Genomic DNA, 55,262 nt, shown 5'->3' with positions numbered 1-55,262 from the left:
TTGCCCGAACGCCGAACGGCTCAGACATATTCATTGACCATCCGATTGGCGATCCGGGTAACGCCTTCTCCGTCAGTGACCCTTGCGGCGGCGTTGCTCAAGTCAAAGAGAAACTGACCGACCGTCCCTGACACCAGGAGTTCCTCCAATTGCGTTACAAGTTGCGAGGGATTCCGGAGGGCCGCGACGGCGCCTGAGGCCTGCAGCGCCGCGGCAACGGCATGTTGGTTGTCCGCCAGCGCAAACACAAAGCTGGGCAGGCCCATGCAGCAGCGTTCCCAGGAAGTACTTCCGGCCGCGCCGATAGCAAGGTCGCTTTCGGCCATCAAGCGGGCCATGTCGCTCACGCCAACCAGAACCTGCGTTGGGCGGCGCATTGAACCCGCGCGGATACGCACCTGGTCCTTCCACGGCGCACTCGGCCCCATGACAACTGTGATCCGCAAAGTCGGGGGCAAGGTGCCCTCATCGAGCGCGTCCAACACAAGGCCCGTGAGATTTTCCTTGTCCACGCCGCCCATGGTTATGAGTAAGTGCTCGAGCTTAGGTTGACCCCGACGAGCAAGGCTCTCTGCGCGCAGCTCGGCAAACTCAGGCCGCAGTAGCGCGTATTTCGGCCCGAGCAATGGGATGGCGCTAGCCCCCAAGAGGCCGTCGTAGTGCCCCTTCGTGCGGCCAAGGCTTTGGTCGAGCAACAGATCGCAATCGTGGGGGCGGTCAGCCAAGTCATCGATCACCATCAGGTATTGACAGGCAGAACGAAGCGCTTCCTCCCAGCGGCGGTCCAGCCCGTAATGATCCGCGACCAGACAGTCCACAGCCCCAATGGCTTGGTGCGTCTCTTGGGCATCTGTTGCCCAGTTCGTCCCCAGCCAGTAGGCGTGGGGTGGCCCCCCATGCGTCAGCGTTACGTCCACAGGAGGCCTCGGCAGCGCAACGGTCCTGTGGCCACGCTCTGCTATCAAATCCATAAGATGGCCAGTGTGTAGGCGGCAGATGAATAGGCATTCTGCCCCGCGCTCCCGCAGCGCGTCAGCCAGCGTGAGACAACGCATGACATGGCCGGTGCCAATCTCGATCGAGGCATCAGTTCGAAAAGCGATCTGCACGGGTTTTAATTACCGCAGAGCATCTGGGGTCATTCCGATCCTGATTCCGGGCTCAGGATCCGAAACATGCATTCCGCCCGCTCCCAGTCCTCGGGTGTGTCGATGTCTTGCACACGATGACGTGGCAACAACACTGGGACGCTACCTTGCCCGAACACAGGCTTGTTGTTGAGCCAAGCCTCGGAGCGGCCCCAATAGAACTGACCCGCATCGTGCCAGGCCTCCTCAAGGTCTTGTGAGCGGCTTCCAAGATGCTCCGGCTCGAACATCGCCACGCGCTGGCCTGCCGTGATCCGCAACGCCCTTTGAATGGGAAAGGCGTAACTCGTCACCGAGAACGCGAAGTCGGCTTCCGTCGACCGAAGCATGTCCAAACCTTGTCGCAGATCGCTCGCCCTCACAAATGGCGCGGTGGCGTAGAGGCAACAGACCTCTTTGGCAGCAGCCCCCTCCGTCGCGAACCATCGGATGGCATGCGCCACGACGGGAACGGTTCCAGTGTGATCGTCAGAAAGTTCGCCCGGGCGCAGGAAAGGCGCTTCGGCGCCGTATTCTTTAGCCACTTTAGCGATCTCAGCATCGTCCGTGCTGACGATGATACGGTCGAAACAGGCGCTGCGTAAGGCCGCGCGAATCGACCACGCGATTATCGGCAGCCCCCCAAAGGTGCGGATGTTCTTCCGCGGGATACGCTTCGAACCGCCCCGCGCCGGAATCACGGCGAGTCTCATAGCCCCATGGCCTCGCGTAGCACCTTAACCACGACCCCCTGGTCCGCGCCGGTCAACGCTGGGTGCATGGGGATACTGATAGCCTCGCGGTAATAGCGCTCAGCCTCTGGGTAGTCGCCGTTCCGGAAGCCCATCACCTGGTAATAGGGTTGGGTATGCACCGGGATGTAATGCAGATTGACCATGATATCCTTGGCGCGCAGTGCCTCGAAAACCTCTAGATGCGACGCACCTATGTTCTCCAGCTGCAGGCGGATCACGTACAAATGATACGCGGAATAGCTGTCAGGGTGCTGCCATGGCAGCGTCAGCGGCAGATCGGCCAGGAGCGTGTTGTAACGGTCGGCGATCTCATGTCGCCGCTTCACATACTGGGTCAGGCGAGCAACTTGACTCACGCCTAACGCAGCTTGCATGTCCGTCATGCGGTAGTTGTAGCCAAGAGCCACCTGTTGATAATACCAGGGGCCGTCCATTGGCTGCGTCATGAGCGAAGGCTCTCGTGTGATGCCGTGGCTTCGCAACAGCCCCAAACGCGTTGCCAGCTCATCGTCGTTAGTTAACGCCATGCCTCCTTCAGCGGTTGTGATGATCTTTACCGGATGAAAACTGAACACCGTAATGTCGCTGTATCGCCCATTTCCGACCGGCTCCCCCTTGTAGCGAGCGCCGATAGCGTGCGAGGCATCTTCGATGATCTTGAAGCCGTATTTTTTACCCAGGTCGTGAATGGCTTCCATATCGCATGGCTGCCCAGTGTGGTGCACTGGCACCACGATCTTGGGCAGCCGCCCGGCTTTTTCGGCTTCGATAAGCTTTTCCTGCAGAGCCCTTGGACAAAGATTATAAGTACGCGGGTCAACATCCACGAAGCTCACTTGGGCTCCGCAATAGAGCGCACAATTAGCCGAGGCCACAAACGTGTTCGGCGTGGTCCAAAGGAAGTCGCCGGGCCCCAAGTCCAGCGCCAAACACGCAATGTGAAGTGCCGAGGTGGCGCTGTTGACGGCCACCGCATGACTGGCACCCGTATGCGCCAACACACTCTGCTCAAACTTCGGGATGTTGGGACCTTGAGTGAGATTGACGGACTTCAGAACACCCACAACTGCATCGATGTCAGCCTGCGTTATATCTTGTTGACCATAGCGGATCATAGGTGAGGACCGTATTTGAGCATAGCTAAACCGTTGATTTTAGCGTGATCTGTTTCTTGTCGAGCTGCCTGTAGGCGATCGCTTTCCAAGCGAGGATCAGTGTGAACGAGATCGTCATTCCAATGGGAACGGCCAGTTCGGCGTGGGTTTTGCCGAGCCACCAAGTGGATCCGATAAATACCGGCAATGCGGCGATGTGACTGTAGATGATGGGCCTGTCGCACCCTCGGGCATAGAGAGCATAGTGAGGCACCATACCCACAGCGTTGACGATCGCTGCAACTGCAACCCATGGATACAAATCAAGCGCGTCCAGATAGACTGTCTTGCCTACCCAACCGAGCAGGTAAGGCAACGCCACCCAACTGACACAGCCAAAGGCAATAGAAACAGCTAACGTCTGGATAAACATCTGCCGAACCGTCGTGCGGGCAAGCTCGTACTCGCGCTTGTGGCTATGGCTGATCAATGCTGGGTAGCTGAACGAAAACACCCCCGCATCTAGAAAGACCATCAGCGTTCCTGCGACGCCAAGGAACAACACATAAGCACCCACCGCTTCTATTCCGCCAAGATCCTCCATCCAATATCGATCGGCGGTCTGGATGCCACGCAAGGCGAGAGTTGAAACCAGGAACGCCGCGCTGACCGAGATCCCTTTTCGAACCCAGCGCCAATCAACTGGCTTTGACCAGCCGCCTATCGGAAGTTGCTTGACTCTCCAAACACCCAATGCTGCCGTAGCTAAGCCCGCGCACGCCCAAAGGGCCATGATCACGTCCAGATTCCGGCTTCCTGGAAATCCGATCATCAGGACCACCGCCGCGATTGCCCAACTGCCCTGCCGCACGAATAGGGTTACGCTCGCGGCGACCTGGTCCGACAACACGATGAGAAGACGCGAGACCTCTTGGTTGAAATGCTCCAGTGCAAGAATTGGAACGAACCACCATAGCAGTGAGGCTGACCAGCCCTCGCTCTTCAAGATCAAGACAACCGGAGGCAGGACAAACACGTAAAGAAGGCCGCACAACGCCAATTGGCCTTTCAGCATAGCCCCTCGCTGATCGTCAGAGACTTGCAGGATCTCGCGCGAAGCGAAGATATAGAAGTCAAGGCCAACCAAATAGAGACCGTAGATGACCGTGGCAGTGAAAAGGCCGTAATATCCGACCGATTTCGGATCGACATACCTGGCCAGGAAAAATACGAACAGAAATCGTGTTAATAGAGTGCCGAACCGAAGACCAATATTCAGCAGGCGGACCGCCCCGGCAACAAAACGCTCATTTCCCTGCGGAATGGATGCGGCCGCCATCCTCAATGCCCAGCCTCGGCGTGAGCTTGTAATCTCGCTCATTTAACGCGCGCCGAAGCCAGTGAGGACAGTTCTAACCGTACGGAACACAATTAGCAGGTCCAACCACGGCGAAAAGTTCTTGATATAGTAAAAATCGTAGTGAAGTTTCTCTAATACCTCCCCTACTGCCGCAACATGCCCTTGGTTAACCTGCGCCCACCCCGTGATGCCCGGCCGTACAATGTGCCGATACCTATAGAACGGCAATTCGGCCTCGTACCAGCGGGAGAGAACGAGGGCCTCGGGTCGAGGTCCTATCCAGCTCATTTCTCCGCGCAGGATATTGATGATCTGAGGCAGTTCGTCGATCCTAGACTTCCTCAAAAACCTACCCAATCCAGTGATGCGCGCGTCACCAGCCTTTGTAATTGCCTGTTCCTTTTCGTCAGCAACGTGAGAACTAGTTCTCATCGTTCTAAATTTGTAGACCTGATACACCTTTCCTCGATAACCCATCCGTTGCTGCCTAAACAGCGCAGGCCCTGTTGAGTCAAATCTAATTAGCGCAGCGACAAAGAGCAGCGCTGGCGCCAGGAGAACCAATATTGCTAGCGCCGCAATCCAATCGAGTGCTTGCTTGACTTTCAAATAGGCTTGATTGGGATTGATCGAGCCGAGGGTGTTCTCGGAAAGATGCTCGATCTCGACGCGGCCTGTGAGCGACTCGCTGATCTGTTTTGTGTGATAGACCGGCGTACCAGAAAGCGCGCGATCGGCGATATATCGTTCCCATTCGTTTGAAAGATCGGCCCGAAGGTCTGCTACCACACCACTCGCATGTTCTATGATTTCGTTTGACGACCGAATCCAATGCCAACACACGCCCGGTATGTTTTCGAGGCGATCGACATTGCCGCCAGGGATAACAGCCAACTGGTATGGATCCAGTCGCCGGGTCGCAACGCTTAACGCAAAGTACCAAGACGTCGACTGCACAAAGCTGGCGGCCACCTGAAACCGGCTATAGTCGATGCGCAGAAAGAAAATGGTCAGGAACACGAGGCCGTAAGCTAACGCAAAGGTAGGCAAAATGTATCCTGCTGCAGCTACCCCCGGGAAGGTCCCAATCCTGCGGTAGAGCAAATATCCGGTTACGTGCGCAATGATCACCGCGACAATCGTGATTTGCATGTTGGAGGAGTAGATCACTCCGGGATCAACTGAGCTGCGGATAAGTGCCGGAATCAGAACTGCAAATGCCAGACCGCCTGCAAGCTGAAATCGCATTTGCAAAAGGAGATGCCTTTGATTTGGCAAGTTGATGACGCGAACATTCATGTTCATGGTTGCTATCCGGCTATTTTGGCGTGTCTGCTGTCACGCGGCAATAACGACACCGTTGAGGTTGCCAGGTTGTTGGGGACAGAGCCGCTGACGAGCACTCGCCGATCTTTAGGTCGGCAAGTCTTTGGACAATCGTGTCGTCTGGACAGAATAAAACAGATTGTGGCGGTCGTCGGCGCCAACGGTGCCGCCTTTGGCCGACAGTGCCATGAGCGACACAAATGTTTTACTTAGGCGCGGAAATCGCCCCAGTGGCGCGCAAAGTCCCAGGGCAAATGCACTAGGTCACGGCTACCGCACTCCCGGGTGAAAACCGGAATTTTTCATAACGTAACGAAGTAGGCGCGCAATCAAGCAGTAACGCGCTTAGATCACGCTATTGCGACAAGACTGCTGGATTCGAGTTGAATAGGAATTTCGCCGTTCATGATCGCGACTAACACCCTAGCCCGTCCTGTAGAATCAAGTCGGTCAAGGCGACCTATCAGCTCGGCGAAAGGGCCTGATAGAATTCGAACCGAGGATCCCAGCTTGAGACTGCCACTGAAATCAAGCAGACCGTCCTTACCAGTCAATGCGATGAACCGCTCGACCAAACCGGAAGGAACTGGCGAGGGTCTATCCCCCCGCATGATCAACGAGCGAACACCGATAGTTCCGTTCACTGCGCGCCAGCGTTGCTGTGTAACGTCCAGAGCAACAAACATATACCCTGGGAAATACGCTGCTGCCCGTGTGTAAGTCCGACGGGCATGATGAACGGTTTTTACCGCGCGCGGCACGAACGACGTAAATCCCTGCCTTTGAAGATGTTGTTCTGCTATAGTTTCTCTGCCAGCAAACACGCCGGCTGCATACCAACGCACACCAACGGGTGCGGCTTTGGAGTCCTGCGACGCTCCGTCTCTTGTGACGTGGAATCCCGTATTAGTCATAGCAGCACTTTCGGGCTACCTTGCGCACCGCGCAAGCGATTCACATTGCGTTCCGATAACTTTAATTGAAATATTTTTCCATAGTGTTTCGCTTGCCGAAAGGTGTACGATACTTATTGGTGCCGCTGTGTGAATCACGTCTCACTAATATAACTCATCACGGCCTGCGTGGACTTCCACACAGCACATACGTTACTCGCGGCAGAGGCCGTGCGTTTGCAGTTTGCTTTTTGATTTCATGAGTATGTAAGGTTGTGAGGCCTGCGGGTCCGTTGTGTTCAGGTTGCGGACCCATATGATGCTTGTCTGAGAAAAGCAAGCGGGGAGTTTGACTGTCGCGATCGGTACAATCGATTAAATATCGTGCTTATTAGGCCAGACGGGAGGCGGATTGGGGCTGAATTTCATTCGGTTCAGACGCTGTTGGCTTTTCCACAAACCCTTGGCTCTGCATGTTTTATCGCCCGCAGTTGTTTGAGCTTTTTTCCGTCCGTGGCCAAATGACGCGGTCTGGTTTTGGTGTTCTTCGGTTGGACCAGACCGACGGAGCGACGCGCCAGGCTATACAGCATTGCTACGTGGCTGGAGGGCAGCACTTGTGGGCCTGTCTTTGCGCAATTTGTAACGAGTGCGTCCTCGTCACGCAGCTGTCAAAATGGTGACTTAGTGAGTTCGCTTTCTGCGAGTGTGGCATTTGGGTTCAGCTACTGTCTGTCAGTATTACTGTTGCGTTTTACGGTGATGTCGAACATCGCAGCTATTGGCTGCGGCAATATGCTTCTTTTTCGGTATATGTTAGCTGTGGCTTGCTTTCGATGTTGTTGTAACGTAGTTCGGCGTGCTGTATTGACGAGGGGAGAACTGTCGACATGTGTGGTATCGTTGGAATTGTTGGGCAATCGCAGGTCGCGCCGCTCATTGTCGATGCCCTGAAGCGGCTGGAATACCGCGGCTACGACTCTGCCGGCGTCGCCACCCTCGAGGAGGGCGAACTCGGCCGTCGCCGCGCCGAAGGCAAGTTGATCAACCTGGAACGCCGACTGCAGGAAGAGCCGCTCGAGGGCACAATCGGCATCGGCCACACCCGCTGGGCGACCCATGGCGTGCCGAACGAGACCAACGCGCATCCCCATTTTTCCGAGGGCGTCGCCATCGTCCACAACGGCATCATCGAGAATTTCGCCGAGCTGCGCGACGAACTCACCCGCGACGGCTATGGCTTTTCCTCGCAGACCGACACCGAGGTCGTCGCGCATCTGGTGGCGCGCGAGCTCGCCAGGGGGCTGAAGCCGGTCGAAGCCGCGCATCAAGCGCTGAAGCGGCTACACGGCGCCTTCGCGCTGGCGATCATGTTCAAGGGCGACGAGGACCTGATCGTCGGCGCCCGCAACGGTCCGCCTCTGGCCGTCGGCCATGGCGAGGGTGAGATGTTCCTGGGCTCGGACGCGATCGCGCTCGCGCCCTTCACCAACTCGATCACCTATCTCGAGGACGGCGACTGGGCGGAAGTACGCCGCAACAGCGTCACCATCTACGACATCGACGGCAACAAGGTCGACCGCGAGCGGCAGCAGTCGCTTTCGACCAGTTTCATGGTCGACAAGGGCAACCGCCGGCATTTCATGGAAAAGGAAATCCATGAGCAGCCGGAGGTGATCTCGCACACGCTGGCGCATTACGTCGATTTCGTCTCCGGTATGTCGAAGCCGCTCGACCTGCCATTCGACTTCGCCAAGATCGGCCGGCTGGCGCTTTCGGCCTGCGGTACCGCCTATCTCGCCGGGCTGATCTCGAAATACTGGTTCGAGCGCTATGCGCGATTGCCCGTCGATATCGATGTCGCGTCGGAATTCCGCTACCGTGAGATGCCGCTGTCGGCCAATGACGCGGCCTTCTTCATCTCGCAGTCTGGCGAGACCGCCGACACGCTGGCTTCGCTGCGCTATTGCCGCCAAGCCGGCATGAAGATCGGCGCTGTCGTCAATGTGCGCGAATCGACCATGGCGCGCGAATCCGATGTCGTGCTGCCGACGCTTGCCGGGCCAGAGATCGGCGTCGCCTCGACCAAGGCTTTCACCTGCCAGCTGTCCGTCTTGGCGGCGCTGGCGGTGCGCGCGGGCGTGGCGCGCGGCACCATCACGCGCGATCAGGAAAAACAGCTGGTGCGCGAACTCTCCGAAGCACCCCGCTTCGCCACCCAGGTACTGGAGCTCGACGAGCAGATCGAGCGCATCTCGCGCGAGCTGTCGCGCTACAAGGACGTGCTCTATCTCGGCCGCGACACCAATTTCCCTCTCGCCATGGAAGGCGCGCTGAAGCTCAAGGAGATTTCCTACATCCACGCCGAGGGCTATGCCGGCGGCGAACTGAAGCATGGGCCGATCGCGCTGATCGACGAGAACATGCCGGTGATCGTGATCGCGCCGCATGACCGCATCTTCGAAAAGACGGTGTCGAACATGCAGGAAGTGGCGGCGCGCGGCGGCAAGATCATCCTCATCACCGACGCCAGGGGCGCCGCCCAGGCGGGCATCAAGACGATGGAGACGATCCTCCTGCCCGAGGTGCCGGAGATCATCTCGCCGATCATCTACGCGCTGCCGATCCAGATGCTCGCCTATTTTACCGCTGCGGCCATGGGCACCGATGTTGACCAGCCGCGCAATCTGGCAAAATCGGTGACGGTGGAGTAGGGAGTTGAGGGCAAGCACATGTATTTTCCGCGATTTTTGGTATTCTCCACATGCGCGCTGATGCTTCTTCTGGCTTTGGCCTTCATTGCGACCTGGTCGGTCTTGTATTCGGTAATTTTGGCCACCCTTGCGGCTCTCGCGTTGCAGGTCGGATACTTTGCGGCTGTTGTATACCTTGTCATTCGCGGCGATCCGGTTAAGCGAGAACAATCATCTGTAAATGACGAACGCGCGTTAACGTTTCGGCGCAGGCGGAATCGGAGCTCCGTTAAATGCGCAAGGATGTGACGCCCGCGGTCGTATATGATGACGTCAATGTTCGTCAGGTCGCGGATACCAATCGAAGCCAGGCCGGCATCCAGATCGGCGCGGTCGTCAATATGCGTGATCGACCATGGCGCGGATCCGATGTCGTGCTGTCGACTCTCGACCAAGCCCTTTACGTGTCAGCTGCCGGTGCCGGCTTCGCTCGCGTGCGAGACGGTTCCCACTTTTGCAGAAAAAGAACGCAACTTGGCGTTCTAAGATCTCTGCGCAATGAGCGAGGTTTAAATTGACTTCCTCCAAGAGGAAAAGAAAGCACCTAAGCTTCGCCATACTGAAGGCGGATGGAAAATGGCTTTGCGTATCAGAATGCCGGGCGGCACGCTCAAGGTGAAGACCTATCGCGAATTGCGAGACAGCGAACGGGATCGACGCGTGCCAGTATGGAAGTTGGGGGCGTTCTACGTGATCTGGTCGTCAGGCAAGCACGTGACCCGCAACAACAATCATTCAAATCCTTAATACGCACTGGCTGAGCTCGGCCGAAAGTTCCGAACATGCCTTGCGAATGGACCTGCCTGAGCATCAGCCACGTGGCATTGCCGGCATTGCCCCATGCCAATTAGCGCTGCTCGGGACGTTCAGTCGTCCCTCTCCACGCCGTGCGGAAGGTCATAGGCTTCAGGTATCAGGAGAGATATGCCGTCCCGCCCGATCGGGAGCGACCCACTTTCACCGCTCGTGCTTGTATCACTTGTTCCCGCCCCTTTGAACGCGCCGAAATAAATAAACCCCGCCACGGCTGCAAAATATCCCACTTGGAGAACGATGGCGATGAGCACCGTCCAACCTGTCGTTCGCCAGATTGAACCGGTTGCATGGTAAACCCAGCCTGCGACGACCAGCATAGTGGTCGTCGCGCCGACAAGAAATCTTGGAAAATACATGCCCCCAACCCGCGATTCCGGTAGGTTCTGCGCCCAGCAGTCTATCCGCACTTAGATATCCATGTTTCGCGCGCACTTGCAAGAAAGATTGAGGGCTTATCCGACTTTCGCCAAAGAAGTTTGGCTTGGCCTGAACTTTGTCAATGCTGCATACCCCACAGCTCCAAGCGTTCTTTCGAAGAGCCTGGTTCCGGTATTCAACAGGAGTCTCGTCTTTCCGTGACCGGGCGGCGGGGATTGGCCGGCGCGTCCTGACCTACCTGTTTATAAAGGCCGTTCAATATGGGACTTGCAACTGCGGTTACATGAAAGTTACATGACAGGAACCGACGAGACTGAAGACCATGCCATCCATTTGAAAAACTTGGTGCACCCGGCACGATTCGAACGCACGACCCCTTCCTTCGGAGTGCCTCCAGGCTAATATTACCACAATATTGAAATATGTAATCATTTGTTATTTCGTCATTTTATGGACTTCGTTATCAATCATTACTTCACTTTCCATGCAACATTTGCTATAAATCGGTTACATGGAAGTTACATGAAATGCCCCAGATATTTTTGACAGACGATGTTGTTTTCGAAGCGAATTGCCCTCCTGACAAGGATCAGGAACTTTATTGGGATTATGCGGTCGCCGCCAACGGGCAAATCCGCAATGGCTCTGTTGTCGGGCTTGGCCTCCGGGTCACCGCGCTTGGGCAAAAGTCCTTCGTCCATGCCTATCGATTCAACGGCAGGCGCTGCCGAAAGGTCTTGGGGTCAGCAACCACGGTCAGCGTCGGCTCTGCGCGCCTGGCAGTGATACAGCGCGAACGGCAGCTCAAGGACGGGACAGACCCCGACCTTGACCGGGTTGATACTCGCCGCAAGCATTTCCTCACCGTCCGCGAGGCTATTGATCAATATTGGGAAAGCCATGTCAGCGGCCTTTCCGAGGGCTATCGGTATAACTTTGCGATTTTCGTGGCTCACTGGCTCCGGCCGGCGCCGAAGGTGGCCAGCCGCCGCGGATATAACAGCAAGCGGCTGTACAAGGATTTCGGCACGATGTTCGCCGATCGGCCGCTTAACGCCATCAAGCCAGTACATATCGAGGAGTTCCAGAGGCAGTTCAACTCCCCGTACGTGTTCAACAGCGCTCTTCGCCACGTTCTGGCTCTCTACAATTGGGCAATCCGCATGCAGTTGGTGGACATGCGCAACCCGTGCACGCCAATACGTGCGCGCAAGCAGATCCGACGTCGCCGCAATTATTCCACCGAACAGATACGGCAGATTGCGGCGCATATCTTCTATCCGGTGTACGAGGCGGTGCCGGAAATCAACCATCTGGAAGGGCCTGCCAAGCGTAACATGGCTCTGGTCAGGGGCCAGATGGCGACCGCTAACGACCAGATGCAGGAGCTCTGCAACTACATGGGGATCCTGTTCCTGACGATGGCCCGTCCCAGCGACCTCAACAAGGCCGAGTTCAGCCACTTCGACCTCGATCAGCTCGTCTGGCACAAGCACAACACCAAAGGCATCCAGTTGTCGCGCTCGCTCTATGAATATGCCTATCGCTCGGTGCCCATCCATTCCCGGGTTGCTGCCATGGTTCGGGTGCAACGTGCCCGCTGGCCCGAAAGTACGCTGCTGTTCCCGTCCCATACCGATCATACTCGGCCCCGCGACAACTTCCGCAAGGGGCTGGACCGGTTCAAGGCCCTCCCCGGCGTGCCGGCGTATTTCCAGCTGTATGACCTCAAGCGGATTGCGATTTCGCTGATGCTGACGGGTCAGGGCGTATCGCACGAGGCGATCTCCCACTATGTGGACCACAAGGGCAATCTCGAAACCACAATGATCTACGACCTCGGCCTCGTGGATCCGCTGCGCCCGGTCACCGAACGGCTTGGCGTCCTGCTCGGCATCTAACGCTTGACGTCATTTTTTGGTTATGAGGCAATGGCCTTGCGGCGACCTTCAACCGCGACAATCCAACAATGAAAGCCTTTGCCCATGGAAGCCATGCAGGCGCTTGTGCTGACCAGCGCCCAGTTGCGCGAGATGCTGACGCAAGCCGCCCGGGAAGGCGCGAATTTAGCCGTCGCGTCCATGCGTGCGGAACTCCATCAGACACCCGACGACGCCACTCTACAAAAACTCCGCGCCTACCTGACGGACCCGGCCTCCATTGCTAACCCACAAGACCATTGGGCGCATAGTGGCCTCATCTGCCAGATTGAACCGACGCGGCGCGGCAAGCCGAAATCCACATCGTGGTTTATGAAGTTCTGCCGAGAAACTGGCCTGAATGAGTGCTGTACCCGTCAAAGTCCCGCCTATGGCCGACGGCGGGAATGGACATTTGCGGACATCAAGCTGGCATGGGATGCTTACTACCGCAAACGATAAGGGGGGACGGAAGTGGCAATCGAAGAACGCAAGTATCCGGGCGAGTTGGCATCCCCGCAACAGATTCACGAGTTGGCAGAAGAATACCGCAAGGCGGCACACCAGCTGCTTCCCCTCGGCCGTCCCGGCAAACCGCTCACCCGCGCGCCGTTCAGATTGTCGGCAATCCATGCCATCGAACTTTACCTGACCGCATTGTTGCTCCACCGCGGGCACAATCCCAATCAGATCCGCAAAATGCACCATGACTTGTCGGCACGGACGGAGCACACCATGGCAGCAGGGCTGCGCCTTCGTGCGAAAACCGCCAAGCATCTCCAGTCCCTCAGTCAGAATCGGGAATACCTCGTCACCCGCTACGGGCCAGAAATGTCCGCTACGGCCTCGCAGATCAACCGCCTTACCGCCACCCTGGAAGAGGTGGCGGTAAAGGTCACGGTGTTGATCGGGGTGCCCCACAGATTGCAGCCGGTAAACCCAGCTGCCGCCCCTGAGGTTCAAGGTCGAAATTCGGCGGCCTCCTCGTCTGCGGCGCCCGCCAGTTGAGCCACATGAGGCATCAGAAATACGTCGACGAGGTACGCAGCGTAGTCCAGTGAGATCGGCAGCATGGATGCGGTGATTTCATTGTCGATATAGCTCTCGGCATCCCAATAGCTTCGAGTAAGTTCCTCATTGGCCGGCTCTATCCGCTCGATAATCCTTTTGAAAGCTGCGTTGGCGGCCTCAATAACCTGCGACTGGCAGGGAGGCAATAACTGCATGGGTGTCCATGACAATTTTGTTTACTTATGAAATGGCGGTCTCTTGCCTCAGCGCTGTCGGTCGCCATGCCGACGCTGGTTCTTGTATCGGTGGCTAGTCAAGGCGCCAGGCGCCACCTTATGCTCACACATGCGCTTACACACGATACTCGCTAATCGGGCAGATTGCCGGTGCGGCGCTCAATCACCCGATTTCAAATGTCTGGGCTGGCTATTGGCAGCGCTCGGCAGCCAAGTAGGAGAACTTAGATGACGTGCAGCACGCAAGAATTGACGATGCATGTAGTGGCAGAGCGCGGCATGAACACGGCTTACAAACGCCTTGTAAAGACGATTGGCAAACGTGTCGGCTCATGCCTTCGCCATCATCGCGCTAGGGGCCTGCTGGTTTCCAGCGAAGGGCTCGGCAAGCATATCTTCTGGCAGGTTTAGAGCTAGCCTTTTCGGTGGGCGCTCTTTCGCTGCGGTCTATCCTCTTGGGGGATCAACAGCGGATCGTCCAATGCCATTGTCTTTTGTGCATCCTGCGCTCTGCCACCCGATATCGGATACTTGAACGAGGGTTGCTCGCGGATTTGTTCTGGCGTCACAAGCGGCGGCACGCGACGAGCCGACAGGCGACGAGCGGCGGCGGCGGCTGAGATGATATCATGCACCGGCGGCAAATCTGGTTTATGGCCGGCAAACAATTGTTCAATCGTGCGAATTTGGACGCGGGGTCTAAGCTTGTTGAAGGCTTCGACAGACCCTGCTTCCCTTGCAGCTTTCATCATTGCCGAAGTGGGCTCATTCAGCGTGACAAAGACGCCCATCTCTGCATCCTGACTATGCATGGTACCGATAAGATCGCGGATGTGGTCCGCATGAATGTTCTTCCCGCCCTTCACTGAGACAATCGCCGGAAGAATCGTTTTGCTGTCATGCTGATAGTAGATGAGGCCATCAACGCCCTTATCAGCGCCCTTTTTCCCGCCTTCTCGCGGTTGGCCATCAACCATTGTTAAGGCCCATAGCTGGAAATCGTGGGGATCTTCATCGAAGAGGCGATGGGCGGCATCAATATCCCTCGGAATGCCCTCGACTTCATAGTGGATTTTGTTCCAGACCTTCATCTTGCGGAGCCGGCGCTCCACAACGTCGATTGCCAGCACGGTTACATCAATCCCTATCCATTTTCGACCAAGCCTTTGGGCGGCCTCAATTGCCGTCCCGCAGCCGCAGAATGGGTCGAGCACTACGTCACCAGGATTGGTGCTCAGCCTGATTATGCGCTCCAGAAGCGGCAGGGGCTTTTGAGTTGGATATCCGAGTCTTTCCGCTGCTTGGGAGTTTATGGGAGGAATGTCAGTCCAAACGTCGTCCAGTGGCATTCCGCGCTGCTTGTCCAGATAGCGCTTGAAGCTAGGCACCCGACCGGCCGCATTTTGGATGATAAGACCGGCATCGTAGGCCGCTTGCATTCTCTCGCGCGTCCATCGCCAAACGCGCGTCACTCCAAGAAACTCATAGGTCAGGTTGGGCCGATTTGAGTTCGGGTTGATAAGATTGTCCAAGCGGTAGTGGCGCCCTTGTTCATCGACATACCGGTACTTTGTTTTGATCGTCTCGGGCAGATTATCAGGGTTATAGGGCGCGAAACCCTCATCCGCGTTCCATGCGCTGTCGCCGCCCGAATAGAGCAAGATCGAATCATGATTTGTTGGCAACCGGCGGGTCATCAAGGACTTGCCGGTGGACCTCCGCCATATGATTTCGTTTTGGAATCCGCCCTCGCTGAAAATCTGATCAAGGATGATTTTGAGATAGTGGCTAGCGCTAGAGTCGCAGTGCAGGAAAAGACTGCCGGTTGGCTTTAAGACGCGCTTCATTGCCAACAGCCTGGCGGTCATCATGGTGAGATACGCCATGAGATCGCTTTTCTGCATGAAATTATTCAGAGCCGTGAGAATGCCATATGCCGGAGATTGGCTATCTCGAACCAAGGCGAATGCATAATCAGCCGCCGGCCCCCACTGCCAAGAGTCTTCAAAGGCTTGGTATTGAGCGCCGCCGTTTTTTCCGCTTGGGGACTTGTAGAGAATGTTATAGGTCGCTTGCGAGTTGAACGGCGGATCAAGATAAATTAGATCGACGCTTTCCCGTTCAAGCTTTGGAAGCCAGTCAAGATTGTCGCCAAAAAACAGCTTATTCATCGCCGTTGCCCTTGCCACGTCGTTTAAATATGGGTGAAGATGGTTAAAGAAGGTTGCTGTTCGCCAATTAACGAGTTGTTTACTTTGAACATTTGGCGGAATGCTGAATACGCGATGGCAGCCATTGTCAAAATGGATACCCGCTTTACACCGCTGGGCGAACGTAGGAACATTGTCCTAGGTGGGGCGATTCTCTTAGGAGATCGCAATGGTTAGGTCGAAACCTTCAAAGCAACTATCGCAGGCTGAAATCGAGCGCTTTCTGGTGGCAGCGGAAGCGCTGCACCTAAGCATCATCAAGCCGTTCATCTCACCACATTGCGACCATTACCGGCAGACGCGCGTCTTGCATGAGGTACTGTTGAAAGCCGTGCGGGACGTGACCGGGCAGGAAGTTCCGTTCATCCGATGGAACACCACAGGGCCGGTGAGCCCGCCCTATCTGGACTCCAAGTCTTAGGAGTAGCATTCTCCCTTGGGGAGAGGGTTATGGGCCTTCAAGGGCAGAAGCCTATAAGGCGGCGTAGGCGTTCGCTGTTAGAGCAGCGGGCGCTAATTCCTGTCTTGCTTTGCGGCGTTGCCGGGGCAAGCTACCTCATACCGCAAACCGAACAGCATCCTCTACCTACAGTCCATCGTCAGGGCAGCGCCTCTACCGCGCCAGATGGATGCAACATCAAGGGCAACGTTAGCATGGAGACCGGTGAGCGGATTTATCACATGCCAGGCCAGCGATATTACAATCAGACGGTCGTCAACCCGGCCAAAGGCGAGCGCTGGTTTTGTTCTGAATGGCAAGCGTGGATGGCCGGCTGGCGAAAGTCTAAGGTCTGAAATGGAGGGGTGCTGAGGTGACTACTTTTCTGGTTTCGAAAGACGCGAAGGTTGAAAAAAAGACAAGCGGGACGCGTAAGTCGCTGGTTTTGACGAGCGTTACCCAACCATCGCTGGTCATCGTCATAGAGTCATGGGCCCACCATGGAGGCCATGCAGAATTTGACCGGCTAGTCGCCAAAGGGTTCCACATTACCCTGCATGAAAATGGCGAGAGCCAGCCATTTTCGGGCTAGGTGTAACAGCTACCTAATGCCGGAAAAGCCTTGGACTGGGAGTTGCGGACGTCGCCTCACGTAAGCGTCATAGAAGACGGCTAATACGGTCCGCAGGGGGACACTTTCTTGGTAGACTATGACAAGCCGCATCTCGACGTCTATCGCCTGCAGCGCATGATAGACGGGAACGCCATAACAATTGCGACTTTCTATTCGGGAAAGGAGGCGCTGACCATCATCCCCAGCTTGAATGATGGCTACCGCTTGATGCTTGGCGACCGGCAGGTATGGCCCAAGGAGCCCTCGTCCACCCGTCAACTATGCTGAAGCAACCTAGCAGCCACCGGAACGAACGATCCTCCGGCCGGCGTCTCCCCGGGACCTCTCTGTCCCGGCTTCCAAGCGGGCATTCTTTTTCTAGGTTTCGACGGTTTCCAGCTTGGACTGGATAGCGCCGATGGCGTTCACGATGGCCTCGGCGGCTTGTCGGTCCAGCGCTATATCCAACAAGCCTTCCGTTGTCACGATCGAGAGGATGCCTATAGCGCCCTTTTCATCGGTGACCGTGCCGACGTGAATTTCGGTCGGCACGAACGGTCGTGCCTTTGCCGTACGCTTCATCGCTCACCCCGTTGGACTGGGGCATTCACAATTGCGCAATCCGGCCAGACGTTCAAGCGGGCGCAGGTTGTACTGACCCATCCAGCGGGTCTGCGCGCCGTTTCCACACGGTTGCCCGGAAGGTGGCGAAACAACGCGTTGCAAGTCATTCTACCGGATTCCGGGTGCCCTTCCATCGGAGCATCGTCACCGCAATCGTGAGATCGTACTGTTGCTGACGTTGTAGCGATGCGCGACCTCCCCCATGGTCTCCCCGGCCGCGAGCTGGGCCATAGCCTCCCGACGCTGCTGCTCTGAGAGCTTCGGCTTGCGCCCGAACTTCACGCCCTTGGCCATGGCCCGCGCTCGCCCAACCGAGGTATTTTCCAGGATCCTGCGCCGTTGCCATTTGGCGGCCCATCCGACGAGGAACAGGATAAGGTCCGACATCTCAGAAGCAGTGTCGATATAGGGCTCGTCCAAGAGGCGCAACCCCGCACCTGCTGCCGATACCGTCCTAAGTATATTCAGCATATCAAACGGATCACGCGCCATGCGGTCGCTGACGACGGCATGCACCACATCCCCAGGCTTCAGTGAACGTAAGAGCCGACGCAGTTGGGGGCGGTCGACATTCTTGCCGCTGCGCTTCTCAAAGAAAATCCTCTCGCAACCAGCCGCCTTCAGCCGCTCAATTTGTGCGGCCAAGTCCTGCGCTTCGGTAGATACCCGCGCATAGCCGTATTTCATCCAAGAGAGCCTCCACTGTTTCTGTCAAAATTCACGAGATTTGCAACATCCCTGCCCTGATATTTTTGCCCATATTCTCGAAGCTGGTCACGACTGTTTGCCTAAATTTTGCGCATAAAAGCCAACGCCGCGTTAGTTAGCGCAGCCTTATGTTCGGGCTCAAAAATCGTGATTTCTGAATAGGGGTGAGGATTCTGGCGCCTGGCTCAAAGCTGCGCCGGAAAACGCAACGCCACCTGCAACCCCTGAGGATCACGATGACAATGAGGACGCCCCTGAAGCTGGGAGCATGCCTGCTTGCGCTCGCCACCATATCGGTGGGATCGGCAACGGCACAAGAGACAACCCTCGACTACGCCAAGCTGACGTCTTACCTGTCCGGGAAATATGGAGATAAGTGTAAGGACAAGTCGACGAACGGCAAAAAGGCGTTCAGCTGCCGCCTAGCCGGGAATGAGTATCGCCTTGTCCCGTTCGTTGAAGTGAATGCTTATGACGATAATGCCTCCGTCGCCTACAGCCTGTCGGTCCGCGTAGGAGACCCGTCCTACATCGAGAACTTTGACAAAGCCTATCAGGACACGCTGGGTGCGATCAGCGACTCTGGCAATGACATGAAGTCGGTGGCGCCGAACATCTATGCAGCCATGCGCCTGTGCTTCGAAAAGAGCGAGCTTGGCAAGAACGACCGCGCCAACTGCCGCTATCTCCCGGAAACCGGGACAAATACCCGGATGGCCTTTTTCGGGGACGCCAGCGACTATTTCCAGCTTACGCTGCAAACGTCTAAAAAGAAGTAGGTTCCTAGCTCTCGCTCACAGAGGGGACATGACCCGCGACGAAGCCAAAGCAGCGATCATCCGGCAGGTAAACAGCCTGCCGGCACCGCCGTCGGCCGAGACGTTCAACGCAACAATGGCCGCCCTCGAAGAGGTCACCAGCGAGGAAGAGTACATGCGGAGCGCCATGACCATTCTGGCGGCGCTCCAATTTGTTGAATACGCCCAGACCGGGATCAGGCCGAAGACCGGCACCATCCAGTAGCGCAGTCCTGGGCGGGCGGGAGCGCGAGGGTGGGGTTCGGGAACCCTCGCTCCACCAACAAAAGCCCGGTGCCGTCACCGGCACCGGGCTTCAACTGAACCGGCGACGACCTATTCGGCCGCCTCAGCCACGGTCTCAGGCTCGGCCTTGGCCCTCCCGCGCAGCGCTGCCGGGAGCCAGCCCTTGCCGTCCAGTTCCTTCTCTGCCTGCAAGACGCCTTCGGGTTTCGGGGCACGCTCAACCGATTGCGCCGCATCTTCCGTGCACCCGGCCTCACGCATCACACCCGCGATATCGGCTTTCGACAGTCGCGACAGGAACGCTGCGTCCGGCACCCACCACAGGCGCATGTCCAGCCCGACCGCCGCTGCCATCACGTCTGCTTGGGCGATGCGCTGCTTGACTGTATCGTGGCGCGCGACCACGGCGTTGAGGTTGGCGGCTGTGACCACCGCCAACAGGTCAAGCAGCAAGTCCTGCGGCTGCGCCATCAGCCAAGGCCACAGGTCAGCGGGGTCGCCCGGCACGCGGTGCGCCCACCCTTCCATGATTTCATTCCAACCCGTCAATGCCCGGCAGGCATCCGGCTCCTTGATGGACGGAACCAGATTGCGGCGCTGGCCGGTGACCTCCACGGCAGGTTCGATACGGCCATGGTGGTAATCGTAGAACGCACGGCTCACTAGCGCATGCAGGATGGCGACCAGGGCCACTTCGGGACGGCCCGCCAGTTCCACGCGCAAGGCTGCGGTACGGATGGCTGTGAGTTCCTCGGTGAGGGTTGTCGACATGCCGCTGGCTTCGACCTCGGTGTCTTTTCCTTGCACCGCATCGTCACCCTTGTCGTCTTCATCGCCTTCGTCGCCGCACTGCAAGGCGGCAAGCGCCTTGCGGTCGTCGGCCTTCACCAGACCTGCTGTGATGTCCAGCGTGCCGTTGTAGGAAATGCCCACTACACAGCCCGCCAGCGCCATCTGCGCGGGGTCGAAGCTTTCCGCAGCACGCTGGATGGCCTCGATGCGGCTTTCCAGCGCATGCAGCCTCACTTCCTCGGCCTCGATTTGCGGGGCGCCCTCGGCGTATCCGTCAATCGTTTCCGCCAGTTCGTCGTACTGGACACCCAGCGCCGCCACTTCCGCCTGCTCGGCCTCGGTCAGGTCACGCCGCACCACGTGGATGCGCCCGAACCCGCTGGTGTGAAGGACACTCGTGTCGAGAGCGATTTCAACCCAGTTCCACCCCAGCGGACGCAACTCATCCGCCACCGCCTCAAGCCGCTCACTGGCAAGCTTCACCAGCAGGGGCCGGTCGGTCAGGAAGGTCAATTCGTCTTCCGCAAACAGGTCGCGCAACACCCCGCCCCCGGCACCCTCGTAAGCTTCGATGCCGACAAAACGCGCCAGCCGGTCATTACCCCGCACATGAGCGCTGGTCAGGAATGAGCGCAGGCTGCCGGGATTGCGGCTCCAGCCATCCTGCTCGAACCAAGCTGCTTCCTGCGTCGCGTGGTCGTCGCTCAACGCAAGGGCCTTGGTCTGCTCAAGGGTCACTTCACCTGCCCGCATGGCATCGAGGATGCGGGGCGACAGGCTGGCCAGCTTGAGACGCTGGCGCACCGTCACAATGGACTTGCCGAAACGGGAGGCGATGTCTTCCGCCGCCATGCCCTGTTCGACAAGGTCGCGATACGCAACGACCTCGTCCACCGGGTGCATCGCCTCCCGCTGGTCGTTCTCGGCCAGAGAAATCTCGGTGTCGCTGCCGTCCTCGCGCAAGACGGCCCTGACCGGATAGTCCTTGGTCACTGCCACGCCCTGCACGGTACGGCCTTCGTCCAACAGCAACCGCAGCGCCCCCAGACGCCGCCCTCCGGCCACGACCTCAAACTTGGCTCCCTTCGGGGCCTTGCGGGTCACAAGGTTGTGGATGAGGCCGTGCGCCTCGATGCTGGATGCCAGTTCGGCCCTGCCTGACTCGGAATTGACGCGGCGGACGTTGGCCTTGCTCGGCACCAGCTTGCCGAGCGGAATAGTGATTTCAGCGGTATTCATGAACTTGCTCCTTTATTTGGTTTCAGGCGTCCCTGCCCCTGCGGGTCAGGCCACCTGACCCCTGCCACGCGGCGAGCAGCGGGGAGAGAGGGGGCAAGTCCCGGGGGCGGAGGGGTCTCCCCGGTCTGCACGGAGCGTAGCGGAGGAAGATGGGGGAAACCGCCCGCGGCGGCTTGCTGGGAGAGAGGGCCGCGCGCCTCTCTCCCGCCGGCCTTGAAATGGTCACGGGCTTCAAATACGTTACCTGCCAAGTCAATTTTATGGTGTAATGACGGGATGGATGCCAAGTTAATCCCGCAGAATCGGTTGATCGCATCGCACCTGTCGAATGAAAATCAGGTTGCTTGCCGGAAGGTATTCTTCCTAATTAAGCGATCGCTAACAGGCTTGACCCCTGTACAGGCCAGCCTAGAAGCGTCGGACGTTCATCCGGCCCCGTGGTTAAGCCGCGACTCTGAGGATTTGGGCGAATTTCGCAAGATTATAGCGCAGCGGCGCCATAACTCTCATGTGAAATTCGAGGACCGCACTGCCTTTGCATTATATGACGACTTGTTCTTCTATCGAAACCTATACAAATGCCTGATTGCTAGCGCCTTTATTCTTCAGCACTCACCACGCGCTGGCCAATTGGAACATGTCGACGATCTTGGCTGCGGTTCAGGAACGTTTGGCATAGCGTGGTCACTGCTCGTGAGAGAGCTGAGTGGCACCCACGTTTCCATTAGATTTGTCGACAGATACTCGTTTCAGCTGCTCATTGCGCTAAATACTGTGCACCGTTTGGGCCTTTACGATCAATCTTCATTCGTGGTTGGAGACCTGTTCGAGCACCTAATGCAGGCGCCTCAAAGGGTGACACTTGCTAGCTATTCCCTGTTCAACGAATCCGACTACAAGCTGCCCTTCACGCGGCGAGCCACCCGTGACGGTGAATTACACCTGTTAGCCATAGACTATGAGCGCAATATCCGCGCCGCCGCCGAACAATTCTCCAATCTTGGATTCAAAGTCCAGGATGCTAGGGTCGGAGGCGACGTGCAGCCTAATATGATCAGGGATGTTCGTTCGGTCTCTGTGAAAGCGAACCTGCTCTACGCGTTTCGCGACTAGCCCCACCAATCGTCTGATTCGATTGCAGCGACGCGCTTCTGGGTAGAATTGTTCCGTTGAGGCTTCGCGGCGATCGGAATGATCAGATTCTGTATATTGTTAAGCAGCGCAACACCCACCCCCCTGCTCCTGTATTCGAATATCTTGTAATGATGCAGCGCTGGCCGGGAATAACGCGATTCCTCATCAACATTGCTTAGAAAGATAAAGCTGTACATACCATTGCGTTGCTGAACCAAGCTTGCCTTCAATTTCAGTGGGCAATTGTATGTTATGCGTTTGAATAAATCGAGATATTGCTTAGATTGTTCATAATTTTTCCAACGTAGGAAAGTATCCTCCGGCGTCTTGTAACTGACAAGATGAGCGTTGCCTTTCAAGACAAGGTCACGCAATCGCTTTGCGATCACGGCGTTCTGAACCGAGAAAAGCCAGTCGTAGTCCCCTGAGATAATATAGACATGGGATGCGGACGCGTAATACTGATCCATCACCGGCACGGTATGCGAATTTAAAAGGTCGTCATTGGTCGTGAATTTTCGTTCGTTATATGGCAGCTCGAGCTGCACGGTGCGACGCTCTTTAAATATGTAAAGAGACCCTGCGAATATCGCCATGATCGATAATGAAAATATCAACACGTTGGCGACCTCAGTTGCCAGTGCACGATCGTAAGCCGTGGTTGCAGTGGGTCGAATGATTGACACGAAAATGGTGGAGACTGCGCCAAGGAACGTGGGGCTCGTCTTGAATTCCTCATTTACTCTGTAGACGGACAACACCCAAATTGAGGAAATCGAAGTAACGAGAGCAAATACAGCGAAGCCGGTAACGCACCAGAAGACAATATCGACCGCTCTGTCTCGAAGTCCCCGCGCAATGCTAACGGCTAACGACCATAGTCTGGCCAACATTCTCTCCCCCAACCCAGTTTTCGACCTACCCCGCACATACTGCAAACTTTCCATGAAGGTCAACGCAGATGTTGGTCGGGACACAAGGTGTCCCTCGTCTGATCGGATAACCAGGCGAGCCGCTCCGTTCGCCTTGACCACGCCGCCATGTACAATTCGATTCGGCTCGTACGGCACGCCGATCGTCTTGCAAATCTTGCGCGCCTTGTCGGTTTCGCCGTACCAGAGCCCGTACGCTAGCCGGACACCGTCGACCAACGCGCTGGTGCCGCGGATGGCATCCCGCGCATCTCCGAGTGTTACGATCCCTTTCACGCGCTTCGCCATATGATGTGCGAAGAAGACGTTGGCGCCGGTATGCGCTGCCAACGAGGCAATAGAGCCACAAACAAACTGCCCCGCGGCCGGATCCTCGTTTAGCGGCACTGCTGCGAAGAGCTGGAGCGGATCGATCGTCACCAATCGCAAGTCTGACACCTTGTCCAGATTATCGCAGAACTGCCGCCACGATGGCGTTTCCACCAATTCGCCCTTGACCACCCTCCAAAACGGCTGGATTGCCTTAACGGCAGACGGCAAGGGAATGGCGATGAGCTTGTCGCCCTTCTCAGCAAGACGAGATCCCTTCGGGTCGAGCGCCGCAAGACGCCTGTGCATTGCCCGCGCATCATCTTCGCCGGCCAGCAAGACCGCCGTTCCTTCTTGCACCACTTGACCGCCAAAGATCGGCGGCGGCGGAAGATTGCCCTTCGTTCCGAACGCAACCCGGCGACTCAGTTCGAGCATGGTGAAGCTCTTGCCGACTTCGCCCTGCGCGGCGATCATGCCGGGGATACCGGATTCAATAACACCGTTGACCAAATATTCGACCGGCGCCGGCTCGCCGACGAACCGCGACGACTTCCACGCGAAGATATCGAGCTCGCCAGGTTTGTTGTCATTTGCCGCCGCTGGCTTTGCTTGCTCGCTCGTCTTTTTCTCTGGCCTCGGGACGTCAGAAGGCTTTATGAACTTGCGTCCAAGCCCAAAGTTGCCGCGCTTTCCGCTATCAAATTCGACAACCGCACCCGAAAGATGTGAATAGACAACGGTTCCTGCGCCGAATTTGTCGTGCTCGACACGATCGCCCATAGCGTATTGGATGTCGGCATCAGTCCGTGGTTCGGTCATGTGGGGAATTTTCTCCAAGGGCTGCCAGAGCGGCGCGGCAAATTTCTTCGGCGAGTTCGGGGGCGAAGGTGGCGGTGTTACAGTTGAAGGCACTGGCCGCGTAGACGCGGGCACCCCTCGGACCTTGGATAAGCTTGAGATTTAGTAGGCGACACGTTGGAGTAAGTTGCAGGTCGAACCGCGCCAGCGCGTTACCGGAGCCATGTGGCTCCGGCTGTATCTTGATAATCTTCAAAGCCGCCCCTCTATGCCGCCTCGCGAACGCTCGCGTCTTCATGTCCGACCGACTGTTGGAAGTCGTCAAAACTGTCAAACCTGTATCCGTCGCAATCGACCACGGTACCGTCAGGCTCAATCAGCGCAGCGTAACCTTCATCATTCGAAGGTCCGGCAGAGATGGCAAAGTTGCCAGAGGGACAAATCTGCCAAGCAATAACGCTGCGGATATCCCACCGACGAACGCCATCGACTATGTCTGTCGCGATCGTCTTGAACCCCGTTGCGGCGGGCACAATGGGAAAGAAGGCCTTCTCTGGATCGATGGCGTAGCCATAGTGATTGGATTGGTCCCATCGCTCATCCCAAATTGATGGCGACCATCATGGAGTTCGAGGAATTTGACGACGTGCCTTGAGTTTTAAGTGTCGCCGTTTTCGAGCTGGATTAGTGGCATAGATTCTCCTCACCGCGGATCGCGGGCGTGAGTTGCAAAGGGGTGATAGCCGCGGGCGGGGAGGTTTTAGTAGGTGAGGTACACCGCAACCTCGATACTCTTTTCGTCGACATCGAAGGTGTACTCGACACGATCGACTGTCAGCTTCGAAGTCCCGCCCTTATACCTGAGGCTGACAAAGTCACCCGTGCCAGGAACGGCGGCCCAATCGACATTGAGGCCGTCCGGATAGTCCTCGCTAAAGATTTTGAACTTCATGCTGCTGATCCCATGGCTCGGATATTGTTGTTGGCATGGTCGTAAACCGCAGTTCGTCGGCCAGCCGAAAGCCATCGCTCAAGATCAGCGAGGCGATACCGAACTGATCCGCCGACTTTCATATAGACCGGGCCGTTGCCCGACATTCTGGATTTATTCAGCCAACTAGCCGACTTGCCGATATGGGCAGCGGCGTCATTCGTGGTCATCATGAGACACCTAGCTGTGGGTGTGGGTTTTGGGTTGCCAGCGCCGCGAGAGTGCGCATACCAATATATAGTAGATTTTTTCAGTTTTTATCCCGCACCCATATAAAAGGCGCTCGAACCGTTTCGGTAAAGGGCCGCCCTCAAAAATAATGTTGGCGCGATTTACCCGGTACGACATTCGTACAACTGAATTGCTGGCTTCACGTCCCATCATACATCGTCTACCGGCTCAGGCGTAAGGGACGTGATCGTTTCGATGCCCGCCAGCGGGACCAAGTCAGTCCGATGCTAGAGAAAGTTCGTGGCCCTGAGACCGGTTCAACAGGGCGGCCGTAGGAGCATCGATGCGGCGGACAAATTGGACATTCTTTTGTCGCGCCGGCTGACTCATTCGAAAACGCATCGTTGCGATTGCTCCGCTCCGCCCTCAAACAGGGCAAGGCCCGGTCTGCGTCTCTATCCCAGCGGGCCACCATCGCCTTGTCGCAGTCGGCTTTTGGCCGGACGTCTGATGTGGCGCGAGCCTGGCCTATTGCAGCAAATTCTCCCCGAAACCACTCGTCGCCAGCCACTGCGCCCGCGCCAGGTGCGACGCCCAAGCCCGACGTGCTCGTTCCGACTCACGCTGGGGGTCGATATTCAGGATAAGGCGCGCTACGTGGTTCCAATCGACGCCCTTGGCCTCCGCGACCAGCAGGGCGGCGTAGGTCGAGATGTGCGCCTGATCATATGCGGTAACGGCTGCCAGGTCCGGAGGTTCATCATCGATCTCGCGTTGGGAGGTGGGAAATTGCGCCCAAGCCACGGCTCCCAATGAAGACGCGTCGATATAGCGCCCAATCGATCTCAGATGCGACGCGATTTTGTTTCGTAGGTGATCGCGGTTGCCGTAACGAGCGTCGATTTCCTTGAGTTTTGTGTACAAGCCTCGACGTTGGCCGCGCGGAACATCGACATCACCCATAACGTAGTGACCTGGTCCCACGGCGCAGATGTCGCAACCGGCTGCGGCCACCTCCTGCACAAAAGCAGGAATGTCCTGTTCTCGCATGCGCTTCATTCTCACGTGACTTAACGGATGCTCCGATTTTTGCAACCCTACGATGCATCAGAGCGGGGCCTCCCTACCGTGTGCCTGCTTGGGCGGGCGGAGCCTTCATCGTTGCCGCCCAAAGAAGGACGACCGAGGCGAGGCACCGAATTGCCCGTCGGCGAGACCAAGATAGTTTCGGTGCGGGAGTAGTCTACGGGGGCACCTAAAGGAGCTCAATGTAGCGTTACCGGCGGGTCCGACAGTTTGCACCGACAGGAATGTAATTAACGCATGCTATAAGAGGAAATGAACGAAAGACTCAATCATGCGAACCAGCAAACCCATCACCGTCTCCCTCGGCAAGCAGCAGCAAAGCGTTGACGCGCGGTTGGCCTCAGGCGCCTACGAATCCGCCAGTGAAGTCATGCGGGCGGCGTTGCGCGCCCTCGACCGCGAAGAAGAAGCGATCAATGCGGTTCTCCGCGCACGGATCAGGGCATCGATCGAGGATCCATGGCCGAGCCTGACTGCGGACGAGGCAGAAGCGGAAATGACGCGCTTCATGGAAAGCGAAAGCAAAGCCGCGCGCCATGCGCCGCGTTAAGGTCACCTACCGACCACAGGCCATTTCCGACTTACAGGGCATTTACCGGATTATCGCCGAGGCCAGCCAGAGCGATGTGGTGGCGTCGGGATTTGTGCAACGGATTATGGCGCGGTGCCGAAAGATCGGTGACGTTCCCAATGGCGGCCGCCCGCGCGACGATCTGGAGATCGTCTTTTTTGATTCTGACCAATGGCCCGCATCCACCGTCGGAATAAAAGTTCTTCAAATGGACTTGCGAAACGAAGTGATCGAGAGGCATCAGCCGCCGCCGGTGTTCCGGGCGATCTGCACCGCCGCATCGCGTGAACCCCAGCTGCCCTGAAAATACGCATCAAGCGTGTGGTCGTTGGCAAACAGAGGCTCACCGCCCAGCGCGTCCCAATCTCCCTTCACACGGTCGCCAACACTCAAAGAGCCTTCATCGCCGATCAGTTCCACGACAGCGTAACCGTCAACATGGTGCACGACGATCATACCGCCGTTTCTCGAAACAAAAACAACCTGCCCAGCGCTGCGCATACTTCTCCCCCTAAAACGGTATCTCGTCGGTCAATTCACGTGCTGCGGGCTCACGCAACGGTTCTGGCGGAGGGGGCGTCGAGCGCTCCAGATGCTTGGAGATCAGAAAATTATGGAAGGCGGCGGCAATCTGAATAGCCAGATCTCCGTACACGGGCGGAATGTTGACCACCGCTGCACCCTGTCCATGTCCGCCCAGCTTATTGCGCAGAAAAGGCAACGCCCTCAGAACCTGGTCTGTAAAGCCATTCCTGACGGCTTCGGGTAGATCATCGAAAAAACCCTGTTGAGCAAGTTCCTTGATAAGCTTGTCGCCGTTAGCATGGTCCAGGCCCGTAAGAACCTTCATCACGCTCTCGAAACTATGACCCGAATAGAAAATGGCTTCGCGAACATCGCCGGCGCCGAGATACTGGCGGGCCTTGGCGAACTCATCGCCAGCACCCTCGAAGCGATTGGCCGTCAGGGCGTCGTGGGCAGTCGTGGCAAGCCTGGCTCCAATGAAATCACCGTCCAGCTTGAAAAACTCACCGTCAGAGAGCCGCCAGGGGCAATCATGCAGCTCAAATATCTGGTTGACCTTCTGGCGTAGTGCTTCCTTCTCGGCAGCATCCATATACCGGGCAGCCAATTCTACCGTATCGAAAACCCAAGAAGCGGCCCCTTCTTGAACCAGCAGACGCAGCTCACCGGGCCGTTCAGACGGTGTGCGCAACACGGGCAGCCGGTCCCAACCATGCTCGACGAGCAAATCCGACGAAACCTCGTCCAGAATAGATGACTGGGAAATCCAACGGTCGTTGGGGTCACGCTGGAGATGCAGCGGCGAATCGTTGGCCTGAAGCCACGACCATAGTTTGCGGCGAGTAGCTTCAGGGATTTCAACAACAAGCCGTCCTTGATCGATAGCGCGCATGTAACGCTGACTGAAGAGCATCGAATGCCTCATCCTTCCCCGCAAATCCGGCATCGCACCGATTGCTTCAATTACCCAGATTGGATAGAACAAAAAAAGAACTCAGGCAAGAAATCGACAGCACTTCACACAGGCTACGAGGGATTTTGCATGGCAGATTGGGGACGCCTGGTGGCAGGCGGCTTTGCCTATATGGATGCTTCTTTCGCTGTCCATGCCAAGGATAGGGAAAGGGCGCTTCTCTATATGCAAGAAGCCTTGGCCGCTGGCTTAAGCTGGCATGAGGTTGAACGGCAGCTAATAGCCTATATGCACAAGCAGCGTATGACCCCGGAGACGATCGACAAAAACCTTCTGCTCGCCGCTGGATTGATGAAAGAGTGGTTCGAATAGCTGTATTCGACCTGGCCGTTTAGCTCGTCCTGCAGAGATTTATAGTATGGGAAACCAAGGGGCACTGCCCCGCTCTCCCACAAGCGAAATCGACTCGACCGCGGCTCCGCGCTGCGCTTGTGCGCCCGCACCAAATCCGTTTCGCGACTCAACGCCGTCCCGGCGGACGGCGTTGAGCGACACCGGAAGCGTCTACACTCGGATACGACCGAGGCGTCGAGCCTCGCTGGCATAGACCGACAGGGGCTTGTCCGCCTCGAAATACAGGTCCCGCTCAATCGGCAGGCCCAGTTGCCCGCGCAGCGCGGACAGCTCGGAGAGGCTTACGTTGCCGATTTCCGGACAACCAAGCCCGAGATCACAGAGGCCAAATGCGACATCCGGATCGTCCGGGTCGATTTCGGTCAGGAGCCAGGTCGCGCCGGCGTCCGGGGTGAACAGCTTGACGACGGGAACGAAGTCGATTTCGTGTGCGGTCCCGCGGAGGGGCTGCTGCTGGCGACCATTCGCCAGCAGCTTTTCCCGCAGACTCTGGGTCAGGATCTGCATGGCCGCCTCCTACTCGTCGGACTTCGGTGCGCGGAGGACAACGCGGCCGTCGATGGGCAAGGCCTCGAGGAGGAGCGTGCCGCCCTCGCCGTCGTCATGGGCGAAGAGGGAGCCGATGCGGGTCCAGAAGCCCTTCTGGCCTTCCTTGCCGTCGCGCACGGTGTAGGCGTGGTAGAGCGGCGATTTCGGCTCGGGTTTCGTTTCGGAGTTACGTCTGTTGGTCATGGTCTTTTCCTTTGGTTGCTGGTTTCTGTCCCGGAGGACGGTTCCAAAGGAGACGGCGCGCAGAGCCGGCTTGTCCCCAACACGGGAGCGCAGCGAATGGAGCGGGCAGGAACGGGACAAGACGGCTGGGCCGGATAAAAGAAACGTCATCAGCTCCGGGCAAGACAGCAACAGGAAAGGCCGTTGGCCGACAGACAAGGGAAGAACGTCAACCCAAACGCTAGAGCGTCACATCAGACGACAACCAGCCCAGGAAATGAAGGTTTCGCCATGGAGTAGTTGCGACGTGTAGCCTGGAACTGCGCGTCGATCAGGCCGCCTCCTGCCGGTCCTGGCCGTCGTGAGACGCATACCTGCGGCCCCATCCGGTTCGAAGGAGGTGCGACCGGGAATGAGAAGCTCATGCAGTCTGTTACACCATGCTGCAGGCTTGGCTGCAGACTTAAAATCGCGATTGGGCACGACGCAAGGCCGTCAGAATACGTTCGCCATCCCATGGGGAGACTAGATTGCAGCTCAATTGGCGCTAATAGTCCTTTTCACTCCGCGCCCGCAACGAGGAAGCGAGTAATGCAACTCACAATGCAACTGTAATACATGGCTCTGTTTCGGTTATTGCTACCCGACAACAGTAATGTTACCGGGCTTTTGCGGCGTGACCTCCGGCAGCGCAAGCTGGCTGTTGCACAGCGCGAGCCGATCTTACCTTGATGGGTGTTCTATGAACGGGGGAAAAGAATCCAGGGAGCAGCGGCGTCGGCGCGTTCTCAAAGGAGCGTCCATTCTCTCAGGCATTTCAAATTCTGAAGTCAAGTGCACCGTTCGCAACATGCATTCGCAAGGCGCGGAGCTGCAAGTGTCAATTGATGCGCGCGTCCCAAACGAATTCCTTCTTTACATCCCGACTGATGGGGTAGGTTATAAAACGGTGGTCCGGTGGCGCCGAGGGGACAAGCTCGGAGTTATGTTCTTGGGTACAGAGCCTAAGCCACATTGGCACTACGGTTAAGTGTTCGACCCTGCTTGAGCGCTTCCCAGCCAAGTAATGGAAACAGGATTCTTTGCACTCTCAACCGTGCGACGTGGACCACGACGTGAGCCATCCTCAGTAGAAAGTCGCGAACGCTGCGAAATTGCGCGTCTACAGCTCTTAGCCAGAATATTCGCATATTGCACATTCCGGATTTGGCGGGTATGGGAATCCCGGGGGAATTGAGGAGAACAAAGATGTCCCTGGAATCAGGCAATAATCTCATCGAACTTACTGCTGATATCGTTTCCGCTTATGTCCAGAAGAACCCGGTGCCGGCATCTGGATTGCCGGATTTGATCGCTAGTGTGAATTCGGCATTGTCTAATATTGGAAATGCAACTCCGCCTGAGGCGCCCAGCCTAAAGCCCGCAGTTAATCCCAAAAAGTCGATTTACCCGGATTATATCATCAGCCTGGAAGACGGTCAGAAATACAAGTCACTTAAGCGCCACCTTGCAGTCAGACACGGGATGACGCCCGACGAATACCGGACGAAATGGGGATTGGCAAAAGATTATCCCATGGTCGCCCCGAATTACTCGGCAACCCGATCAGCGCTCGCGAAATCGCTAGGCTTGGGGAGAAAGGCGGCTCCAGTCAAAAAGTCTTCTTCGAAGCGCAAGGCGAAGGTCTGAGGCATGGATAGGACCAGGCGGGAGCTTTGTGCCCGAGCAAAGGATCACCGCGATAGCATCATCGCCGCTCACGATTGGCGCACCTCATCAGAAAACGGAAAGTCATAAGAGAGGTCGATTTTTCTCATTGCTCTAGCGCAGGGAGAAAAATAGAACGTAAATCAACATCGTGACGTAAAAATGGGCCGCGGGATGTGGCCCTTTTTTTTGGTAACCTTGGTCGTTCCTTCGAACGAAGGTTCTTTCGGCCGCCTCTGTCGCGCAGCCGTCACAATTCGCACCTAAACGGAAACCGATGCGTCCTGTGACTGACATATCGGGACGCCTTGACAGTCAGTTGGGGATGTCAAAATGCAAGACAGCAACCTGTGGGGTCGCTGCATCTGCTGCTGCCATTTTCGCTTCCCGCTGTAGCCGTTCAAATCTCGGCCGCAGCCGGTGACGGGAGCGAGGGGCGCGCAAGACAGTTACATGACCAGGTTTCAGAAACGAACAGAGGGGATCTCGCAGGGTGCCTTGGCAGACCTGGTGGCGGAATCCGTGCAACAGGCCCTGATCCAGCACGGCATTGTTCTCGACACACAAACTCTGATTTCAGCCAGCGCCATCGCCGGCGGCCTCGCCGCCGCCGTCCCCTTCCTTCCACAGGCACAGCGCCTCGCGATCGGCTCTTTCAAGGGCGAATGCGCTGCGTTCGCCCCGGAATTCTTCCGGAGATTCGGGGAGTTCACACGCTGCGGCCCCGCCGGTGCCAATCGCGCGGATGATGGCCCGATGACGGCAACCCCAGCACTCGCATCAGCGAAGCGGACAAACGATCTGCAATCGGTGCTGATTGAGGACTGGGCGGGCGAAGTCGCCGGATCGACCTATCTGGAAGAGCATTTCCGCATACCGCGCTCGACGCTGCATCGTTGGCAAAGGCGCAATGAGGTTATTGCCTTGCGCAAGGGCGGCCGCAAACATGTCTTTCCGCTCGCCCAGTTCGTCGACGGCAGACCGGCATCGGGGATTAGCGAAGTGATGTCGGCAATCGGGAATCCACGGCTGGCGTGGTTTTGGCTGACCCGCCCTTCGCCGCTACTCCACGGGCGCATTCCGATTGAGGGGCTCAAGCAGGACATGGTGTGTGACGTCGTGTCGGCTGCTCGCAAGTTTTCATCGACTTGAGCTTCTTCACCGGGCCTATGCCGTCGGCTCCAGCTTCCGGCACACGCAAGAACAGGAAGTTCAACGTACTGTTCCACGGCACCTTCAGCCTTCGCATGGTGTAAGCCGGTACGATCCCATCCTGCGTGAGCGCTTCTGCCGGTATGATGACCGATAGGGGGCGTGTCGGCGATCGGCAGCGCCAACGCCGCACAATCCCGAGCTTCGGACAGGCGGCTCTGAACAGACAGGCGCTCTCTTAGCGCCGGTCAGTCGGATGGCGGCAATGCCTCGGATTTCCCGAAAGGTGGGGCAGGCAGAGTGCGAATCTCTTTTCCGCCCCAACATGATATTCTTCATAAAATCCTCTAAATCGGTTTAGTAGTTATATATCTCAAATCTAACTTCGCGTTTCACTCGTGCCAGTTGTCTAATATGTGCCGTTTTTCAGTAGATAACGTGATATTTGCGCAACAATACTTCTATAAGAGTCGAAGAGACCCGTTTTCGGAGATAATCTCTGTTGAACGCCGCCGCGGGTTAGGCCATGTCGGGGGCGAAAGGGCGGCGCGGTGCGCTTCTTTTTCAATAGTTGGGGATGGGGTAGCAACGCTGCCCTTCAGCAAAGAAATCAAACCCGTTTTAACTTTTGTCTGGAGATCAGAAAAATGAACATCAAGAGCCTTCTTCTCGGCTCAGCTGCGGCCCTGATCGCAGTTTCCGGTGCCCGCGCCGCCGATGCGGTGACCGTCGCCGAGCCGGAGCCCGCCGAATACGTCAAGATCTGCGACGTCTATGGAGCCGGCTACTTTTACATTCCCGGCACCGAAACCTGCCTACGCATCGGCGGCTATGTCCGTTACGACATCGCCGGTGGCGATCTCGGTTCGTTCGACGGTGCGAAAACCAGGGATGTGAGGGACGGCGATGTGCAGGGCACCTGGAAAAAGAACGCTCGCTTCAACCTGAAGACCTGGACCGGCCAGGAAACCGAGCTCGGCACCTTGAAGACCTACACCGAGACCCGGTTCAACTTCGGCAATGACAATGCGCTCGAAAGCGCCAATGCCGCCCATTTCAAGGGCCCTTCGCTGAACTTCGCCTGGATCCAGCTCGGTGGCCTCCGCGTCGGTAAGGACGAGTCGGCATTCGATACGTTCATCGGCTACGCCGGCAACGTCATCCAAGATACGCTGGTTCCCTATGGCGGCTTCGACACCAACGTCGTCCAGTACTACCTCGACGCCGGCAATGGCTTCTCCGCCGTGGTCTCGCTCGAAGAGGGTTCTGGCGCCGTCGGCACGATCGACAGCTACGTTCCGCATGTCGTCGGCGGCGTGAAGTACACGCAGGGCTGGGGCGGCATCACCGGCGTCGTTGCCTACGACAGCAACTACGAAGAAGTCGCCGGCAAGGTCCGCTTGGATGTCAAAGCCACCGATGAACTGTCGCTGTTCGTGATGGGCGGCTACGGCACCGACAACAACCTCAATGACGATGCCGGCAATGTCATCGACGCTCACGGCCGCGGTTTCTATAAGCAATGGAGCGGCAACTGGGCGGTCTGGGGCGGCGGCACATACAAGTTCAACGAGAAGACCTCGTTCAACACCCAGCTCTCCTATGATGAAGGCAAGAATTTCGGCGTTGCCGCGAACGTTGCCTATGAAGTCGTGAAGGGCCTCAAGGTCACCGCCGAAGTCGATTATCTCCATGTCGGTGAAGACACCGTCACCAACTGGACCGGTGCTGACAAGCGGAACAGCATTGGCGGCATCCTCCGCTTCCAGCGTTCGTTCTAACTGCGTACGCGGTGGCTTCCCAACCCAGCCTGCGATGGCTAATGGGATACAGAAAACAGATCGGCGGTAGTTAGGTCCTCGCCCCCCATGACCCAGCGTGCCGGCCGATGCGAAGGGCGCCCTTGAAGAGGCGCCCTTCGCACCCCTAGCAATCGTCCCGATCCCGCCGCTCTCGCCGTGCCATTTTTGGCCAGAGAGAGATTACTGCAGGGGCAAGATGCGCAGCGGGAGCCTTCCCCTGACGATTTGTTAGCCCGGCTGCCGGGCCGCGGGCGCTTTCTGTGAGTTTTCAGATACTTCCACGCTTATAAACCTAGTAGTCCCCTACTCCTCGAGCCAGGCAACACTTGCGGGATACACAATACCGCCCCATCATCAAGATATGGCCAGGTTACATCAAGGATCGGTATTCGGAATCCGGGAGCTCACGGTCGAACAGCGCGAGAAGGCCCGAAAAGTGCTGGAATGGCTTGAAACGGACCTGGTCCGGCGGCGTAAGCGCCTCGCCTATTGGGCGATGCGTAAGCACCAGGCCGAGACGATTCCGGGGATTGACGAGGATCTGCGTGAAGGTGCGTTCTATTTCCACGCCCGCGCTCAACAACTGGTCGATTCCGGGGAGAGGTTGCGCGCCCATCTCATCACCGAATTGCAAGAGCAGCCGGAGCATCTTCCCGCCTACCACTACGAGCACTAACCCCTTCGGAGGTCACCATGAGTGCAGAGGACCAGTTGGCGCGACTTCGCGAACATGCGCTATCGCTGGAACAATCCATCGAGAACATCGACCACGAAATCAATGCCACCGTCGGCCACGAAGGCTCAGCCCGGCTTATCGCCTACCTGCGGGAGCGTCATAACGTACAGCTCGGCCACATGTATGACCTTGGCAAGGTCGAGCGGCAAATCGAGGATCTTGAAAACCTGCTCCGCGAGCAACGGAAGCAACCCCAGGAGCAGCGCCTTGCGGAGAAGTGGCAGGAGCGCCATCCGGCGCGGGCCCTTAGCTTGTGAGGGCACCGGGCGGCCTTTCCGTGAGCGCCTCGGCCGACGAACCAAAGCCTCTGCGCAGCACCCGATTTAACAGGAACATGACGCCTAATTTAGTCGAACGTTAAGGGTCCAAGCCATAGGTTCCGCGTCGAGTGCAGCGCAGGATCGGGCAAGGCGCGGCCGGGCCGCGGCTGACCGTCGGATCTGCGGGCTCGCCCTCGATGCCGGATGCTCCGGTCGACCGGAGCTACGCTCCTCAGATTGCTTGTTAACCGGCCGAGGTTTTTTGCCCCGACCCGATTGGACCTGCGGCAGAACCGGCGAGATGCGAGGATGATTGCGGCTCTCAGAGACGTTTTTTTGCAGAAGGCGGGCGCACACCCGATGGTGGGGCTTGAGCAGACCGGCCCCGACACGGTCGACGCTACAGGAGGGCATAGCGTAGCGGCCCAAACGGAGTCCGACGACGTGAGGCTCATCCTGCGCCGCTGGCAATCCGCCTGCGGCTCAGGCGCGCTGCCGCCCTATGAGGAGATCGCGTTGGGCAGCGTCGGCCGCTTCTCAGAAGAGATCGCTGTGGTCCGTCGTTTGGGCGACGAGCCACCCTTCCTTTTGCGCTGCGGCCGGCGCTTCCGCGCCATCGTGGGCTTTGCGGAGTCCGCGCGCAGCCTCGATGAGCTGCCATATGCCTTCAATCTGGCAATCGCCTCCGCCCTCGACAACGCCTCCTCGGCAGGCGAGCCCCGGCTCAAGGTTTGCCACTGGGTCGTTGAGGGCAAGGTCTCCACCATCGAGATCGTCGCGCTGCCATTGTCGTGCCGCTGGCCGGGCGAATACTTCCTTCTATTCCTTCGGCCGCGCGCCAGCCAGTTCGAGCTTGCCAATCTGCTCATCAACTCCACTCAGGAAGGCGTTATCGGGCTGAGCCCGATCGATTGTGGGCATGGCGCAATTTCTGACTTCTGCATACTGAGCATCAACGAGGCCGCGGCGGGCTTCCTCGGATCGACCATTGACCGTCTCCAGTTCACCCGGCTCTCCGACGCGCTGACCAAGGTCGGCATAGGCGAGATACCACAGGAACTCCTGCGCGCGGGTTCAGGGGGGCGCCTATCGAGCTTCGAGCTCGCCTATTGGCTGGGACAGCAGAGGATCGCTCTCAAGGTCGGTGTCGACATCGCCGGCGGCGTGCTGGTGGTCACTCTCACCGACATTCGCGACCTGAAGGCGCGGGAGACCCTCTTCCGCTCTCTTTTCGACGACAATCCGGTTCCGATGTTCGTGCGCAGCCAGTCGACCGGCAGCTTTCTCAACGTTAATGAAGCGGCGCTGCGTCTGTACGGCTACAGTCGCAGCGACTTCCTGGACCGCAGCCTTGCCGAAATCCGCGTGGATGGCACCACCATCCGCGAAAGCGACGGTCGCGAGATGGTGCTTCGGCACCGCACCGCCGACCGCCGACGGCCGCGAACTCGATGTGATCGAGTACACAAGCGAAACCCTCGTAGATCATCAGGTGGCAATACTATCGACAATCGTGGACATTACGGACCGCAAGCGCGCCGAAGCCCATATCACTTACCTCGCTCATCATGATCCGCTGACGGGAGTGGCCAATCGAACAGTCTTCACGCGCGAGCTGGAGCGGGCGGCCGACAGCCTCGAGCAGAATGGACGGGGGTTCGGCGTGGTGCTGATCGACCTCGACAATTTCAAGACGATCAACGACACTCTCGGACACGCGGCAGGCGACGCACTCCTCATAGAGGTGACCGCCCGGCTGAGACACCTGGTGCGCAAGACCGACGTGGTGGCCAGGCTGGGCGGCGACGAATTCGCGATCCTGGTGCCGGCGGTCGAGCGCCGCTCCGACGTCGAGGAGCTCGGCCAGCGCATTATCCGCGATCTCACCGCCATACGGAAGGTCGACGGCGCCGAGATAGTTATCGGTGCGAGTATCGGCGCGGCGCTGGTCCCGGACGACGCCACCGACATCGACAGCCTACTGAAATGCGCCGATCTCGCCCTCTATCGAGCGAAGCAATCGGACAAGGGTACCTTCCGCTGGTTCGAAGCCGGGATGGATATGCGCCAGCGCGAGCGGCGTGCGCTGGAGACAGAGCTGCGCGGCGCCGAAATCGACCGCGAGTTCGAGTTGCATTACCAGCCCATCATCCGGACGCAAACCGGAAAGCTGCGCGGGTTTGAGGCCCTGCTGCGCTGGCACAATCCGCGCCGCGGCATGGTGTCGCCCGCGGATTTCATCCCGATCGCGGAGGAAACCGGCATCCTCGACGAGCTCGGCCGCTGGGTGCTTGCGGTGGCTTGCCGGGAGGCGGCAACCTGGCCGCGCGAGCTGGTGCTGTCCGTCAACGTCTCGCCGGTGCAGTTCCGCAAAGGAGACCTCGTCGGAGCGGTCGGACTGGCCCTGGCCGGCAGCGGGCTGGAGCCGCACCAACTGGAGATCGAGATCACCGAGTCGGTGCTGCTGTCGGCCAGCAGCACCAACCTCGCCATCCTCAAGCAGCTTCGCTCGCTCGGCGTGCGCATTGCACTCGACGATTTTGGCACCGGCTACTCCAGCCTGAGCTACCTCCGGCAGTTTCCGTTCAACCGCCTCAAGATCGACCGGTCATTCGTCCGCGAGATCGGCCGGTGTCCAGAGTCGCTCGCCATCGTCCGCGCCGTCATCGGCCTCGGCGCCAGCCTCGGCATCGATACCACGGCCGAAGGTGTGGAGACGGTCGGGCAGTTGGAGACACTGCGTGCCGAGAAATGCGGCGAGTTGCAGGGCTTCCTGTTCAGTCCGCCGGTTGCCAGCGAGAGCGTCGCCGCCATCATCGGCGCGTATTTCGAAGAGACATCGCGTCTCGCGTAACTCGTCCACCTGGGAGTTGGTCGCGGGTGGGTTCAGAGACGGTCTTACCCTTCTGGTTTCCAGGCGGCGTGCATAGTGCACCCGCTGCCGGCGGCGCCGAATCTTACCGCCCGCAGAACCTGGCCCAGTGGGGCAGACGTCTCAGGGTGGACCCCCTCCAGGATTGGCCAGCCCGTTTCCGCCAGCGATCCGGCCATAATTGTCCTGTAGGCGTTTCGCCATCGCTCGAAGACGCTGCCGTCGATGGTCTCGTTGATGGTCGCGGTTACACCCTCGGCGCGCTAGACCGCAGGGCCCCATCGGCCGAAAATTTGTCCCGCGGAAGAGACGATACCTTCCTCCGAGGAAAGTCCCGTAGGAGTCGGCCACGGCTGGGATGATGGCAGGGCACATGCCAAGCGCGGCAAGCAAAACGCATATGGACATCCGGGCCAATGCGGAAGCGACAACCTACGGCTATTTCTGGCGAGCACCAACGTGACGATGCAGTTAACGCCCTCAGAAGGTGCTGCCAGTATTCCGGATACGAGGGCCAGCGAAAGGCGAAGAGCATGTCTATGGATGATGACAAAACCGAACCCGTAGCGGTGGACGTGGTGGCTGTGACGTCCACCATCGTCGCGGCGTTTGTCAGGAGCAACGCTATCCCCGCCGCCGCCGTTCCTGACTTAATCGCAAGTGTCAGTTCTGCGCTGAGGGGAATTCTGCAATCGCCTGCGCTCCGAGAACCTGAGCTTGTCCCGGCCGTCACTCGGAAGCGGTCAGTGTTCCCCGACTATATCGTCTGCTTGGAGGACGGGAGAAAGCTCAAGTCTCTTAAGCGGCACCTCAGGGCCCATTTCGGCATGACGCCGCAGGAATATCGGGCAAAGTGGGGACTCGACCCGGATTATCCTATGGTGGCACCCAACTATGCCGCTCAGCGGTCCCTCGTTGCCAAATCCGCTGGCTTCGGTCGCAAGCCGCCCGCCAGGCCACAGGGTGAATCGCCCCCCTCGCTCGAAAGTTGAGCTTTCGGGTTAGGAACAATTTGGGGGATGGCAGCAGCCTCCAACCTCTGTCAGCCGTTCCCTCACAGATCCTTCATTGCGGCGGCCAATAGCCGGCCGCCTAGGTGCGCCCGGCCGGACCATGGCTATCCATCAGGGCTGCGAAAACGTCGTTGGCGTTCGCGTCGGACCGAAATTCGCCGCGGCGGTTTTGCCGCCGGGCAGCGCAACCCTCTGGTTCAGTGCACAGATCACACACAGCCCTGTCAGAAATTCCTCCTTTGCCTGTCAGAACATCTGGAGCGGGGTAACATAGGTCTCAAGACCAACAACCAGCAAAGGAACCTCCTGACAATGCAACTCACCTTCAACAGTCTGTTCAACCGTCTTACCTCAAACAAGGGCTATACGATCGACCAGACCATCCTAATCGTCGCCATTATCGCCATCCTTATCACCCTCGTGATCATCACGGTCGGTTGGCAGCTTATCAACCGCTCCAGCGGTACCAAGGCCGGTGCCCAGCTCAAGCAGGTGGAAGACGCCAACGGCCAGTTCTATTCCGGCCAGCACGTGTGGCCGCAATCCGCCCTCACCACTGCGGGTACCCCCACCTCCAACCTGGCCGTTCTGGTTAACCAGTCCATCCCCGCTGCCAGCTGGGCCTCCAACATCGACAAGTCCGACCTGCGCAACATTCTGCCCGGCTTCCGCATCACCGGTACCGGCACCTCTGCCGTGGTCTACCATGGCTTCGGTAGCGGTACCTCCACCACCAGCACCATCACCGAACAGGTCAACACCATGGCTACCGCCGGTCCCGACCAGCGTCTGGTCGTCCAGTTTGCCGATATGCCGTTGGCCGACGCCAAGGAAGCCGACAAAGCCATTGATGGGAGCGTTGATGCCACCAAGGGCCGCGTGATCTACGGCACCACCGCCTGCTTGAACGCCACCAGCGGCGGCGCAACCACCGTCCCCTCCGCCCAGCCTACGGCCAACTCCGTAATCCTCTGCTACGCTGCCAACACCATCAACTAACGTTGGTTCTGCCAAATGCCGCCCAAGGGGCGGCATTTACGTGCCCTGATTGGTCATATTAGTTTTCACCTACGCACGAGAACAAAGCGCGAAGGCGGGCGGTTAGCCCTGCCCCTTTTAGCCCTATTGTCTCGGTAAGGTTACGCACGCGAAAGCCCCATTTCGCCAGCCGTGGAACCGTCGCCAGACGGACCGCGCATAGTCACCGCAGTGGCGAACCCGCAACGACGGTTGCCCCATTTGGCGTCAAGAGCGACGCCAACGGGTTAAGGTTGCGGTACAGTGACTTATGCGCCTCCTTTTCCGCCTCTTGTTTGTTCCTGCCGTGCTGGCGACAGGGTCGGCATGGGCACAGGATTGGGGTGCGGTCGTCAACGTCTCCACCACCATGGGCATCGCCGGCAACCGGCTTTGCTATGGAGAGGCCTCGCGGGGCGATATCGGCTGTCCATCCAACGCGCCGATTGTTAGCGGCTCGACGATTACGGGCACGTTCGTGGGGGACGGATCCGGCCTCACCGGCCTCACACTTACTACCGATCGCATCGTAAGCGGCACAAGCTCGGCGGTTATCGACCCGACTGGTGCTCTGACCGTGGCCGGGAGGCTTGATATTGTGACCGGCACCAATGTGGTCGCGATCGGGAACAACGCCGGGTTAACCAATTCTGGCACCAATGTCGTTGCCGTTGGCACCAACACCGGCATGACCAATACCGGCAGCGCCGTTACGTTGGTCGGGAAGTCGGCCGGTTACGCCAATGCTAGCCCCAACGTCGTGGGAGTTGGCGATTTCGCCGCGCAGTACAATAGCGGCACTGCGCTTACAGCGGTGGGCCATGCCGCCGCCCAGACCAATACCGGAAACAACGTCACCGCCCTGGGAGGCTGGGCTGGCACGTCAAACACCTACAGTAACGTCACCCTGTTGGGCTATGCCGTTTATACGGCCGACAAGTCCAACCAGGTGGTTTTGGGAAACGCCAACGTTGTCGAAGTGAGCACAGCCGGCGTTTACGTCGGCAAAGGCGTCAGCACCACCGGTGGCATCTCCGGCACCAGCGGCTACTTCAGCAGCAATGTCGGCATTGGTACGGCAACCCCCAGCACGTCTCTCAACATCATGGGTTCATCCCCCATAATCCGTCTGAGTGACATAACCGGCCTCTATTCAAGCGTTAACGGCTCCAGCGGCAACCTCTACTACAGCAGCTACAACAGTGCCCGTAACCATTACTTTATGGCTGGCGGCACCGAGCTAATGCGCATCCTTGGCACCGGGCAAGTCGGTATCGGCACCGCAACCCCAACCACTGCCCTTGAAGTCTCCGGCACCGTCTCCGCCACAAACTTCGTTGGCAACGGGTCCGGCCTCACCGGCATCAGCACGGTCACCGACCGCCTTGTCTCCGGCACCTCTGTCGCCACCCTCAGCCCCAACGGCAATCTCTCCGTTCGCGGCCTGCTTGATATCGTCACCGGCACTAACGTGGTGGTCGTGGGCAGCGGTGCCAGCCTCAGCAGCTCCGGTACCGGCGTCACGGCTTTGGGCGCCTCGGCGGCACGCCTCAATAATGGTGGCAATGTAACGGCACTCGGCTATGGCGCCGGCTACCAGAATACCGGTAGCACGGCCTCGCTGGTAGGCACCTACGCCGGCTATAGCAATGCCGGCGCCAACACTGCAGCTACGGGTGCCTACGCCGCCCAGAACAACAGCGGCACCAATGTCACCGCAATGGGCACTTATGCCGCCCAGAACAATACAGGCAACAGCATAACGGCGGCGGGGTACTTGGCAGGCCAGACCAACACCGGCCTCTATCTCTCCGCCTTGGGCTATGCCGCAGGGCAGATTAACAGCGGGGACTATTCCACCTTGATTGGTGGCTTTGCCGGGCAGAACAACACCCAGACCCACCTTACGGGCGTCGGCTATTTCGCCGGGAAGGACAATACGTCCGCCTATGTAACGGCGGTGGGTGAAGAAGCCGGGCAACTGAATTCCGGCTACGCCCTGGTCGCAATGGGCGTGGCCACCGGGAAGTATAATACAGGCTCTAACTCCACCGTGATCGGATCCTACGCGGGCCAATATAATACCGGCCTCAATACCGCCGCCTTGGGTTATCTCGCGGCGCGGAACAACCTGGCCTCTAACGTTACGGCCCTTGGTGCCTATGCTGTCCAGAGCGCTTCCGTCTCAAACACCTACAGCAACGTCACCGGCGTTGGCTTCAACGCCCAGCCTAACAAATCCAACCAGGTCGTCCTCGGTGATGGCAACGTGGTAGAGGTCTCCACCGCCGGGGTCTACGTCGGTAAGGGCGTAAGCACCACCAACGTCTCGGCCTCCTACATCGACGCTACCCGCAACGGCACAGTCAGCGCCACCAACGGCTACTTTTCCAACATCTCGGCCACGCACTTCTATGGTGATGGCTCGGGCCTTACCGGCGTTATCGCAGCGGGCTCCGACCGGATCGCCTCCGGCACCGCCCAGGTTATCGCCAACGGCACCACCAACAGCATTTCCATTACCGAATCCGGCGTGACCACCGGCTACTTCTACAATGGCATCTGGGTTGCAGGCGGCGTCTCCACGACTGGTACAGTTAGCGGCAGCAGAGCTTATTTCTCCACCAATGTCGGCGTCGGCACTACCAACCCCGCCACCTCACTCGAAGTCTCGGGCACCGTCTCCGCCACAATCCTGCAACTGGCCAACAGCCCTCCAGCCACTTGCGGTCCAGGCGCCTACGGCACCATGAAAATGGTCAATGGTCGACCCTACTACTGCCGTCCGTAGGAATGCCTTAGCGTCCTTCGTCATTTTCTGAATAACAGCCCATTGGGGCGGTTGCGGCCGATCGCTGGATCACTAACCTGGGGATCTTAAAAAGAACCGATGCCGTCTACGGGGAAACCATCGACAAAGATCGGCGCCCACCGCCGGCAACCTAAGCCGCGGAAATGCCGATCGTGCTCGACCGGTAAGCCGAGGCGACCTCTAACGGTAGCCCAATCCGATATGCTCACATTACCTAGCTGCAAACAGCCAGGTCGCGCCAGCGTCCGGCGTAAACAGTTATACAAGGGAACAAAGTCGATTTCATGCCTTGTGCCGCGAAGGGCTGCTGCTGGCGACCATTCGCCAGCAGCAGGTCGTGCAGGTCTTGGGTCAAGAACTGCATCGGCGCCTCCTACTCGTCGTTCTTCGGAGAGCGGAGGACGATGCGTCCATCGAGCGGCAGGGCCTCGAGGATGAGCGTACCGCCCTCGCCGTCGTCGTGGGCGAAGAATGCTCCGATGCGCGTCCAGAAGGCTTTCTGGCCTTCAGCCTTGGCGTCCCGCACGGTGTAGGCGTGGTAGGTCGGGGATTTCGCCTCGGTCTTGGCAGTCTTGGTGTTCTGATTGTCTTTCATGGTCTTTTCCTTTGGTTGATTGATCTGTCCCGAAGGACGGTTCCCCATCGACCGGCGGCCACGGCTGGCTTGTCCCCAACACGGGAGCGATAGCGAAGGAGCGGGCAGGAACGGGACAAGGCGGACGCGCCGGTCAGGACCGGACATCCATTCGGGCCGTTCAATCAACGGAAAAGCCTTGAAAGACCGAACACCTGCCAATGAGCGAAGGCGAAGCCATCACCGCCGGCGACAGCAGAGGTCACAAGCGAACGCGACCTCTGGACCCATGACGGCACAGCAGACCGCGCGTGGCAACGAATAGGCGCGGCAATCCGGACCGGGCCGCTCGGGAGTGGACCGATCCGGCCTACCGAAACGACAGAGTCGGCGGGCCGCACCGCCGACCGCGCCTTCGGCAACGCCATGGCGTGGCCGGTCGGACATAGGATGTCCGACACCCGCCGGCCGGCGGTCTGTCACTCGCCAATAGATTGGGGAGTGACAGACCGCCCTCAAAGCCACTGTGGATGAAGGGTTTGCGCAAACGCTGACGCATGACCTTCAAATGACGCTGCGGCTCGCTTGGGCAGCCGAAAATCATTTCCAGTGCGATGCGCTGGCCACTAGCAGGCGACGCCGTCCACTATCCCGGCAGGCAAACACTGCCTGAACCATCTCACCCGACCATTTCCCCAGCAAAAGGAGAGCACACATGCCTGCTCAATCGATTCGTGCGCCGCCGCGGCGGCCACACCTCCGGTCTCGACCTCTCGGTGACCGGATGCCCAACAGGGCAAACCACTTCGGCCAGCCATCCGGCTGGCTCGGGAGGCTCATACCGTAAGGAAGACTACGCATTCCGGCCATGCCGCGAATGACCTTCGCGGGGTGTCACGATCTACGGACGTGCATCGGCCATCAACACTCAGCCAAAAATAAGAAGCGAGCAAGATGGACGATCTAACCATGGACCTGGTGCGGCTGTGCCAACGCAACCGGGACGGCTCTTACGGCACTCAAAACAACCGCCGGCGCGGCCTGACCGCAATGGCCAATGACCTCGCGGATCTCGGCTACAAATTGCCGGCCGCGAGCTCCCTTAAACCCAAGCACGTTGAGGCGCTTGTCGAGCGCTGGCTGGACGGCGATACAACCGATGCCAGTGTCCGCAACCGCCTCACCTGGCTGCGCTGGTGGGCCGAGAAGATCAACAAGCCCAATGTCGTCAACCGTGACAACGTCGCGTACGGCATGGCCGAACGCGGCGAAGTCACGCGCAACCGCGCGCAAGTCCTCGACCCCGCCAAGCACAGCGACATCCAGTGTCCCTATATTCAAACCTCCCTGCTCTTGCAGTCCGCGTTCGGCCTGCGGCGCGAGGAAGCCATGAAGTTCCAGCCCCAGGAAGCCATCCACGGCGACCACATCGCCTTGAAGGCCAGTTGGACGAAAGGCGGCCGCGCACGCACCATCCCGATAACCACGCTGGAGCAGCAGCAGGTGCTCCAGGAAGCCAGGCGCCTTGTTCCCGGTCGGGGTTCATTGATCCCGGCGCAACTAACGTATGTCGAACATCTCAAGCGGTTCGAGTATCAGACACTGAAGGCGGGGCTACGCAACACCCACGGCCTGCGGCATGCCTATGCCCAGCAGCGCTACCGCGCCTTGACCGACCGGCCCTGCCCGCTGGCCGGTGGCAAGCGCTGGGCCGACATGGACAGCAACGAACGCGCTGCCGACCGTGCGGCACGCCACAAGATCTCGGCCGAGCTCGGCCACGGGCGCCTGAAAATCACCGATACCTACCTGGGGAGTGCCTTTTGATGAAGCGCGCAGAAGGCAATTTCCTCATGGCCTTCAAAACGAGGAAGACGTACGCCGGCAAGCTGTTCAGGCCCGCCACAATCGCCGCAGCGATTGACGAGGCCGCCGCGCAGGGTCATCGCCACTATCGCGTTGTGCAGGAACTGCCATTCGACCTGTCCGAAATGGCCGCCGCCCAGGAACTGGAGATCTGGCTCGATTCCGAGCAGTTCCACTACATCTGGCGACCGACTCTCATCGAGCAGGACCCGCTGCGCATCGCGACGGTGACGGAATATCCCGAGTTGGAGATATCATGGTGATGGGCTCGTACCAGAAGCAGGCGTTCGCCTGGCAATCGAGAAGGGGATGTCCATCCCCTTTTTGTTTTTGTGGCTCCGCTTCCGGAGCTCTGAGGCCAGCAGTTCTGCTGGCTATCAAGGTAATATTTCGAGTGTCGAAGCTACTCAAAGAATCGTCAGTAGGCCCATTGTATTTCTCCCCGCCGTTGCTACTGTCCCAAGTCTAGCGGGGACTGGGGTATGCCGGATTGGTTCAAGGATTTCGATCCTCTGAAGGGGATGGAGCCGTTCGGCTCATCCCGCAGGAAGGGAGCCGGAGAAGGCTTCTCAGCCGGATTCAAGATAGCAACTACGATCAGCAACATGTTCGCCCAACATCGGGCGCGCAAACAGATCGAAGAGGAGCAGCGCGAAGAGAAACGCCGTGTTGACGAGGCGGTTGCCAGTCCGCCTCCGCTGCATGGCTCGGCCCGCTGGGCTGATGCCTCCGAACTCTCAAAGGCCGGTCTGCTGCACCCGAGCTCTAAATTCGATAGTCCCTCTTCGATTTTGCTAGGCGTTTATGAGGACCCTGCCCTCGGCGGCGCGGTCGCGGGCCAGCTTCACTGGGACGGCGAAGGCCACCTCCTCACCGTGGCGCCTACCCGATCAGGCAAATCGACCACGACGATCATTCCCAACCTGGTCCGCTACAAGGGTTCCTGTGTCGTGCTGGATCCCAAGGGCGAGCTCTATGCCCAGACGGCGGATTGGCGGCGGAAGAACGTAGGACCGGTCTACCGGATTTCACCGTTTCTGTCCGAAAGCGATGCCTACAACCCCCTCGACGGGATCGCTTCGTTCTCCGACGCCCAGGCACTCGCCGACCTGATCATGCCGCCGGATAAGTACGCGCCTGACTTCTTCCGCAAGGATGCCATCTCGATCCTCACGGCCATCATCATGTTCGTCACCGAGGAGGCGCCGCCGGGGCATCGCCATATGGCTGAGGTGCGGCGTATCACAGCCGCTCCCCTCGCTTCGTTCACCGAAGCGATCAAGACGATGGCGGTATCGCGCAATCCGGCGATCGCCAATGCCGCCAACATCGTGCTTGCAAAGGATTACAGCAAAGCGATCCCGAACCTGCGTGACACCATCAACACCGAGTTCGCCCTGTGGGATGACCCGGGCCTCCACCGCGCCACTTCGATCGCCTCCTTCGACTTCCGCTCGCTCAAGGATGAGCCCGCGACGGTCTACATCACTGTCCCGTTCCACAAGATGTCCGCCTATGCGGCGTTTCTGAAGATAACGCTAAGCACGGCCCTCGAGGCGATGCTCCAGAACGAGACCATCCCTGAAATACCGGTCCTATTCGTTCTGGACGAGTTCCTGAGCCTGGGCCCGTTCCCGCGCTTCCGCGATGCGATCCGGACGCATGCCGGAGCGGGTGTCCGGCTGTGGTTCTTCCTGCAGGACGTGCCCACGCTGGAGGAACACTATCCGGGCGGCTGGAAGACCTTCTTCAACACCTCGGTGAAAACCTTCTTTGGCACGGACGAGCACTTCACCGCGTTGATGATTTCGGACTTCCTCGGCGACCAGACGCGCGGCTACCGGACTGCCGGGACCAGCAACAGCGCCTCGACAGGTCCGATCTTCACCGGCAACGGGGCGGGAACCGGTACGGTCAATCACGGCGTCGCCTATACGGGCCGCCCCCTTCTGACGCCGGATGAAGTGACGGAACTGCTGAGCGGGTCCGCCCCGGATCAGACCCGCGCCGGCCTGGTGTTCGCGCGGGGCGTTCGCCCAATCAAGGCCAGGCTCGTGCCCTGGTTCCTCGGGCAGGCCTGCCGTGATCGAGTCACCCCTCCAGCCAACCGAAAAGCGTGAGCAGCGGCATGAACTCCTTTTTTGACGAAGTCAGGCCCACGGCCGTCAGGTATCTGGCAGCGACAGCGCTGCGACTTGGCTGGTATGCTATCAACACCGGTTTCAGGCTCTACCCGAGCGTTGTGTTGCCGTTGCCGCCTCACTTCTACTGGGCGCCTCTCTTCGTCTTGGTCGACCTGGGCCTCACCATCTGGCAGGCGGCGCTCCTATTCAAAATCGCGAAGCGCGCGTTGGCTCGTTACCGGCCTGAACTGGCCGCCCGGTTCGGTCTTGACACCAACCCATTGGAGAACCGGCAACTGGACCTCACGTCTGCCAGCCGGACGATGGTCGGCACCCCCCTCATTCTGGCGGCGAGCGTCCTCTTCACCTGCGTATTCATCCAATGGCTGATTGTTGGCGTCCCCCGCGGCGGCGCCTTTATCCAGATGAGCTTCTACAGCCCGGCGTGGATCATCGGTGGCCTCTTGGCGCTCGCCGGACTCGTCTACGGCAATAGGTTCACGGCCCGCGCCAAGGCCAGGGTCGGCAAGACGTTCGGCGTCGAGTACCTCGAGGCCGGCCACCCACTTGCGAAGCGTGTCGCGGGACACGCCGAGAAGCTTGGAATCAAGCCGCCTCTCGTCGGCGTGGTGAATGTCGCGAATGCCTTTGCGATGGGAACGCGTGGAGAGGCCGCGGTCGTTCTAGGCAAGCCCTTGCTGAACCTCCTGTCGCCGCAGGAACTGGACGCGGTGATCGGCCATGAACTCGGCCACGTGGTCTACAACGATGTGCAGCGGATGCAATTCGCGGAGGGATTCCAGACCATGATGGGCCACGTGGCGGACTTCGCCGCCAGGGTTGCGACCGCCATGGTGGCCCAGGCCGCAAAGGACAAGCGCTATCAGCGCGACGTCACGGAGTTGACCGGAACATTGGCAACGGCGGCACGGTACACGCTTTTTGCAGGGTCCGAACTGGTGGTAAAGGGGATGTCGCGAGCCCGTGAATTCAAGGCCGACGCCATCGGCGCCGGCATCGCTTCACCGGAGGCCATGATTGGCGCCCTTGAGCGCGTCCATGGAATCCCGGCCAAACCGACCGGGGTCGAGAACAGATACGGCTATCTGATGTTCCGCGGTGGGAGAATGGGCGCCCTGTTCAGCACGCATCCCCCGCTCAAACGCCGCACCGATGCCCTTAAGCGTGGTGTCCATCTGAACGAACTTGCCCGGAAACGTTAGTTTGATGGTGGGACTAACGGTCCCGGAACCAGTGTGGCCTCGGGTCAATTTCTTGCTCCCGGTCCTCTCGGTCGCCCGAGCCCGGGGCTCCCGGTCTCGGCCTCACCCACCACGGGTCCGGGTCGGCTTGCAGTTGCTGTTGCATGCCCCCGAAATGACCGGGACTGGCAGCACCTAATGCATCGAGCCTGTCGCGAAGGCCTCGATATTCCTGAAAGATGGCGGGAAGCTGCAAGCTCGCGTCGATCGCGGGCTCTTTTCTCGCTTCATCCCTGGGCATCTCGCCGAGTGAAAAGAGGTGGTTCTTCAGGAGCTCGTAGGAATGCGCATCGTTCAGGGCGGATTGCACCCACTTTTCGTGGGCAAGGTCCGGCCGCTCAAAGCACCGCGCGAAGAGCTCGTCGAACTGACGGTTGAGCTGCACCATCCGCGCGGTCAGTTTCTCCATGTCTGCTTCCGGATCGAGATCCTTCGCCATCGTGATTTCCTTTGACAGGCTCTAGGAATAATGTCCTACTCTTGGTGTGCGACCCCATTGGATCAGAAGGTTAGACTACGAACTTGCCCTGGCAAAGCGCCGTCCGTGGCGAGACTGGCCCGGATGGTTCTGGTTCCACCTGCTCAAGCGGCCATATTATGCCTACCTCCTGCATCTGCGCCGCAGACAAGGCCTCTACAAAGAAGGATTGCCGCCCAGCGCCACCGCAACGCGCGTGCGGGGGGACATGCTGGCGGGTGCCTTGCCGTCTCGCCACAAACCAAAAAACACACTGAACTAGTTACCGTCGACCTGTGGTTCCGGCTGACGGGACCGCCGTCGCAGTCACCGGTTCCGCCACCACGTTTCGCGATCGACCTCAGGCGTGTCACGCTCGGCGGCCGCTCGCTTCTCGGGTGGCGTGCTCACCCACCACTCCTGGCCGTTCTCAGGCGCACGCTCCCGGTCGTTGGGAAGCGGATAGGCGTCCGCAGCCTGCTCGACCTCGGCAATCATCCGGTCCTGTGCGGCCTCCAGCTCATGCGATGGTATCAAATCGCCGTCCGGACTCAGGACCGGGAGGTCCCTCTCGGCGACGGGCTCGCCTTGCTCGTGATCCTGGGACTGCCAATACTGCCAGAACTCGTCACGTTCGTGCTCGGTCATGTCCGGGGCCGGTTCGCGGCTTTCGGGGGGCCAATCCCGTCTCAGAGCCAGGTGGGGATAAAGTTCCGCAAGCGGATTGGGCATATTCAGCTCCTGTCGGACCTTGGCAATGCGTTCAACGTCGATCTGGGCGCGGCGGCCCCGCCGCGCCTGGCGATCCGCACCCAGGTGCCGGCTGGCACGTGGGGACAAACCTGAAGAGGCTTTGCTACGCGCGTCGATACGGGTATCTAGGCCGGCGCCTGCGAAGCTCGCGTTGGCAATCTTGGCCCACCGCGCACGTGCTTCCGTCACGAACCGAACCCCATCGGCCTCGCGAAGCTTCTCGGCAAAGCCGTCAGCTGTTATCCGGCGCGTCGTCAGCAACATATGGGCATGGGGATTATTGTTGCTACCGTCCTCGTGGATGGCCAAATCCACGACATATCCCTGCCGGGTATACGCGTCGGCCATGGTGCTGGTCAGCTCGCGCCAAATCGCCGGCGCGACTTCGCGCGGTAGTGCAAATTCAATTTCCTTGGCGAGCCGCGCGTCCTTGCGCTTTTCGGCGGCTTCCACAGCGTTCCAAAGCTTGGCGCGATCCCGCATCCATGCGGGAGCGCCAGCCGGAACCCGGATCTCGGAATGGACGACGTCGCGTCGCCCGCCAAAGGCGCTCTCGCGCTCTTCCGCCTCATTCGGCAGCGTCTCACCCGCCCGATAGGCTGCGGCGGCGACAATCGAACGACCGTCGCCTCGACTGATGTTCTTGACGTGCAGATGAAAGATTGCCACCGGTCACCCCGCCTTTGCAGTCTGTCGGGTCGCGACGGACAGTCAAGTTGAAAAGCAGGTCTATCGGCGCCGCGGGGTTCCAAGGGCCCTCCCTTGGCGCACTTGCCGGTTTTCTCCGGTTTGCGTGTCGCAACCGGTTAGAAAACCGCGCAACGCATCGCAATTTTCGTCCAATGCGTACGCGTTGTGCGATGCGTAAGTGCGCTGTTGGATGGGGCGAGGAAGTCCCGTTCCGGGGACGTTAGCCCTCCCTCAAACTAATTCTCAAATCGGTCGAGCGACTCGGCCTTCGGCTGCTTAGGCGGCTTGGGCGGCCTAGCCTTCCGGACGTTGATGGCAGCCGCATCGAGCCGGTTCTTCAGATGCACGGCATAGTGCTTCTCGATCATCTCGACGCTCGTCCGGCAGTTTTTGGCGACCTGGTAGATGTCGGCGCCCTCCAGCAGTCGGAAGCTGATGTAGCTGTGGCGCAGCGAGTACAGCGTGCGCCGGTTACCCTCGCGGTCGAGCTTCAGCCCGATTTTGTCGAGGATGCCGTTGAACTGCTTCTTGTGGTCGACGGGGAACAGTTTGTCGGTCGGCTTTGGCGTGTTCCGGGCCACCATCCGCTCAAAGGGAAACACCGCGCCTGACGTGCTCTTGCAATACCCTACCCCGCGCTTGCCGCGCACCTGGATTTCAAGGATCTTCTGGCCGGTCGCCTTGTCCTTCACGATCTCTACGTCGCGATATTCAAGCCAGTTGGCTTCGTCCGGCCGCAGACCGGTGTTGGCGAGGAACAGGATCTTGTCGTGAAGCTGCTCAGCCAGCCACACGCGGTGGGCCTTCTCACCCTCCTGAGCCTTCTTGCTGGCGTCTCGCGTCTTTTGCGCATGTGCCCGCGTCGCCTGGTACAGCTGTTTGTATTCCTCTGGCGTAAACCACGCGCGGTGAACGACCTTCGCGGATTTCTTGTAGGGCTGCGAGATATCCGGCAGATGGGCGAGCCACCGATGGCGAACGGCCGTCTTTAAGACCAGTCGCAAAGTCACGGTCTCGTGGTGCAACGTGCTGCGGGAGGGGAGCTTTATGCCCTCCTCGGGCGTCATCCGGGAGATGCGATACTCCTGTACCGTACCCGCGTTGATGGTCGACAGGCCCATCTTGCCGAAATACGGCACCAAATAGCTGCGAACGCGCCGGTAGTGGTCCTTGACCCAGCGGGCGTTCCGCTCGCCCTCGGTCAGCACCTCATACTCCGTGATGAACTGGTCGGCGGCGTCCTTGAACGTCTTCTCCGAGAGGAGCTCGCCGCGACGGCCCTTGTCCTTGAGACCGAAATACCAGTCTTCGGCCCAGTCCTTGGCCTTGGAGAGGCTCTCCTCCTTCGTGCTGACCCGCCAGTTTTTGCCTTTGAGATAGGTCGAGCAGTGCCATATCGGGCTGTCGTTGCGCCGATAGACGTGAACTTTGCCTTCCAGAATCGTGTGTTTTTCCGCCACCGCCAGACACTCCCTGCGTGCGTGCAAGTTTGTGCAAGAGATGTGTAAGGCTACTTTCGGCGTCCTCGCCTCGCAAGGCGATTTATAAGTGCCTGATTTTCCTTGGAAAATGGCACGGGCAGCAGGGCTCGAACCTACGACCTGCGGTTTTGGAGACCGCCGCTCTACCAACTGAGCTATGCCCGTATGCGCGTTTCGGCGCAGGCGCTTCCTAAAAGCTTCCGGGCGCGCTGTAAAGAGTGGTCTGACGCGCTTTCATGTCCTTCGCCGGAAATCCGGATAGGTGATGGCCAGCCCCTGCCTCTCCATCGTGATTTTCCGCCTGCCCGAAGTGGCTTGCCGGCGCTCAATCCCCGGCTGGCGGCTTGTACGGCCCGCCCGGCACGCCCCAGCCCCAGGCCGGCATCGGTTCGGTCTGTGGGTCGCAGGTCTCGCCGAGGGTGGAGTTCATCTTGGCCAGCCGCGATCCCCACTCGACATAACCCATGAAGGCGGAACGGAATTCAGGATCGTCCGGCAGCCCGACCGCGTCGGCGGCATCGGCAAGCAGGCTGATCCAGCGGCGGCGCTGTTCTTCGCTCAGATGCTTGCCGAGGTGATGCATGACCATCTCGCGATGGCCGCCATGTTTTTCACTATAGGTCTTAGGTCCACCGAAAACCTCACCGATAAAGGCCGCGACATGCGCGGGATGATCCGGCGACATGTGCTTGAACACCGGGCCGACCACCGGATCTCGTGCCACCTTGTCGTAAAAAGTTTCCGTCAGCCGGGTGAGCGCCTCGATTCCGCCGGCCCATTCGTAAAGCGTCGGGATATCCTGGCTCATTCTCGGTCCTCCGCCACCCCCCCAGCGCCGGCAGCGACGATAGCGGAAAAATTGCGCCTCACTCAACCAGCCTCGATGGCGAGTCCCCAAAACCGAGCGCCTACAATTTGGCGGGCGCTTCGGCCTGCGCGCTCGACGACGCCACCACGCGGCAATTCTCTGGTTTCGGCGCCGACTTGCATATGCTGGAACCCGTCAGTGCATCCACCGACTGGCGCCCGGTCGTCAGCCCGACCTTCAGCATCATGTCAGGTTCGAGCTGACGCTCGACCGGACTGCCCTGAAGCGCCGTGAACAGGGCCGGACTTATGGCCATCTCGTCGAGATAGGCTTTGACCGTCTGTTTCTGCCCCATCAGATAAAGGCTGAGCCGCGCCTGGGGACCGACAAGCCGTCTGGCGCCACCCGCCAGCATGAGCGCGCAGGCCGAATCGCAGTCGCCTTCCCCGTCGACGCTCAGTCCGGCATAGGCGCCGTCCTTGGCCAGGCAGTTCCACTCTGCCGGGTCGCAGCCGACGAAATCGGTCCGGGCAACGGCAACGTCGAGCTTCTTTTCATGGATGATCCGGCCGGCCGCCAGGGCGCCGGACAGGTCACCGCCTCGCGAGCTGATCACCACCGGCAGCCGCCGGTTGCCAAGTGTGGCAAGCAATTGGCTGAGCTTCTGCGGCGTCTGAGGCGTAATCGCGCCCTGCGCCGCAATCCACTCCGGGCAATCGGGGTTGCAGAGCGGATTGCTGCCGCGAACAACGACAAAGCGCATGCCGTCATCGTGCTGCGCGTTTTCCGGCTTCACCGGCAGCGGCGCCGCCTTGGCCACGGCCGGCAGGCCGCCGGCTGGCTTGTTCGCCGGTATCTCCCGGCAATTCGGGGCCGGAAGGTCCAGCGTGCACAGGCTTGCGCTGGTCAGCAAATCCACGGCGTCGACGCTGGTGACCAGCTTCATTGCCAGCATGTCGCTGAGGTCGATCTGCTGGATGTCGCTGGCCGGCGTGCTCTTCATCGTTTCGAGCACGCTGAGGTCGACACCCATCTCCTTGAAATAGGTGGCCAGCTTGCGCTCCACCTTCTTGCTCATCTCGTAGGTCTTGTAGCTGCCGGCGTTCTTGCGGCTGACGACCTTCTTGCTGACGACCTGCTTCTTGCCTTTCACGATGCGATAGCGAACTTCATATTGCACGTTCATTTGCACGACCGTCGTCGTGATCTGATGGACGCCGAGAAAGGCCAGCGGCCCGACCAGGCGACTGGTGCCGCCGGCCAGCATCATCGGGCAAGCGGACGCGCAATAGCTGCCGAGCACATATGGGTTGCCGATATAGTGCGAGCCTCTGGCGTCGTTTTCCTTGCAGTTTTTCGCCCCCGGCTCGCAGCCGACAAACCACGTCCGGCCGACCGCGATGTCGAGCTTGTTCTTGCGTATCATGCGGCCCATGGTGATGGCCGCGTCGACATCGCCGCCGGGGGAGTTGACGACGATCGGCAATTTGCGGCGGCCAAGTGTTTTCAGGGCGGCCTTGAGCAGTGCCGGCGACTTGGCCGTTATCGCCCCCTCGGCCGATATCCATTCCGGACAGGTCGGCTCGCAGCCCGGCGCGTTGCTGCGCACGACGACGAAGCGCATCGGCGAATCCGGGTCAGGCTCGGAATTTCTTGTCTGGCCCGCCAAGGCGGCACTGCCCATGGCAAGCAACGACACCAGGCAGATCAGCCCCAGTGCCCGGCACGCCCAAACCTGAAAACGGTGCCGTGGAACCATACGACCAAGCCCTTCAATGGCAATCTATAGTAGTATAGGCACAGAGACTTGCAACAGAGATTGGAACACCAAAGCAGGCACATCCTGCGGCGAGCCAACGAAAAAGGGCGGCCCTTGAGCCGCCCTTTCCTTGTCGATCCGGCGGATGCCGGGCTCGATTATTCTTTGATGGTGACGACGATGCCGGCACCGACGGTGCGGCCGCCTTCACGGATGGCGAAGCG

60 protein-coding genes and 1 tRNA gene (1 of these 61 running past the window's edge) are annotated in these 55,262 nt (G+C 58.9%); 30 read left to right on the top strand and 31 right to left on the bottom strand.

Features of this window, described 5'->3' with window-relative positions:
- From pseH to nusG, 7 genes are all read right to left on the bottom strand, one after another.
- On the bottom strand, positions 1–34 hold the beginning of the coding sequence (pseH, locus tag ACWTU9_RS26940) for a UDP-4-amino-4,6-dideoxy-N-acetyl-beta-L-altrosamine N-acetyltransferase (protein WP_455860979.1). Its footprint begins 503 nt before the window's first position; 34 of the gene's 537 nt are visible here — the first part of the coding sequence; the start codon lies at positions 32–34; its stop codon lies beyond the left edge, outside the window.
- Positions 21–1,109: a UDP-2,4-diacetamido-2,4,6-trideoxy-beta-L-altropyranose hydrolase gene (pseG, locus tag ACWTU9_RS26935; protein WP_455860978.1), complete on the bottom strand. Its 1,089-nt coding sequence runs from the start codon at positions 1,107–1,109 to the stop codon at positions 21–23. The genes pseH and pseG overlap by 14 nt, the downstream gene beginning before the upstream one ends.
- A gap of 29 nt (positions 1,110–1,138) precedes the next feature.
- Positions 1,139–1,840 carry a pseudaminic acid cytidylyltransferase gene (pseF, locus tag ACWTU9_RS26930; RefSeq protein ID WP_455860977.1) on the bottom strand — a complete coding sequence of 234 codons (702 nt, stop codon included), beginning with the start codon at positions 1,838–1,840 and terminating at the stop codon, positions 1,139–1,141.
- A complete protein-coding gene (pseC, locus tag ACWTU9_RS26925) occupies positions 1,837–2,997 on the bottom strand; it encodes a UDP-4-amino-4,6-dideoxy-N-acetyl-beta-L-altrosamine transaminase (protein ID WP_455860976.1) in 1,161 nt (386 codons plus the stop codon). Before pseC ends, pseF begins: the two co-directional genes overlap by 4 nt.
- A 25-nt stretch (positions 2,998–3,022) precedes the next feature.
- Positions 3,023–4,357, bottom strand: a complete 1,335-nt coding sequence (locus ACWTU9_RS26920) for a lipopolysaccharide biosynthesis protein (protein ID WP_455860975.1) — start codon at positions 4,355–4,357, stop codon at positions 3,023–3,025.
- Complete coding sequence (locus tag ACWTU9_RS26915; protein ID WP_455860974.1) at positions 4,358–5,641, bottom strand: sugar transferase; 1,284 nt, start codon at positions 5,639–5,641, stop codon at positions 4,358–4,360.
- 371 nt (positions 5,642–6,012) lie between these two features.
- Entirely contained in the window at positions 6,013–6,576 is a 564-nt protein-coding gene (gene nusG / locus ACWTU9_RS26910; protein WP_455860973.1) for a transcription termination/antitermination protein NusG, read from the bottom strand.
- An 869-nt stretch (positions 6,577–7,445) separates the two neighbouring features.
- On the opposite strand from nusG, the gene glmS reads away from it, so the two are divergent.
- The 3 genes from glmS (at position 7,446) to ACWTU9_RS26895 (ending at position 10,055) form a co-directional block, all read left to right on the top strand.
- The gene (gene glmS, locus ACWTU9_RS26905) at positions 7,446–9,269 is read left to right on the top strand and encodes a glutamine--fructose-6-phosphate transaminase (isomerizing) (RefSeq protein WP_455860972.1); all 1,824 of its coding nucleotides are present in this window, start codon (positions 7,446–7,448) and stop codon (positions 9,267–9,269) included.
- Positions 9,270–9,541: 272 nt separating this feature from the next.
- Positions 9,542–9,826, top strand: coding sequence for a hypothetical protein (locus ACWTU9_RS26900; protein ID WP_455860971.1), 285 nt, complete (start codon positions 9,542–9,544; stop codon positions 9,824–9,826).
- A gap of 58 nt (positions 9,827–9,884) precedes the next feature.
- Positions 9,885–10,055, top strand: a complete 171-nt coding sequence (locus tag ACWTU9_RS26895; RefSeq protein WP_455860970.1) for a hypothetical protein — start codon at positions 9,885–9,887, stop codon at positions 10,053–10,055.
- A gap of 119 nt (positions 10,056–10,174) precedes the next feature.
- Here the strand turns inward: ACWTU9_RS26895 and ACWTU9_RS26890 are convergent, their stop codons facing one another.
- A complete protein-coding gene (locus ACWTU9_RS26890; RefSeq protein ID WP_455860969.1) occupies positions 10,175–10,480 on the bottom strand; it encodes a hypothetical protein in 306 nt (101 codons plus the stop codon).
- Between the two features lie 549 nt (positions 10,481–11,029).
- Between ACWTU9_RS26890 and ACWTU9_RS26885 the strand changes: the two genes are divergently transcribed.
- The 3 genes from ACWTU9_RS26885 (at position 11,030) to ACWTU9_RS26875 (ending at position 13,429) form a co-directional block, all read left to right on the top strand.
- A complete protein-coding gene (locus ACWTU9_RS26885) occupies positions 11,030–12,403 on the top strand; it encodes a tyrosine-type recombinase/integrase (RefSeq protein WP_455860968.1) in 1,374 nt (457 codons plus the stop codon).
- An 84-nt stretch (positions 12,404–12,487) separates the two neighbouring features.
- Positions 12,488–12,883 (top strand): hypothetical protein, encoded by a 396-nt coding sequence (locus ACWTU9_RS26880; RefSeq protein WP_455860967.1) that lies wholly within the window; start codon positions 12,488–12,490, stop codon positions 12,881–12,883.
- A 12-nt stretch (positions 12,884–12,895) separates the two neighbouring features.
- Positions 12,896–13,429 carry a hypothetical protein gene (locus tag ACWTU9_RS26875; RefSeq protein WP_455860966.1) on the top strand — a complete coding sequence of 178 codons (534 nt, stop codon included), beginning with the start codon at positions 12,896–12,898 and terminating at the stop codon, positions 13,427–13,429.
- On the opposite strand, the gene ACWTU9_RS26870 is transcribed toward ACWTU9_RS26875, so the two are convergent.
- Positions 13,381–13,647: a hypothetical protein gene (locus ACWTU9_RS26870; RefSeq protein ID WP_455860965.1), complete on the bottom strand. Its 267-nt coding sequence runs from the start codon at positions 13,645–13,647 to the stop codon at positions 13,381–13,383. The genes ACWTU9_RS26875 and ACWTU9_RS26870 overlap by 49 nt on opposite strands.
- A gap of 249 nt (positions 13,648–13,896) precedes the next feature.
- Between ACWTU9_RS26870 and ACWTU9_RS26865 the strand changes: the two genes are divergently transcribed.
- Positions 13,897–14,079 (top strand): hypothetical protein, encoded by a 183-nt coding sequence (locus tag ACWTU9_RS26865; RefSeq protein WP_455860964.1) that lies wholly within the window; start codon positions 13,897–13,899, stop codon positions 14,077–14,079.
- Between the two features lie 2 nt (positions 14,080–14,081).
- Here ACWTU9_RS26865 and ACWTU9_RS26860 read toward each other — a convergent pair whose 3' ends face one another.
- Positions 14,082–15,839 carry a DNA methyltransferase gene (locus ACWTU9_RS26860; protein WP_455860963.1) on the bottom strand — a complete coding sequence of 586 codons (1,758 nt, stop codon included), beginning with the start codon at positions 15,837–15,839 and terminating at the stop codon, positions 14,082–14,084.
- Positions 15,840–16,047: 208 nt separating this feature from the next.
- Between ACWTU9_RS26860 and ACWTU9_RS26855 the strand changes: the two genes are divergently transcribed.
- The 4 genes from ACWTU9_RS26855 to ACWTU9_RS26840 all read left to right on the top strand — a co-directional run bounded on the left by ACWTU9_RS26855 (position 16,048) and on the right by ACWTU9_RS26840 (position 17,218).
- Positions 16,048–16,299, top strand: coding sequence for a hypothetical protein (locus tag ACWTU9_RS26855; RefSeq protein ID WP_455860962.1), 252 nt, complete (start codon positions 16,048–16,050; stop codon positions 16,297–16,299).
- Positions 16,300–16,328: 29 nt separating this feature from the next.
- The gene (locus tag ACWTU9_RS26850) at positions 16,329–16,673 is read left to right on the top strand and encodes a sunset domain-containing protein (protein ID WP_455860961.1); all 345 of its coding nucleotides are present in this window, start codon (positions 16,329–16,331) and stop codon (positions 16,671–16,673) included.
- Between the two features lie 17 nt (positions 16,674–16,690).
- Complete coding sequence (locus ACWTU9_RS26845) at positions 16,691–16,909, top strand: hypothetical protein (protein WP_455860960.1); 219 nt, start codon at positions 16,691–16,693, stop codon at positions 16,907–16,909.
- Positions 16,910–17,017: 108 nt separating this feature from the next.
- Complete coding sequence (locus tag ACWTU9_RS26840) at positions 17,018–17,218, top strand: hypothetical protein (RefSeq protein WP_455860959.1); 201 nt, start codon at positions 17,018–17,020, stop codon at positions 17,216–17,218.
- Between the two features lie 90 nt (positions 17,219–17,308).
- On the opposite strand, the gene ACWTU9_RS26835 is transcribed toward ACWTU9_RS26840, so the two are convergent.
- Positions 17,309–17,512: a hypothetical protein gene (locus ACWTU9_RS26835; protein WP_455860958.1), complete on the bottom strand. Its 204-nt coding sequence runs from the start codon at positions 17,510–17,512 to the stop codon at positions 17,309–17,311.
- 186 nt (positions 17,513–17,698) lie between these two features.
- A complete protein-coding gene (locus tag ACWTU9_RS26830) occupies positions 17,699–18,241 on the bottom strand; it encodes a recombinase family protein (RefSeq protein ID WP_455860957.1) in 543 nt (180 codons plus the stop codon).
- 263 nt (positions 18,242–18,504) lie between these two features.
- On the opposite strand from ACWTU9_RS26830, the gene ACWTU9_RS26825 reads away from it, so the two are divergent.
- A complete protein-coding gene (locus ACWTU9_RS26825; RefSeq protein ID WP_455860956.1) occupies positions 18,505–19,041 on the top strand; it encodes a hypothetical protein in 537 nt (178 codons plus the stop codon).
- A 28-nt stretch (positions 19,042–19,069) separates the two neighbouring features.
- Entirely contained in the window at positions 19,070–19,285 is a 216-nt protein-coding gene (locus tag ACWTU9_RS26820; protein ID WP_455860955.1) for a hypothetical protein, read from the top strand.
- Positions 19,286–19,395: 110 nt separating this feature from the next.
- Here the strand turns inward: ACWTU9_RS26820 and ACWTU9_RS26815 are convergent, their stop codons facing one another.
- Positions 19,396–21,336, bottom strand: coding sequence for a ParB/RepB/Spo0J family partition protein (locus ACWTU9_RS26815; protein WP_455860954.1), 1,941 nt, complete (start codon positions 21,334–21,336; stop codon positions 19,396–19,398).
- Positions 21,337–21,612: 276 nt separating this feature from the next.
- On the opposite strand from ACWTU9_RS26815, the gene ACWTU9_RS26810 reads away from it, so the two are divergent.
- Positions 21,613–22,449 (top strand): hypothetical protein, encoded by an 837-nt coding sequence (locus ACWTU9_RS26810; protein WP_455860953.1) that lies wholly within the window; start codon positions 21,613–21,615, stop codon positions 22,447–22,449.
- Here ACWTU9_RS26810 and ACWTU9_RS26805 read toward each other — a convergent pair.
- The 4 genes from ACWTU9_RS26805 to ACWTU9_RS26790 all read right to left on the bottom strand — a co-directional run bounded on the left by ACWTU9_RS26805 (position 22,446) and on the right by ACWTU9_RS26790 (position 26,724).
- Entirely contained in the window at positions 22,446–24,533 is a 2,088-nt protein-coding gene (locus ACWTU9_RS26805; RefSeq protein WP_455860952.1) for an AAA family ATPase, read from the bottom strand. The genes ACWTU9_RS26810 and ACWTU9_RS26805 overlap by 4 nt on opposite strands.
- A gap of 739 nt (positions 24,534–25,272) precedes the next feature.
- Positions 25,273–25,464, bottom strand: coding sequence for a hypothetical protein (locus ACWTU9_RS26800; protein ID WP_455860951.1), 192 nt, complete (start codon positions 25,462–25,464; stop codon positions 25,273–25,275).
- Positions 25,461–25,673, bottom strand: a complete 213-nt coding sequence (locus ACWTU9_RS26795) for a helix-turn-helix transcriptional regulator (protein ID WP_455860950.1) — start codon at positions 25,671–25,673, stop codon at positions 25,461–25,463. Before ACWTU9_RS26795 ends, ACWTU9_RS26800 begins: the two co-directional genes overlap by 4 nt.
- A 529-nt stretch (positions 25,674–26,202) precedes the next feature.
- Complete coding sequence (locus ACWTU9_RS26790) at positions 26,203–26,724, bottom strand: hypothetical protein (protein ID WP_455860949.1); 522 nt, start codon at positions 26,722–26,724, stop codon at positions 26,203–26,205.
- A gap of 307 nt (positions 26,725–27,031) precedes the next feature.
- Here ACWTU9_RS26790 and ACWTU9_RS26785 point away from each other — a divergent pair, with 307 nt between their 5' ends.
- Positions 27,032–27,310 (top strand): type II toxin-antitoxin system ParD family antitoxin, encoded by a 279-nt coding sequence (locus ACWTU9_RS26785; protein ID WP_455860948.1) that lies wholly within the window; start codon positions 27,032–27,034, stop codon positions 27,308–27,310.
- A 31-nt stretch (positions 27,311–27,341) separates the two neighbouring features.
- On the opposite strand, the gene ACWTU9_RS26780 is transcribed toward ACWTU9_RS26785, so the two are convergent.
- Genes ACWTU9_RS26780 through ACWTU9_RS26770 form a run of 3 tightly spaced genes read right to left on the bottom strand, consistent with a single transcriptional unit; the run spans position 27,342 to position 28,769 of the window.
- Positions 27,342–27,572 carry a hypothetical protein gene (locus ACWTU9_RS26780; protein ID WP_455860947.1) on the bottom strand — a complete coding sequence of 77 codons (231 nt, stop codon included), beginning with the start codon at positions 27,570–27,572 and terminating at the stop codon, positions 27,342–27,344.
- Complete coding sequence (locus ACWTU9_RS26775) at positions 27,572–27,832, bottom strand: hypothetical protein (RefSeq protein ID WP_135886359.1); 261 nt, start codon at positions 27,830–27,832, stop codon at positions 27,572–27,574. The genes ACWTU9_RS26780 and ACWTU9_RS26775 overlap by 1 nt, the downstream gene beginning before the upstream one ends.
- Positions 27,833–27,842: 10 nt before the next feature.
- Positions 27,843–28,769, bottom strand: a complete 927-nt coding sequence (locus ACWTU9_RS26770; protein ID WP_455860946.1) for an AbiJ-NTD4 domain-containing protein — start codon at positions 28,767–28,769, stop codon at positions 27,843–27,845.
- A 3-nt stretch (positions 28,770–28,772) separates the two neighbouring features.
- On the opposite strand from ACWTU9_RS26770, the gene ACWTU9_RS26765 reads away from it, so the two are divergent.
- On the top strand, positions 28,773–29,141 hold the full coding sequence (locus ACWTU9_RS26765) for a hypothetical protein (RefSeq protein ID WP_455860945.1): 369 nt from the start codon (positions 28,773–28,775) through the stop codon (positions 29,139–29,141).
- A gap of 192 nt (positions 29,142–29,333) precedes the next feature.
- Here ACWTU9_RS26765 and ACWTU9_RS26760 read toward each other — a convergent pair whose 3' ends face one another.
- Both ACWTU9_RS26760 and ACWTU9_RS26755 read right to left on the bottom strand, forming a co-directional pair.
- The gene (locus ACWTU9_RS26760) at positions 29,334–29,690 is read right to left on the bottom strand and encodes a DUF2958 domain-containing protein (protein ID WP_455860944.1); all 357 of its coding nucleotides are present in this window, start codon (positions 29,688–29,690) and stop codon (positions 29,334–29,336) included.
- Between the two features lie 9 nt (positions 29,691–29,699).
- The gene (locus ACWTU9_RS26755) at positions 29,700–29,915 is read right to left on the bottom strand and encodes a hypothetical protein (RefSeq protein ID WP_455860943.1); all 216 of its coding nucleotides are present in this window, start codon (positions 29,913–29,915) and stop codon (positions 29,700–29,702) included.
- A 1,227-nt stretch (positions 29,916–31,142) separates the two neighbouring features.
- Between ACWTU9_RS26755 and ACWTU9_RS26750 the strand changes: the two genes are divergently transcribed.
- From ACWTU9_RS26750 to ACWTU9_RS26705, 10 genes are all read left to right on the top strand, one after another.
- Positions 31,143–31,583, top strand: coding sequence for a MucR family transcriptional regulator (locus ACWTU9_RS26750; RefSeq protein WP_454508322.1), 441 nt, complete (start codon positions 31,143–31,145; stop codon positions 31,581–31,583).
- 471 nt (positions 31,584–32,054) lie between these two features.
- On the top strand, positions 32,055–32,753 hold the full coding sequence (locus ACWTU9_RS26745; RefSeq protein ID WP_455860942.1) for an antitoxin Xre/MbcA/ParS-like domain-containing protein: 699 nt from the start codon (positions 32,055–32,057) through the stop codon (positions 32,751–32,753).
- A 647-nt stretch (positions 32,754–33,400) separates the two neighbouring features.
- Positions 33,401–34,534, top strand: a complete 1,134-nt coding sequence (locus ACWTU9_RS26740; RefSeq protein WP_455860941.1) for a porin — start codon at positions 33,401–33,403, stop codon at positions 34,532–34,534.
- 457 nt (positions 34,535–34,991) lie between these two features.
- Positions 34,992–35,231 carry a hypothetical protein gene (locus ACWTU9_RS26735; protein ID WP_245514647.1) on the top strand — a complete coding sequence of 80 codons (240 nt, stop codon included), beginning with the start codon at positions 34,992–34,994 and terminating at the stop codon, positions 35,229–35,231.
- Between the two features lie 17 nt (positions 35,232–35,248).
- Complete coding sequence (locus ACWTU9_RS26730; RefSeq protein ID WP_455860940.1) at positions 35,249–35,548, top strand: hypothetical protein; 300 nt, start codon at positions 35,249–35,251, stop codon at positions 35,546–35,548.
- A gap of 312 nt (positions 35,549–35,860) precedes the next feature.
- On the top strand, positions 35,861–37,123 hold the full coding sequence (locus ACWTU9_RS26725; RefSeq protein ID WP_455860939.1) for a PAS domain S-box protein: 1,263 nt from the start codon (positions 35,861–35,863) through the stop codon (positions 37,121–37,123).
- Positions 37,065–38,405 carry a putative bifunctional diguanylate cyclase/phosphodiesterase gene (locus ACWTU9_RS26720; protein WP_455860938.1) on the top strand — a complete coding sequence of 447 codons (1,341 nt, stop codon included), beginning with the start codon at positions 37,065–37,067 and terminating at the stop codon, positions 38,403–38,405. Before ACWTU9_RS26725 ends, ACWTU9_RS26720 begins: the two co-directional genes overlap by 59 nt.
- A 557-nt stretch (positions 38,406–38,962) precedes the next feature.
- Positions 38,963–39,415: a MucR family transcriptional regulator gene (locus ACWTU9_RS26715; RefSeq protein WP_455860937.1), complete on the top strand. Its 453-nt coding sequence runs from the start codon at positions 38,963–38,965 to the stop codon at positions 39,413–39,415.
- A gap of 333 nt (positions 39,416–39,748) precedes the next feature.
- A complete protein-coding gene (locus tag ACWTU9_RS26710) occupies positions 39,749–40,435 on the top strand; it encodes a hypothetical protein (protein ID WP_455860936.1) in 687 nt (228 codons plus the stop codon).
- A gap of 289 nt (positions 40,436–40,724) precedes the next feature.
- Positions 40,725–43,244: a beta strand repeat-containing protein gene (locus tag ACWTU9_RS26705; protein ID WP_455860935.1), complete on the top strand. Its 2,520-nt coding sequence runs from the start codon at positions 40,725–40,727 to the stop codon at positions 43,242–43,244.
- An 86-nt stretch (positions 43,245–43,330) separates the two neighbouring features.
- Here ACWTU9_RS26705 and ACWTU9_RS26700 read toward each other — a convergent pair whose 3' ends face one another.
- Genes ACWTU9_RS26700 through ACWTU9_RS26690 form a run of 3 tightly spaced genes read right to left on the bottom strand, consistent with a single transcriptional unit; the run spans position 43,331 to position 43,860 of the window.
- A complete protein-coding gene (locus ACWTU9_RS26700) occupies positions 43,331–43,474 on the bottom strand; it encodes a hypothetical protein (protein ID WP_455860934.1) in 144 nt (47 codons plus the stop codon).
- Between the two features lie 5 nt (positions 43,475–43,479).
- On the bottom strand, positions 43,480–43,629 hold the full coding sequence (locus tag ACWTU9_RS26695; protein WP_455860933.1) for a hypothetical protein: 150 nt from the start codon (positions 43,627–43,629) through the stop codon (positions 43,480–43,482).
- Positions 43,630–43,638: 9 nt separating this feature from the next.
- Complete coding sequence (locus ACWTU9_RS26690; protein ID WP_455860932.1) at positions 43,639–43,860, bottom strand: hypothetical protein; 222 nt, start codon at positions 43,858–43,860, stop codon at positions 43,639–43,641.
- Between the two features lie 933 nt (positions 43,861–44,793).
- On the opposite strand from ACWTU9_RS26690, the gene ACWTU9_RS26685 reads away from it, so the two are divergent.
- From ACWTU9_RS26685 to ACWTU9_RS26670, 4 genes are all read left to right on the top strand, one after another.
- Positions 44,794–45,666, top strand: a complete 873-nt coding sequence (locus ACWTU9_RS26685; protein ID WP_455860931.1) for a phage integrase N-terminal domain-containing protein — start codon at positions 44,794–44,796, stop codon at positions 45,664–45,666.
- On the top strand, positions 45,666–45,968 hold the full coding sequence (locus ACWTU9_RS26680) for a hypothetical protein (protein ID WP_455860930.1): 303 nt from the start codon (positions 45,666–45,668) through the stop codon (positions 45,966–45,968). Before ACWTU9_RS26685 ends, ACWTU9_RS26680 begins: the two co-directional genes overlap by 1 nt.
- A gap of 219 nt (positions 45,969–46,187) precedes the next feature.
- Positions 46,188–47,825 carry a type IV secretory system conjugative DNA transfer family protein gene (locus ACWTU9_RS26675; protein ID WP_455860929.1) on the top strand — a complete coding sequence of 546 codons (1,638 nt, stop codon included), beginning with the start codon at positions 46,188–46,190 and terminating at the stop codon, positions 47,823–47,825.
- A gap of 8 nt (positions 47,826–47,833) precedes the next feature.
- On the top strand, positions 47,834–49,051 hold the full coding sequence (locus tag ACWTU9_RS26670) for a M48 family metalloprotease (protein ID WP_455860928.1): 1,218 nt from the start codon (positions 47,834–47,836) through the stop codon (positions 49,049–49,051).
- A gap of 13 nt (positions 49,052–49,064) precedes the next feature.
- Here the strand turns inward: ACWTU9_RS26670 and ACWTU9_RS26665 are convergent, their stop codons facing one another.
- From ACWTU9_RS26665 to ACWTU9_RS26640, 6 genes are all read right to left on the bottom strand, one after another.
- Positions 49,065–49,529 carry a hypothetical protein gene (locus ACWTU9_RS26665; RefSeq protein WP_455860927.1) on the bottom strand — a complete coding sequence of 155 codons (465 nt, stop codon included), beginning with the start codon at positions 49,527–49,529 and terminating at the stop codon, positions 49,065–49,067.
- A 345-nt stretch (positions 49,530–49,874) separates the two neighbouring features.
- Positions 49,875–50,969: a MobQ family relaxase gene (gene mobQ / locus ACWTU9_RS26660; RefSeq protein ID WP_455860926.1), complete on the bottom strand. Its 1,095-nt coding sequence runs from the start codon at positions 50,967–50,969 to the stop codon at positions 49,875–49,877.
- 257 nt (positions 50,970–51,226) lie between these two features.
- Positions 51,227–52,450, bottom strand: a complete 1,224-nt coding sequence (locus ACWTU9_RS26655) for a site-specific integrase (protein WP_455860925.1) — start codon at positions 52,448–52,450, stop codon at positions 51,227–51,229.
- 110 nt (positions 52,451–52,560) lie between these two features.
- Positions 52,561–52,636: transfer RNA gene (locus ACWTU9_RS26650), tRNA-Trp, on the bottom strand.
- Between the two features lie 160 nt (positions 52,637–52,796).
- Positions 52,797–53,279 (bottom strand): group II truncated hemoglobin, encoded by a 483-nt coding sequence (locus tag ACWTU9_RS26645; RefSeq protein ID WP_455860924.1) that lies wholly within the window; start codon positions 53,277–53,279, stop codon positions 52,797–52,799.
- A 100-nt stretch (positions 53,280–53,379) separates the two neighbouring features.
- A complete protein-coding gene (locus tag ACWTU9_RS26640; protein ID WP_455860923.1) occupies positions 53,380–55,038 on the bottom strand; it encodes a hypothetical protein in 1,659 nt (552 codons plus the stop codon).
- Positions 55,039–55,262: the final 224 nt, after the last annotated feature.

The sequence above is a fragment of the Mesorhizobium sp. 128a genome (assembly GCF_053848025.1).
This window is presented reverse-complemented; position numbering and strand designations above follow the sequence as displayed.

Coding starts and splice junctions, on each gene's coding strand:
- pseF (WP_455860977.1), bottom strand. CDS start 1,840: ATGAGACTCGCCGTGATTCCGGCGCGGGGCGGTTCGAAGCGTATCCCG.
- pseC (WP_455860976.1), bottom strand. CDS start 2,997: ATGATCCGCTATGGTCAACAAGATATAACGCAGGCTGACATCGATGCA.
- ACWTU9_RS26920 (WP_455860975.1), bottom strand. CDS start 4,357: ATGAGCGAGATTACAAGCTCACGCCGAGGCTGGGCATTGAGGATGGCG.
- ACWTU9_RS26915 (WP_455860974.1), bottom strand. CDS start 5,641: ATGAACATGAATGTTCGCGTCATCAACTTGCCAAATCAAAGGCATCTC.
- nusG (WP_455860973.1), bottom strand. CDS start 6,576: ATGACTAATACGGGATTCCACGTCACAAGAGACGGAGCGTCGCAGGAC.
- glmS (WP_455860972.1), top strand. CDS start 7,446: ATGTGTGGTATCGTTGGAATTGTTGGGCAATCGCAGGTCGCGCCGCTC.
- ACWTU9_RS26900 (WP_455860971.1), top strand. CDS start 9,542: ATGCGCAAGGATGTGACGCCCGCGGTCGTATATGATGACGTCAATGTT.
- ACWTU9_RS26895 (WP_455860970.1), top strand. CDS start 9,885: ATGGCTTTGCGTATCAGAATGCCGGGCGGCACGCTCAAGGTGAAGACC.
- ACWTU9_RS26890 (WP_455860969.1), bottom strand. CDS start 10,480: ATGTATTTTCCAAGATTTCTTGTCGGCGCGACGACCACTATGCTGGTC.
- ACWTU9_RS26885 (WP_455860968.1), top strand. CDS start 11,030: ATGCCCCAGATATTTTTGACAGACGATGTTGTTTTCGAAGCGAATTGC.
- ACWTU9_RS26880 (WP_455860967.1), top strand. CDS start 12,488: ATGGAAGCCATGCAGGCGCTTGTGCTGACCAGCGCCCAGTTGCGCGAG.
- ACWTU9_RS26870 (WP_455860965.1), bottom strand. CDS start 13,647: ATGCAGTTATTGCCTCCCTGCCAGTCGCAGGTTATTGAGGCCGCCAAC.
- ACWTU9_RS26865 (WP_455860964.1), top strand. CDS start 13,897: ATGACGTGCAGCACGCAAGAATTGACGATGCATGTAGTGGCAGAGCGC.
- ACWTU9_RS26860 (WP_455860963.1), bottom strand. CDS start 15,839: ATGAATAAGCTGTTTTTTGGCGACAATCTTGACTGGCTTCCAAAGCTT.
- ACWTU9_RS26855 (WP_455860962.1), top strand. CDS start 16,048: ATGGTTAGGTCGAAACCTTCAAAGCAACTATCGCAGGCTGAAATCGAG.
- ACWTU9_RS26850 (WP_455860961.1), top strand. CDS start 16,329: ATGGGCCTTCAAGGGCAGAAGCCTATAAGGCGGCGTAGGCGTTCGCTG.
- ACWTU9_RS26835 (WP_455860958.1), bottom strand. CDS start 17,512: ATGAAGCGTACGGCAAAGGCACGACCGTTCGTGCCGACCGAAATTCAC.
- ACWTU9_RS26830 (WP_455860957.1), bottom strand. CDS start 18,241: ATGAAATACGGCTATGCGCGGGTATCTACCGAAGCGCAGGACTTGGCC.
- ACWTU9_RS26825 (WP_455860956.1), top strand. CDS start 18,505: ATGAGGACGCCCCTGAAGCTGGGAGCATGCCTGCTTGCGCTCGCCACC.
- ACWTU9_RS26820 (WP_455860955.1), top strand. CDS start 19,070: ATGACCCGCGACGAAGCCAAAGCAGCGATCATCCGGCAGGTAAACAGC.
- ACWTU9_RS26815 (WP_455860954.1), bottom strand. CDS start 21,336: ATGAATACCGCTGAAATCACTATTCCGCTCGGCAAGCTGGTGCCGAGC.
- ACWTU9_RS26810 (WP_455860953.1), top strand. CDS start 21,613: ATGGATGCCAAGTTAATCCCGCAGAATCGGTTGATCGCATCGCACCTG.
- ACWTU9_RS26805 (WP_455860952.1), bottom strand. CDS start 24,533: ATGACCGAACCACGGACTGATGCCGACATCCAATACGCTATGGGCGAT.
- ACWTU9_RS26800 (WP_455860951.1), bottom strand. CDS start 25,464: ATGAAGTTCAAAATCTTTAGCGAGGACTATCCGGACGGCCTCAATGTC.
- ACWTU9_RS26795 (WP_455860950.1), bottom strand. CDS start 25,673: ATGACCACGAATGACGCCGCTGCCCATATCGGCAAGTCGGCTAGTTGG.
- ACWTU9_RS26790 (WP_455860949.1), bottom strand. CDS start 26,724: ATGCGAGAACAGGACATTCCTGCTTTTGTGCAGGAGGTGGCCGCAGCC.
- ACWTU9_RS26785 (WP_455860948.1), top strand. CDS start 27,032: ATGCGAACCAGCAAACCCATCACCGTCTCCCTCGGCAAGCAGCAGCAA.
- ACWTU9_RS26780 (WP_455860947.1), bottom strand. CDS start 27,572: ATGCCTCTCGATCACTTCGTTTCGCAAGTCCATTTGAAGAACTTTTAT.
- ACWTU9_RS26775 (WP_135886359.1), bottom strand. CDS start 27,832: ATGCGCAGCGCTGGGCAGGTTGTTTTTGTTTCGAGAAACGGCGGTATG.
- ACWTU9_RS26770 (WP_455860946.1), bottom strand. CDS start 28,769: ATGCTCTTCAGTCAGCGTTACATGCGCGCTATCGATCAAGGACGGCTT.
- ACWTU9_RS26765 (WP_455860945.1), top strand. CDS start 28,773: ATGCCTCATCCTTCCCCGCAAATCCGGCATCGCACCGATTGCTTCAAT.
- ACWTU9_RS26760 (WP_455860944.1), bottom strand. CDS start 29,690: ATGCAGATCCTGACCCAGAGTCTGCGGGAAAAGCTGCTGGCGAATGGT.
- ACWTU9_RS26755 (WP_455860943.1), bottom strand. CDS start 29,915: ATGACCAACAGACGTAACTCCGAAACGAAACCCGAGCCGAAATCGCCG.
- ACWTU9_RS26750 (WP_454508322.1), top strand. CDS start 31,143: ATGTCCCTGGAATCAGGCAATAATCTCATCGAACTTACTGCTGATATC.
- ACWTU9_RS26745 (WP_455860942.1), top strand. CDS start 32,055: ATGACCAGGTTTCAGAAACGAACAGAGGGGATCTCGCAGGGTGCCTTG.
- ACWTU9_RS26740 (WP_455860941.1), top strand. CDS start 33,401: ATGAACATCAAGAGCCTTCTTCTCGGCTCAGCTGCGGCCCTGATCGCA.
- ACWTU9_RS26730 (WP_455860940.1), top strand. CDS start 35,249: ATGAGTGCAGAGGACCAGTTGGCGCGACTTCGCGAACATGCGCTATCG.
- ACWTU9_RS26725 (WP_455860939.1), top strand. CDS start 35,861: ATGATTGCGGCTCTCAGAGACGTTTTTTTGCAGAAGGCGGGCGCACAC.
- ACWTU9_RS26715 (WP_455860937.1), top strand. CDS start 38,963: ATGGATGATGACAAAACCGAACCCGTAGCGGTGGACGTGGTGGCTGTG.
- ACWTU9_RS26710 (WP_455860936.1), top strand. CDS start 39,749: ATGCAACTCACCTTCAACAGTCTGTTCAACCGTCTTACCTCAAACAAG.
- ACWTU9_RS26705 (WP_455860935.1), top strand. CDS start 40,725: ATGCGCCTCCTTTTCCGCCTCTTGTTTGTTCCTGCCGTGCTGGCGACA.
- ACWTU9_RS26695 (WP_455860933.1), bottom strand. CDS start 43,629: ATGCAGTTCTTGACCCAAGACCTGCACGACCTGCTGCTGGCGAATGGT.
- ACWTU9_RS26690 (WP_455860932.1), bottom strand. CDS start 43,860: ATGAAAGACAATCAGAACACCAAGACTGCCAAGACCGAGGCGAAATCC.
- ACWTU9_RS26685 (WP_455860931.1), top strand. CDS start 44,794: ATGGACGATCTAACCATGGACCTGGTGCGGCTGTGCCAACGCAACCGG.
- ACWTU9_RS26680 (WP_455860930.1), top strand. CDS start 45,666: ATGAAGCGCGCAGAAGGCAATTTCCTCATGGCCTTCAAAACGAGGAAG.
- ACWTU9_RS26675 (WP_455860929.1), top strand. CDS start 46,188: ATGCCGGATTGGTTCAAGGATTTCGATCCTCTGAAGGGGATGGAGCCG.
- ACWTU9_RS26670 (WP_455860928.1), top strand. CDS start 47,834: ATGAACTCCTTTTTTGACGAAGTCAGGCCCACGGCCGTCAGGTATCTG.
- ACWTU9_RS26665 (WP_455860927.1), bottom strand. CDS start 49,529: ATGGCGAAGGATCTCGATCCGGAAGCAGACATGGAGAAACTGACCGCG.
- ACWTU9_RS26645 (WP_455860924.1), bottom strand. CDS start 53,279: ATGAGCCAGGATATCCCGACGCTTTACGAATGGGCCGGCGGAATCGAG.
- ACWTU9_RS26640 (WP_455860923.1), bottom strand. CDS start 55,038: ATGGTTCCACGGCACCGTTTTCAGGTTTGGGCGTGCCGGGCACTGGGG.